Source organism: Streptomyces monticola (assembly GCF_042665355.1).
Taxonomy (GTDB): domain Bacteria; phylum Actinomycetota; class Actinomycetes; order Streptomycetales; family Streptomycetaceae; genus Streptomyces; species Streptomyces monticola.
The window spans coordinates 397,959-447,023 of the sequence record NZ_JBHTCF010000004.1 but is presented as its reverse complement, the minus strand read 5'-3'; the positions used below and the strand labels follow the sequence as shown (position 1 = coordinate 447,023).

Sequence of the window (49,065 nt, the reverse complement as noted above, 5' to 3'; positions counted from 1 at the left end):
CACGACGAGCCCCACGACCAGCCACGACGCACCCGCAGGTGCCTTACCGGACGTCCCGCGGAGCGTTAGGCGCGCGACGGCCTCGACCGGCTCTGCACCGCCAGCACGACGAGCCCCACGACCAGCCACGACGCACCCGCAGGTGCCTTACCGGACGTCCCGCGGAGCGTTAGGCGCGCGACGGCCTCGACCGGCTCTGCACCGCCAGCACGACGAGCCCCACGACCAGCCAGATCACGCCCACCACTTGTGCCGGGCGGGATGCCTCCGCGATCACCGCGAGGGTGATGGCCGCGCCGAGGACCGGCACCAGGATGTGCCGCCACCAGCTGACCGGCCCGCCCTCCTTGCGTACCGCGAACCACGACACCACCGAGGCGTGCAGCATCGTGAACGCGACCAGGGCGCCGATGTCGACCACCGACACCAGGTGGTCCATACCGTCGTCGCGGCTCGCCGCCCACACCGCGGCCACCATCGTGATCACCGCCGCGACGCCGAGCGCGACCCGCGGCACCCCGGAGTCCGTCCGCGAAAGCACCCGCGGAAGGCGCCGCTCACGGGCCATGGCGAAGACGAGCCGCCCGGCCGCCGCCTGCCCGGCGAGCGCGGCGAACGCGGCGCCGATCGCCTTGCTCACGGCCACCAGATCGTGCAGCCAGCCGCCCACCGAGGAGTCCACGGCGTCGTAGAAGGCCGAGCCCTGCTTGCCCGGATCGGCCGCGAGCTGCGCCGACGACACCGGTTCGAGCAGCGCCACCAGATAGGTCTGCGCGATGAACAGGAAGCCCGCGAGCGCCAGACAGAACAGCACAGCGCGCGCCACCTTCGCCGACCCCCCGGTGACCTCCTCGGCGAACGAGGCGATCGCGTCGAAGCCCAGATACGACAGGACGGCGATGGACACCGCACCCAGGAGCGCGCCCATGGTGAAGCCGCCGTCACCGGTCAGCGGCGTCAGCCAACCGCGCTCCGCCCCGTCCCGGACGAGCACCACCAGGGCGGAGACCACGAACACGAGCAGCACCACGATCTCCATCGCGAGCACCGCGAAGCCGACCCGGGCCGCCGCCCGCACCCCCCACAGATTGAGCGCCGTCGTGATCACCACGGCGAGCGCGGTCCACACCCACTGCGACACCGACGGCACCAGGGCGTGCATCGCGATCCCGGAGAACAGATAGGCCACCGCCGGAATCAGCAGATAGTCGAGCATCGCCATCCAGCCCGCGATGAACCCCGGCCCCTTGCCGAGCGCCACGCGCGCGTAGGCGAAGACAGAGCCCGCCTGCGGGACCACCCGCACCATCTGCGCGTAGCTGAATGCGGTGAACGCCATCGCGATCGTCGCGACCAGATAGACCAGGGCCACCGCGCCGTGCGACTTGGCGTCGAGGGTGCCGAAGACGCCGACGGGCGCCATGGGGGCGATGAAGAGCAGTCCGTACACCACGAGATCGCGGAAGCCGAGACTGCGCCGCAGCCCCCCGCCGTCACCGTCGGCGGCCGTACCGCCCGCGCCGGCACCAGGCGTACCGCCCGCGCCGGCCCCAGGCGTACCGCCCGCGCCGACCCCAGGCGTACTACTCGCGCCGGCACCGGAAATACCGCCTCCGCCGCCGCCAGGCGTGGTGCTTGCGCTGTCACCGGACATCGTGCGCCTCCATGGCCACCTGTGATCCCAACCGTTCCAGTCTCTCCAAGGTGTGGATCTTTGACCCGTTGAGGGCGGCCTTACGATGGGGGACATGACTGCACCGACCCAAGCCCGCCGCGTCCTGCTCGCCGCTCCGCGCGGCTACTGCGCGGGCGTGGACCGCGCCGTGATCGCCGTCGAGAAGGCCCTTGAGCAGTACGGGGCGCCCGTCTATGTCCGGCACGAGATCGTGCACAACAAGTACGTCGTGCAGACCCTGGAGAAGAAGGGCGCGATCTTCGTCGACCAGGCCACCGAGGTGCCGCCGGGCAACATCGTGATGTTCTCGGCGCACGGCGTCGCGCCTTCCGTGCACGAGGAGGCCCGTGAGGGCCGCCTCGCCACCATCGACGCCACCTGCCCCCTGGTCACCAAGGTCCACAAGGAAGCCGTCCGCTTCGCCAACGACGACTACGACATCCTCCTGATCGGCCACGAGGGCCACGAGGAGGTGATCGGCACCTCCGGCGAGGCCCCCGACCACATCACCCTGGTCGACGGCCCCGAGGACGTGGCCAACGTGGAGGTGCGCGACGACTCCCGCGTCGTCTGGCTCTCCCAGACCACGCTCTCCGTCGACGAGACGATGGAGACGGTGGACGCCCTCAAGGAGAAGTTCCCGAACCTGATCTCGCCGCCGTCCGACGACATCTGCTACGCCACCCAGAACCGCCAGACGGCCATCAAGGAACTGGCCCAGCAGTCGGATCTGGTCATCGTGGTCGGCTCCAAGAACTCCTCCAACTCCCAGCGCATGGTCGACGTCGCCAAGCAGGCCGGCTGCCCCGCCGCCTATCTCGTCGACTTCGCGCGCGAGATCGACGAGACCTGGCTCGAAGGCGTCTCCACCGTCGGTGTCTCCTCCGGCGCCTCGGTCCCCGACGTCCTGGTCGAGGAGGTTCTGGCCTGGCTCTCGGAGCGTGGCTACGGCGACGTCGAGATCGTGAAGACCGCCGAGGAGTCCCTCACCTTCTCGCTGCCCAAGGAGCTGCGCCGAGACCTGCGCGCCGAGGCCGCAGCGCTGATCGAGGAGCGCACGGGCCGCCCGGCCGCGTCGTAGACCCGTAACCCGTAACCCGTAACCCGCAACCCGCAACCCGTAGGCCTGCGGGTCCTGCGGGGGCCTACAGGTCCTGCGTCTGTGGCCTCGTAGGACTGCCCGGCCCCGCAGGCCGTCGTAACGTGGTGTCCATGCAGATCTTCGGCGTGGACATCGGCGGCTCCGGCATCAAGGGCGCCCCGGTCGACCTGGACCGGGGCGACCTGGCGGAGCCCCGCCACAAGGTCCTCACCCCGCACCCGGCCACGCCGGACGCGGTGGCCGACGGCGTCAAGGAAGTCGTCGACCGCTTCGGCTGGTCGGGCCCCGTCGGCGTCACCTTCCCCGGAGTCGTCACCGGTGGCAGCACGATCCGTACGGCCGCCAATGTCGACAAGGGCTGGGTCGATGTCGACGCCCGCGCCCTGCTCACCGAGCGCCTCGGCGGCGGCCTGCCGGTGACGGTGCTCAATGACGCGGACGCCGCCGGGGTCGCCGAGATGAACTTCGGCGCGGGCAAGGGCCGCCAGGGCACGGTCCTGCTGCTCACCCTCGGCACGGGCATCGGCAGCGCCCTGTTCGTGAACGGCCACCTCGTCCCCAACACCGAGCTCGGCCACCTGGAGCTGCACGGCCACGACGCGGAGAAGCGCGCCTCGACCAAGGCCCGCGACGACGAGCAGCTGAGCTGGGAGCACTGGGCGCACCGGATCCAGAAGTATCTGGCGCACGTCGAGATGCTGTTCTCACCGGAGCTGTTCATCATCGGCGGCGGGGTCAGCCGCAAGGCGCACAAGTTTCTGCCGCTGATCGAGGGCATCAAGGCGGAGATCGTGCCGGCGGAGCTGCTCAACAACGCGGGCATCGTGGGAGCGGCGATGGCCGCGAGGGAGAACGCGGCTCAGGCCTGACGGCTCAGGGCCAGGGTCAGGGCCTCGGGGCCTCAGGCAGGCATACGGCGGTGCGGCGGGCGGGCCGCGGCCGCGCGCAGGGCCCGCTTCCGCGCCATGAGCCGCACCTTGCGGACGGTCACGATCAGACCGGCGACCAGCGTCCCGCCGTAGAGCCACCCGGCGTGCACCGCGAGGGCGGTCACCAGGCCCATCACATGCCCGCCGAAGCCGTCCGAGCCGCCGGCGATCGGCAGCAGTCCCACGGCGAACGCGATCGGCACCGCGACCGGCCCCGTCACCAGGTCGGCGGGCCGCACCCACAGCGCCGTCAGCGCGCTCACCGGCAGGAACAGCACTCCGTAGGCCACCACGGAACCGTCGAACAGCAGCCGGATCAGGCAGGCGAGCAGCAGCATGGCCGCGCCGCAGAACAGACCGCTGCCGAGCCCGGTGAGCCGTGGGTCGGGCAGCGAGCGCACCGCGGGCACGGCCTTGCGCACAGTGAGGACGGCCCGGCGCACGGCCAGGGCGAGTGGTGGCACGGGGCGGCGGGACGCGGCGCGGTAGACCGTCGCGGTCGTGGTCCGGTCCTCGGCGGCGGGTCCCGCGGCCTGCGGCGGAAGGGGGGCCGTTCGTCGCGCTCGGTCCCTGTTCGGTCGCGTCCTGTGTTGCTCCACCGCTCCAACCTAGGTCGGCCGGGGCCGGGTATCCGGCCTTGGACACGCGCTTTGAAGCACCTTGGCTGTGCGTTCGATACGTACCCGGGCCGCGGCCGCGCACACGGCGGGGGAGCGGGGGATGGAGCGGGCGGGGAGTGGGCCGTGGGGTGTGCTGTGGAGCGGGCTGTGGAGCGGGCTGTCCACAGGGCGGAGAGGGGGCGGGACCGGGGCCGTAGACTGGTGGATCGGCCCGCCCGGGCCCACCACTCCGCCCAGACGTAACGGGAAGTCGCAACGTGTCGCTCACGATCGGAATCGTCGGTCTGCCCAATGTCGGCAAGTCGACCCTGTTCAACGCCCTGACCAAGAACGACGTCCTTGCGGCCAACTACCCGTTCGCGACGATCGAGCCGAACGTCGGCGTGGTCGGCGTCCCCGACCCCCGCCTCGACAAGCTCGCGGAGATCTTCGGCTCCCAGAAGATCCTCCCGGCGACGGTGGACTTCGTCGACATCGCGGGCATCGTGCGCGGTGCGAGCGAGGGCGAGGGCCTGGGCAACAAGTTCCTGGCGAACATCCGCGAGTCCGACGCGATCTGCCAGGTCATCCGCGCCTTCCAGGATGAGAACGTCGTACACGTCGACGGCAAGGTCTCCCCGAAGAGCGATATCGAGACGATCAACACCGAGCTGATCCTCGCCGACCTGCAGACCATCGAGAAGGTCCTGCCGCGCCTCCAGAAGGAGTCGCGCATCAAGAAGGACATCGCGCCGAAGGTCAAGGCGGTCGAGGAGGCGAAGGCCATCCTGGAGCGCGGCGAGACGCTCTTCTCCCAGGGCATCGTCCAGGGCGGCGGGAACGAGGAGCTCCTGCACGACCTGCACCTCCTGACCACGAAGCCCTTCCTCTACGTCTTCAACGTGGACGAGGACGAGCTGACGGACGACGCCTTCAAGGAGGAGCAGCGCGCCCTGGTCGCCCCGGCCGAGGCGATCTTCCTGAACGCCAAGCTGGAGGCGGACCTCGCCGAGCTCGACGAGGAGGACGCCCTCGAACTCCTCCAGTCCGTCGGCGCCGAAGAGCCCGGCCTCGCCACCCTCGCCCGCGTCGGCTTCACCACCCTGGGCCTGCAGACCTACCTGACGGCAGGCCCCAAGGAGTCCCGCGCCTGGACCATCAAGAAGGGCGCCACGGCCCCCGAGGCGGCCGGTGTCATCCACACCGACTTCCAGAAGGGCTTCATCAAGGCCGAGGTCATCTCCTTCGACGACCTGGTCGAAACGGGCTCGGTAGCGGAAGCCCGCGCCAAGGGCAAGGCGCGCATGGAGGGCAAGGAGTATGTGATGCAGGACGGGGATGTTGTGGAGTTCCGCTTCAATGTATAGGCCACGCATTACCGTGGATCCGGCGATTTAGCAAAACGCCAGGTCAGACGGGGTCGCCCCAAGTTCGGGGCGGCCCCGTCGGCGTGTGCGTGGCTGGATCCTGGCTGGACGGCCTGACGTGTCGTCATCTGTCGTCATCTGTCGTTCTCTGCACGCTGGCTGGATTTCGGCTGGAGAGAGCTGACGGTGAGTCAGGGGCGGAGGCGGGGAGTGGCGTGGAGCAGGGGTACGGGCGGATGCGCGCTTGGGGCGCCCCTGGTGTGGTGGAAGTCCCTGGTGTCGCCTGTGAGAGTTGGTTGGCGGGACTTCGCGGTGGTCTCGGGGTGCCTGGCCGCAGGTTCAAGTCCCGGGCAGGAGCCGACGGCAAGGGCAGGTCGTGTCGCCCCCCCCGTGACCGGGGGTGAGTCGCTGATCGTGGAGACGTCGGCGTATCTACCGAAGACTCGTGTCGGTTCGGCTCGTCTGGAGTGACTGGCGGAGGGCTGGTTGACCTGGGAGTTTGTGTGAGCGGTCTGGTGGTGGGCGCTGGTAGGGAAGTGCCCGCCCGCAGCCAGCGGGTTGCGGGCGGGCGGGTGTGCGGGCGTCGTGTGGATCGGGCATGCGCTGCTGCATCAGCTGCGTGCTGTGAACCAAGGCGACGGACACCACGAGGACCTCCCAGGTTTAGCAGGTAGAGATCACTATCTTGCGGTAATCGCCGTGTTCCGATGTGGAGTTGGGTGAGATCCGCAGCGCCATGGCTGAACCCAGTCGCCTTGAGCTTTGCTGTGATCGCACGAGGTGCGTCAGAGTTTGGGCTCCACGGGGAAGGGGAGTTTGTCGGCCCAGCTGGCGAGGGTGGCTGCCGCGGTAGTGCGGGTTTCGTCGTTTGCCGTGACTTCGTCCAGGAGGGTGCGCTCGGCGTTGGGCAGGGTCAACTGGCGGTAGTACTGGAGGTCTTCGAAGCCGTTGGTGGCGACGTCGTGGCTGGTGGCGGCGTAGACGAGGCGGGGGATACGGGCCCAGTAGCAGGCGGTCAGGCACATGGGGCAGGGTTCGCTGCTGGAGTACATGACCGCGTCTTCCATGAGGTGGCGGTCGAGGCGGGTGCCGGCGTCGCGTAGCGCCATGACCTCGGCGTGGGCGGTCGGGTCACGGAGTTCGACGACGGAGCTGGAGCCGGTGCCGACCACCTGGCCGTCGATGACGACGAGGGCGCCGAAGGGGGTCTTGCCTTCGTCTTCGAGGGCGTGGCGGGAGATCTGGATGGCCTGCTCTAGGAAGGCGTGGTCCTGGGGGGTCTCCGGGGCGTAGGGCACCTGATCTCCTCGTTCTCGCGTGCTGGGGCACTCACATGTGGACCGAGGGGTCGGCGTCACCGAACGGGCCGTCCAGGTCCACGTCGTAACTGGTCAATGGTGTTGTGTTTCCAGTGGTGTTGGCGATATGCAGGGCCAGGCCCGCGCGTTGCCGGTCGGTCCAGTGGCCGTTTTCCAAGAATTCGACCATATCCGGGATCGGTGGTTCGGTCTGGTCGCCGCGGATGATGAGGCGGTGGATGCGCGGGGCGGGTCGGTCGGTGGGGAAGAGCAGGGCGGCGGAGGCGGCCAGGCGGTAGTGCCACTCGTCGAAGGCAGCCTCGAAGTGGGGTGGGCGTGGGGCGGTGTCGGTGGCGGCGGGGAGGTTGTGCAGGATCACGCGGGTGACGGTGAGTGTGTCGCCGCGGTGGAGTTGGGCGGTCATCAGCGCCTGGTCGATCTCGTTGCGGAAGGCGTACTGGGCGGGGTCCAGCCAGTGCAGGGCGCATTGGACGACGAGGGCGTGGACGACGTCGGGGGAGTGGAGGCGGGCGAGTTTCGCGCGCCAGGCGTCCCGGTCGACATCGAGGGCGGGTACGGGTGCGGGGGTTGTCACCGGTCCTCCCAAGTGTGAGCACCCACCAGTTGCAGCACCTTGAGTCCGGTGACGATGGCCTGGTGCGGGTCGGGTTCGTCTGCGGCGCCGGGCAGGATTCGTGCGGCGAGATCCGCGGCGGATTTCAGTGCGGGCGTGGGCAGTGTCGTGAGGAAGGTGCGCAGTTCGGTGTCGGGTTCGCCGGAGGTGAGTGGGGCCAGGCGGGTGGCGATGGCCAAGACCATGGCGGCCGGACGCTGTCGGGGCGCGGTAGGGGGAGCGGGGGTGCGGTAGGCGGCGCGCTCGCGGGTGATACGTATCTCCTCGCTCGGCGAACCGGGTGGATCGGTGCGGGAAATGAGGCCGAGCAGGGCCTCTTGGGCCTGGGTGGCGGTGGTGAAGTAGCGGTGGGTGGCGAAGGTGCGTAGATAGGCGCCCAGGAGCCGGGGGTCGGGGGTGAATTCGGGGCGGATTAGCTCCGGGGGATGAGGCTGGCGGGTGTCGCGCAGGGTGGCGAGGGCATTGACGGAGATCAGGGCCCAGAAGCGGTCGAACTCGTCGAGGGAGCCGAAGACCTGGCGGGTGGCATCGGCCTCGGGGGTTCTCACGGAGTCGGAGCCGGAGCCGGACTCGGAGTTGGTGTGGTCGTAGAGGGCGGTGCGGAGCTGGGTGAGGATGGAGGCGCCGTCCCAGTAGTTGCCCATGAACTTGGTGCCGGTGAGGGCTTCGAACACGCCGTAGAAGGCACTGGCCTGGTGGGCGCCGTGGAACTCGCAGAAGTCGGCTGTCCACAGCAGGAGTTGGAGTGGGTCGGGCAGGATGCTGCCGACCTCGTCGCTGGCGCCGGCGGACTTGGGGTCCGGGTCGACGCGGCGCAGGATCTTCAGCCGGTTGTCGGTGGACATGGCGACCAGTTCGCGGGCGGCCCGGTTGGAGGCGACGGCCCGTACCGACATCAGGTGCGCGGTGGAGGCGAGCCAGGCCAGGTAACGGCTGGTCGCGCCCAGGGCCGGGGCCGGGTGGGCAAGGGAGCGGGCCCGTTGGAGTATGGAGTCGATCAGGGTGTCGGCGCAGCCGGTGATCACGATCGGGTCGGCGCCGCTGGTCAGGGCGGCGCGGGCCAGTCGATGCAGCACGTTCAGCTGGACGGCGATGGCGTGGTCGGCGGCGTGCGGCGGCACTTGGGCGGCGACGAGCTGGTCGACCAGGTTGCGAATGCCGGTGGGGTCGTTGCTGCCGGCGGCCTGGCCGACGGTGCCGAGGTAGGCGGCGAGGATCGGATCGTCCTCAAGGCCCGGCGGGGCGGGAGCGTGGGGTGTGGTGGCGGGCTGGGGCCGGATCAGGGCTCCGGCGAGGGTGCGTTGCAGCAGCCGGTTGCGTCCGCCGACGCTGGCCAGGCCGAAGAGGCGGATGAATGAGAAGATCCCGAAGACATTGGCAAGGAGGAACAGCAGGGCCCCGTATGTGGCGCTGATCGTGCTGTCGCCGAGCAGGCCGCACGCGGTGAACAGGGCCGCGAACCAGCCGATCAGCACCCACTCGCGGAAGGCGATGTGGCTGTCGATCGCGCGGAGTGACGGCCAGGAGCTGGCGGCGGAGAAGGTGAGGGCGAAGATCACCGCCTCGCCGGTCAGCAGCGTCGCGAAGAACGCGATGCTGAACTGGGTGGCGTCCACGATGTTCTCGCGGTCGGCGGGTGAGAACAGGGCCACAGCCCCGAGCGCGAGCGCGCACACCAGCAGCGCGATCTGTCTCCACTTTTGCACTGCGCCCCGCTTGTCCCTTGAACCCCGCCCGACTCGCACAACTGTTGCAGGGAACAAGGGAGTTGCCAACAGAGACTTCAGTCATCGTCGCGAGTGTTGAGCAGGCGGGTAGAGGCGTGAAGTGGAACCGGTGCCTACCGGGCGTGGCCGCCCCATCGGGATGCCGGAACTCTGACCTTGCGACTCAACAGCGGAGGGACATGCGCACAAAGGGCTGCGCATGTCCCTCCGCGGGGCGCTCGTATGAAAGTGCTGATCCAGCCTCAGAGAGCCTGCTGGATCGTTGCCGCGTTCTTGCGGTCCACGGTGCCGTAGCTCTCCTTGCCCTGTTCGATGAGCCGGGCAACCTGCTCAAGGGTCTTCTGCATGTGGTCCGCACGGCCCTTGTAGGCGCGCTGGACGTCCTGGTACATCCCGTGGGCTTCACCGTCCCACGTCGCGGCGACCACCCGCACGGCGTCGTCCATGCGGTCCATGTTCTGCATGATCTCTCGCGAGATCCGGCGGATGCTGTCGGCGATGGTCTGGACGTTCTCGTACCGGACCCTGAGGTCGGCGTCGCTCATGCTGGCTCCAAAAGTGTTCGGCGGCCTTGCCGGTGAGTTGAGAAGTGCGCGGTGCGCAGGGTTTGCCGGTACTACAGGCGGTCGATGCCCGACCCGCCCGCCGCGCTTGCTGCCGCCGCACCACCGCCGGTGTCGACGCCCTTGAAGGCTGCCTGGACTTCCACGTCATTGCTCTCGTTGAGGTTCCGGGTCTGGTCCACGGCCTCATGGAGAATCTGCAGGCGACGGTGAATGTCCTTGTGGTCGTTGTTGAGATCGTTCTGCGCCTTGACGAACTGCGACGCGCCCTGGCCGTGCCAGGAGCCGGCCACCATGTTGATCGCTTCAGACAGCGCACGGACCTGCTGGTTCATCGAGTTCATGGTGTCCTCGATCGCTGTCTTGGCCTTGGCGATGTCTGAGTAACCAAGACTGGAACCACCGGTGGAACTCATACTCATCCCTCTCTCATGCGTGCGCGGGCTCCGGTACGGAACACGCTTATGGAGCCCGCCTGTTACGTACGCGGACTGCCACCAAGGCGCCTGCAGCAACAGCGGCTGCGGCGACGATGGTGACGACGATCCAGAGGGTGCCGCCCCCGTCGGACTCAGCCGCGGCGTTCTCAGACCGCGGCTGTTTCTGGTCGTCCTTGCTGTCCCCCTTGTTCTTGTTCGCGGGAGAGGGGGAAGTCGATGGCGTCGGCGACTCATTCTGCCGCGCGGCGAGCAACGGATTGACGTCCGGATCTCCGGGCTCGCCCATGCCTTCGAGCAGGACTTGCGCGGGCCGGATGGTCCCGTAGCCGATGTACTTGCTGGGGACAGGGCCGTCGTGGCCCGCAGTCTCCATCATTACTCGGAGGACTTGGTTTGCTGTCCAGTTGGGGTGCTTGGACCAGATCAGGGCTGCCGAGGCTGAGGCTAGGGCTGTGGCTTGGCTAGTGCCCTTTGACTCGCAGTAGCCCTCATTCTTGGGGCAGTAGGACGGAATCTTCTCACCTGGCGCCGCGAGAGCGAGATGACTCCCGAAATTGGAGAACTTGGATACCTTGCCGCTGGAGGCCACCGCACCCACCGCTACTGCTCCAGGCATGGCCGCCGGGTACTCAGGACTCCCATCGCCGTCATTGCCGCTGCCTGCGAAGACCAACTTTCCCTTCTTTGAGGCGTAGTTGATCGCTGCCTGGAGGTCCGCTCTCTCGCCAGAGGTAGGAAATCCCGATTGCGACACGTTGATGACCTTGGCGTCACTGTCGGCGGCGTAGCGAATCCCCTTGGCGACGATACCTAGCCCGCCGAATGATTCGCTTTGGCTGGAGACCTTGACGGGCAGAATCTTGGCGCTAGGTGCCAAGCCCTTGATGCCACCTTGCGCACCGCTTCCGGCGATGGTGGCGGCCATACTCGTGCCGTGTCCCTGTTCATCGCTCAGGGTGCCGCCGTCGGAGTTCTCGACGTTTTTGCCACGGAGAACACGTCCTCGAAGCTCGGGAACGCTGGCATCCACCCCTGTGTCAACCACCGCCACCGTCACGCCTGCGCCGACGCTTACCTTCCAGAGGTCATCGGCGCGCATGGCATCGAGATACCACTGGCGGGACCGCATGTCGGCTGCGTGTGCCGAGGGCAACGGAGCGACAAGCAGAATCGCTGCTGCACCCGCCAACGGCACGACCCAGCCGGTCACGCGGCGTACGCGATGGAACACGGTGTACTGAACCCCTCATTCAATGACAGGTGGAATGGTCTTCCGCCGGTCGGTGACCCAGGTGTCTTCGTCTTCAGTGAGGTAGTCGGGGCGGTTCCCGGTGGACCGGTGCCGGCCTCGAGTAGGTGAGGCAGATCCACTCGGCACGGCACGTGCACCACCAGCATTGAACTCGCCTCGCCCACCGGCCGAAGTGCGGGTTGAACCCACTGGCCCTCCAGGCTCGGACGCTAGCCTTCTGCCAGAAGCAACATTCCTGGGATCTGCGGCACCAGCAGCAGGTCCAGCTGTTCCCGCAGCCCCTCGACCGGCTGCCATCCCTTCACCAACAGCACCGCCGTTGACGGAGCGAGGCCCCACCGCACCGCCGGGCTGTGAGGCTGTGCTCCTGCCAGCAGGAGCGCTCTGTGAAGTTCGCGAGCCCGGGGCCTGTCCTGTCCCCGCTGCGATTCCACGACCTGCCGCAGGACCCTCACCGATCACAGTGCCCGGCAGTCGTGGACCTACAGAACCGCCAGGTTGCGAAGCCAACCTTCGACCGCCGGGCGCAGTGCCTGTCCCTTGACCGCCAGGAAGCGGCCCTGGCACACCACCCGGCCCGCGGCCAGTTGCTGTTCCCTCGCCAATAACGGTTCCCATAGGCCCGCGCGGTCCCGTAGATCTGCCGGCGGCTGGTGCTGGGCGGCCACTACTAGCGCCGTTGGAAGTCCCGCCATGCGGTACAGGAGTAGGGCTGCTGGGACGCACCGTTCCGGAGGGCCCAGGGACTCCGGGGCGGGTGGTGTTGGGGCCTCCTACTGGATTCCCGGAAGGAGGCTTGTAGCCCCCGGGAATGGGACCTGCGGGCAGCGGTGAAGGCAGCACTGGAGCAGAGCCCCCAGTGCTGGGGGCGTTGGGCCCGCTGGGACGGCTAGTTCCTGCTTCCTGCGGGGGAGCCACTGCAATGGAGTCGATGCCGGTGTTCACAGGTTGGCTTGTTTGCGGATGTTCAGGTGATGGACCACTCTGCCCGCCCGTACCAACCGAACCTTGGGCGGCAGATCCACCTCCGCTGGTGTTTCCGCCACTGTTCGACGTCGCACTGACGGCTTCCGCACCGCTGCCCGAACTGTAAGGCGTACTTTGGGCTATGACGGACTTGTGCTCGGGTGGAGGCTCGAAGTTCGGCTCCGGCTGAGCCTGTATCCGCTCAGCAGACGTGTGGTAGTACGAAGTAAGCCGATTCAGCTGATTGATGGCTTCTTGCCGCTTCGGCTCTTCAGCAGCCTTCCGCTTCTCCTCTTTCTCCGGGTCCACGTAATTCATCGTGTCCGGCGCTGGCACTGCGGCTTGCGCCGAACGCAACGCATCACCCGCGCTGACCATCTCCGAACCCGCGGTCGCCGCGTACTCGGACAGCTTCAGCGTCTCCGAGGACATGCTGTGACCCCACTCGCGGAAGGTGTTGCCGGCCTCGCCCTTCCACTCAACCCGGCCGACATAGTTACGCAGATCCATGGCGATAGCCGCGATCTCCGGCGAGGCGGCGAACAGAGCCTCGCCAGCCTTGCTCAGTTGAGCCGGATTCGCCGAAGCCACCATGGCGTACAGCTCGTTGAGTGAACGCCCCTCGAATTCATCCCCTGCCACGACACACTCCCCGTTAGCTGAACCCACCCGACGTCGCGCCACCAGTACCTTCGCCAGTACCAGGCGCCGCCGCCCCACTGTCACTGGCCGACTGCGCGGCCGGATCGTCGTAGTACTTCTCGGCGCGCGCACGGATCTCCGTGTAGCGCTGCGCCTGTTCGACGTCGGTGCCGTCGTAGCCCTTGTCCGCGAAGCTCACGGCCAGCCCCATGGCCTCGATCTGCTCGCCGAAGAGCCGGCTCAGACGCTCCAGCCGGGAACGCACCTTTTCGTACGCCTTGGACAGATCATCCGCAGCTGCGAACCCTGTCCCGTAGGAAGCCGCAGTGATCGTCTGTTCGCCGATCTTCGCGGGATGGGCGTTGCCCTTCTCGAGATGTTCAAGCAGCACATCAATGCGCTTCTTGAACCCCTGCAGGTCAACGCTGCTGACGGCGAGATCCTCGCCGTTGCCTCGCCCCTGGTCGGCCACAACAACCCCCGATATAAAGCCAGTTAAACCTACGTCACTCTAGTCACTCGACACTTGCGGTCGCAACGGCAATTTTGCGCAAAGATCCAGCCTGATCGCTGGTGCCCGTGTCGCTGTCACCTCGACTGCTTCGGCATGGCTGACCTCGACGGTAATGACTTGAAGACGTCGGCGCATGAGTACGACTACTCGGATCGATCTCAGCCAGTTATTGCTTGGTCGTGCGCCGTGTGCCGCAGGGAGAGGTGGCTGAAGTCCGGGTCATCGTTGGTGGGATGATCAGTACTCGCTATCGAGGTCGGTCCCCTTGGGTGCCCGGAAGCAACCGGAAACCACGTGAACCAGAATCTTTGGGTCCGCTTCCTCCGTGGGCTTGCTGCGTCCTGTGGTTGACGAATATAGGGCGATGAAGCAGGTGAGAAGGAAGATGGGGCGGCCTCTGGCTCCGTCGTAGAAGTCCGCATGGCAACGACCCTATGCGCCAGGCCCATCAGGGCGCTTGTAGCACGGAGACTGAAGATTTACCTCAATCAGGGATGGATTCTTGCTGCGGTCGCGGCGGTCTTGCAGGGTGATGATTAGAGAGAACCCTCTCTCCTTGTGCTCCGCAGTCAACTCAAGGCTCTTGGCCTTGCTGGCATCGGGGCCGTAACTGCGGATATCCCAACTATGTTTGGGGAGGTCCTTTTTGAGGCGTTCCATCGATTTCTCCATATCTGCAACGGGTACGCCGTAAACGCTCCAGGGGTGATCGATCCTGTAGTGGTCGTCTTCTGTATCGTCGCAAGGCAGGGGGCCAGGGCCCGGCTTCGTCACCTTGCCGCGAAGGTTGATGATGTCCAGGACTTCGCTCGAGAGGCGAGTTGCTTCGTCGATTGCGTCCTCGTATTTTTTCGTGGAAGGTTGGGTCTCCGGTGGATTCTTAGTTTCCCTGTCCGACTGGTTCACGTTTGAGCACCCCGATGTTGCTGCGGTCAGTGATACGAATAGGGCGATCGTCGTCAGTCGCCTAATCAAGCTGCTTCACCTCGCCGTATTCTCCCGTGATTACTGCAGCTTGATTTCTCAGGCTGGTGGATCCGGGTTGCCAGTAACCACTGTGATCTTCTGAATCAGTTTCCATGATGTGGGCGCCGAACTTTGGATCTGTGGGAACAGTCCAGTCCTCTCCAAGGCCCACAATCTTCCCGCCGACGGGTACTTGGTCTTTACTGGAAGATCCAGCCATGGCCCACACGTGCCCCTGATCCACGTCGAGGTCATTAGCGTGGCGAACCTGCATCCCTGGGCTCCCGGCAACCACTATGTCCTCAGCGGCAAGGTCTCCTTGTTTGGACGCTTCTCCGACGACGGTGCTGCCGTAACTGTGGCCGATCACTGTGGTGTGGCTGGAACTGTAACCACCCTGAGCCTCTTGAGTGCCTTCGAGGAACTGATTGAGTCGAGGAGCTGCGTCCTCCGCGTATTGCGGGAACGCGGCCTGGGGAGCTAGATCCCCGTCCAAGACGGGGATGGCTGATCGGGGTGTGTCGTAGTCAAGCCAGGTGATCGTGGAGACAGACTGCCCCGGGGCCTTGGCGTCACTCGCCGCCCAGAGTCGCTCACCTCGCTCGATATCGCCTCGGATTCCGGCGAGGTCGGAACCGGTGCCAGGGACATAGATCGCGGTGTGATCGGCTGTGTCTGGATTACCGTTGGCGATGATGACCCGCCCATCCCCTTCGCCTTTCGTGTCGAAGCCCAAGAGGTATGCCGGAGGAAGTTGATCCTGGCCGGGGCCACGCCGGTCAAGGCGTTCCTGGACAACCTCCATCCCCCTGATGGCGCTTGTCAGGCGCTCGCGCTTCTCCGCCCATTCCATGTAGGCGATCGTGTAGCCCGATGTGGGTGGTTGGTACTTCTGCGGCATGGGCGGGAAGGATTGCAACGCAAGTTCGTACTTGGCCCGTTGCTCCGCAAGGACTGTTCGGTTGGCGGTATCGCGAACGTCGGACGGAATTCCATCCAGGGCTCCGATACTGGCAGGGTGAAGCGTGGCGTAGCCTTCTCGCTCATCCTGGGAGAGCCCCTTCCACCACTCAGCGTTCTCCTTCGGACTCCCGTTCTTGGGAGGCTCCTTGATGCTGTCCATATAGGTATCGGCGCCCTTTAGGACACCGCGAGTGTCCTTCTGAACGTTGGCCCAGTCCTTGTAAGAGACCTGCAGATCGTCGTCCGCCTTGAGCGCCCGCAGCTTTGGGGCCCACTTCGCGTCCGCCTCAGCGGCTTCCTGAATGGCCGCGGAGATCCGGTTGGCGATCTCCTGGGCAGGACCGTAGTTCGGATTCGGGTCGACACTGGCCGCTTGTCGTTGGAGAGCCTGGGCCATGTCCGAGCCGGCAGTGCTTGGGCTGCTGGAGGCGCTGTCGCCCGGAGCTTTGCCGTCGGTCTTCATCTCTGCTGCCGGGTAGCTGACTGATCCGTCGGCCTCCACCGTGAAGTTCTTGCTCTGCGCGTCGGTGACAGCGTCTTTGAGCTTCTTCTGAGCCGCTTCCAGGTCGTGGGCAAGGCCGTTGAGCGCCGTGCTGATCAGGCCACATTCGACCTGGGTGTAGTGGAAGTTCTGAGCCAGCTTCCGGAGCTGGCTGTCCGCAGTGGTGGCAGCCTTACTCTCGAGCGACTGCCGCATGCCGACCGTGATCTCGTTCTCGATGTGTTCCTTGGCCTTCCCGGCCATATCGCTGGTCGCGCGGTATCCGTCCGCGGCATCGGTGAACTCGGACGGCTTGAGCGACTTGAGGGTGGCGTAGTCCATGGCTTCGACTCACCGCTCCTTGCTGGAGCCGCCAACGGCGGGGGTGTCCCCGTACTTGCCCCGGACTGCGGAGAACACGTCTTTGACCGCCTCGTCGTTCTTGGACTCGGCGGCGCTCGCCTTCTCGAACAAGTCACGTAGAGTGCCGCAGCGGTTGCTCACATCTGTGAGGTAGCGCTGCCATGAGTCGTGGAGCTCTCGCTGGGCCCCGACGCTCGCGATCTCGCCGCCGCCCTGGCCCGTGCCCTTTTGGCTGTCGCCGAGCCTCGTCAGAGCCTTCTTGATGTCGCCGCGGAGTGCGTTGACGCCCTCGCCTGCCTTGGTCCAGGCGGCCTTCGAGGTGCGGAGCTCTCCGCCACCGCCACCGGAGTTGTCGCTCCATCCGGTGCCGGCCAGCTGCATCCGTGCCGCCGCCCCTTGCTTCAGCTCGGCCCACTCATCATCGAACGTCACCAGAACCCCCGTCGCCTCACAGCTATCACACCGGCTTGCTGCGAGCGTAGTGACGACGTGCCGGGCAGCAAATGAGTACGCCTACTCAGGTCTCAGCTCATGGCCGATATGGGCATGACCGGTGGCCGAGAACTGCCACAACTGTCCCCACCGGGATCCGGACTCGACGCTATATCAGTGGCGTATCCGGAACTGTGCTCAGCCAGGGCTGATTGACCGCGGTGATACGGCAGCAGGCATAGTAGGGGCGTGTCCCATGATGACGCTGGGACTGCGCGGGCCGTCGAGGCCGCACGGGGGAGGAGCAGGAAGTCATGGCATCACGGCGGGATGAGCTCAACGCCTATACCTTCGCAAAGAAGGTTGTGGTGTCGGCGCTGCTCAGGCCGTCGGGCACCGGTACAGAAGAGGGTGCACCGCGACCACTGCGAGCCGTCCTGCCGGGCCTTGTCATCGGGGCGCTGATCCTGGCCGGGTTCGGCGCGTGGGGGATGTTCAAGCCCAAGGCCCCCAAGGACTGGGACAAGCCCGGCACGAAGGTCATCGTCGGGAAGGACTCCACTACCCGGTACGTGGTGCTGACCACCGGCAAGGGCAAGAACAAGAAGACGCTCCTGCATCCGGTGATGAACCTGGCCTCCGCGCGGCTGTTGCTCACACCCCAGCAGTACGAGGTCATTCAGGTCAGCGACGAGATCCTGGACTCGGGCAAGCCACCGCTGGGGCCGATCCTCGGCATCCCGTACGCGCCCGACCGTCTGCCCAAGGACACGGACGCGGGCAAGACCAAGCGGTGGGTCGTCTGCCAGCAGCCGGGCGGCGGCAAGGAGGGGCCGCAGAAGGCGGCCTTCGTTTTCGCCGACCGGGACTTCGACCGGACCGAGGGCAAGGAGAAGCTCTCCGGTGGTCAGGTGATGTACGTCAACGACGAACGCGGCAAGCGGTATCTCGTCGACGCCGCCGGCACCAAGTACCCGGTCGGCGGCGACCCCGGTGATCTGCTGGCGACCACGCTCGTCGGCCTCAACAAGCAGCCGCAGGCCGTCACCGACGAGTGGCTGGCGACCCTGCATGAGGGCGATGCCGTCGACTTCCCGAAGATCCCCGGAACGGTCGGTGCGACCGCCAGTACCGGCTCCGGACTGTCGGAACGAGAAGACCGGATCGGCATGGTCCTGAAGGCGCAGACCGGTGAAGGCCCGCAGCACTACGTCGTACTGAAGGGGAAAGTGCAGCCGGTTTCCGACTTCACCGCCTGGCTGCTCATCAACTCCCCCCAGACCGACCGGCTCGACATGGGCGGCGAGGCGAGCACCGTCGACGCGCAGTCGTTCACCCCAGCCTCCGGATTCTTCGCCTCCCAGTACCGGTGGCCGCAGGAGAAAGCCGCGCAGGTCAACTCCGTTGAAGGACAGGGTTCTCGGGACACTGTGTGCAGCGTGTTGCGCGACGTCGACGACAAGGGCGGGACGACCTTGTCGACGTGGGCGGGCAAGGACTATCCGGCGCAGCTCACTGCGGGCGGCACGAGCACTTACGTGACTCCCGGCTCAGGTCAGCTCTACACGCAGGTCCAGGGCCACCAGACCCGTCCCGACGGGTCTCTCTTCCTCGTCACCGACACCGGACTGCGCTACGCCGTGCAGTCCAACGGCGACAGCGACGCCGACCGCTCCGACATCGGCGCCGGCGGCCAGGGCGAGCAGCAGGACGGTCGCCCCGAACCCAGCCAGGCCCAGATTCGGCTCGGCTACGAGAACGCCACCCCGGCGCTGATCCCACAGTCCTGGTCCGAGTTCCTGGCCAAGGGCCCCCGGCTAGACACCAACAGCGCCCGCCAGCCGCAGGGTTCGTGAGCGTGGGGAGCCGTGACATGCGAAGAGTGAGACGCATCGGCCTGGTGGCGGGTGCTGCGGCATCTGTGACGGTCATTGGGCCGTCTTCGTCGGCGTATGGCGTCGATGGTGTCGGACAGTGCACCTTCCCGATGAAGAAGCAGTACGCCGGCATCCCTTGGCCGCTGCAGCGCGTGCTGCTCGACGAGCTGTGGAGTAAGACCAAGGGCAAGGGCGTCCGGGTCGCGGTCATCGACACCGGCGTGGACAACAGCAACATCCAGCTGAAATCGGCCGTTGACGCCTCGGCCGGCACCGACTTCCTCAAGGGCGGCAAGAACAAGACGGACGGCACCGTGGACGAGGTCGGGCACGGCACCAAGGTCGCCGGAATCATCGCCGCCCGCCCTCGCGAAGGCACCGGCTTCGTCGGTCTGGCCCCCGAAGCCACGATCATCCCGATCCGGCAGAACGACGAGAAGAACAGCGGCAAGGACACCACCATGGCCAAGGCGATCGACCACGCCATAGCCAAGGGTGCAGACATCATCAACATCTCCCAGGACACCACCAAGCCGCTGAACTCCGCCTCGCCCATGGGCCAGGCGGTACGCCGGGCGCTCAACAAGGAGATCGTGGTCGTGGCCTCCTCGGGCAACGACGGCCTGGACGGCAAGTCCAGGAACACCTACCCCGCGGCCTTCGACGGCGTCCTCGCTGTCGCCGCCTCGGACCGCAACAACGAACGCGCCGCCTTCTCCCAATCCGGTGACTTCGTCGATGTCGCCGCCCCAGGCGTCGACATCGTCTCCACCGTCCCCCGTGGTGGTCAGTGCGCCGACAACGGCACCAGCTTCTCCGCCCCTTACGCGGCCGGGGTAGCCACCCTGCTGCGCGCCGAACACCCCGAGTGGACTGCGGCACAGATCATCGCCCAGATCGAGCAGACCGCCGAGCGCACCATCAACAGCCGTGACAAGCATGTCGGTTGGGGCGTCATCGACCCGGTCCGCGCTCTGACAGAAGACACGACTCCGATCAATTCCCCGCACCCGGATCCCGGCCCGTCCGGCGCCTCGGCCCCTGAGCCGGCCCACCTGGCGATGGGCGAGACGCCGCAGGAGCGCAACGAGCGCTATGCGACATACGCCATCGGAACCGCCACGGTGCTCATCGTGATCGTCGCCGGAGCGACTGTGACCGCACGGGATGTGCGGCGTCGGCGCGCCCGGCGCGAGAGCTAAGCGTTCAAGAATCGGGCGGCATGGGCCGCTAACCCTTGAGGAGGCACACAGTGAGCTGGGATGACTGGGAGCGCAGCAAGGAAGAGGCGACCGCACGCACACGCCTCAACCAGGTGGCCCCACCGAGCGGTGGCGGTGGTGGTACGGCAGACCTGATCTCGAGCCCGGCGCGGAAGCGGGCCGCGGCGCAGACCATCGAGACTCAGCTGGAACCCGATACGGCACGTGAAGGCCGGCACGCCGAGGAGTCCATGGCCGCGGCGGCCAAGGAGTTCGGGGCCAAGGACGGCGATGGCTGGAAGACCTCAGAAGCCTTGAAGAAGGCACAGGACGCGTGGGAACAACAAGCCAAGGGCTTGGTCCATCGCCTGACCACGGAGAAGAGCCAACTACGCCAGGCAGCTTCGGACTTCCAGATCACCGACGGCGGTATCGCCGAGCAGTTCGGCCGTAAGTCCGGACTCAACGGTCTCTGAAGCACAAGCAGCAGACTTATCTGAACCTGAACCGGGGGGATCCATGCCGACGTACCACGAGGTCCTGGCCACGGACCCGGCCAAGCTCACCGCAGCTGCCGACAAGTGGGAGGCTCTGGCCGGGAAGTTCAAGAAGCTCGAGGACCAGTACGAGCGGGAAGTCCACAGCGTCGCGATGGGAACCACTTGGACGGGCCTGAGCGCACAGGCCGCCAAGGCCAGATTCGACGTGACGCTCAGGGAGTACCAGGCAGCCCAAAAGGAGGCGAAAGCCCTGGCCTCACTGCTGCGCGGAGCCCGCACGCAGCTCGTCGACCTCCGCAACAGAGTCAAGTCGTTGCGCGACGATGCGGTGAAGGACGGCATGCGCGTCTCCGACCAGGGCGTGGTCTCGTACGACTACGACCGCCTCGATGACAGTGCCCGAACTGCCCTTGCCCACGACCCCAGCTACCAGCAGAGCGTGCGCTCCGCGGTCAGCGAATGGGATCAGGCCATCAGACAGGCGGTCAAGGCTGTCGGCGATGCTGATGATGTACTCGCGGCAGGGCTCAAGTCCGTTGTCACGGACTCCAATCTGCTCGACGGCACGATGGCCGGCTTCAACTCGGCTGCGCATGGTGACTTCAAGAAGCATGAGGCCGAAGAGAAGGCGCGGCGTGCGGCTAAGGCTGCGGCGGAGGAAGCCGCGGAGCATAAGGCGGAGGAGGATAACGCGCCAGCTAAGGGACCGGTCGCGACCCTTCTGAGGGGGGTCGGGTCTGCCGTGGACGGTCTGAAGTCACCTGGGGATCTCGGTGTGAAAATGGTGAACGGTCTAGTCAACGGCGTAGCGGGAGCTACCGGGTATAACAGTACTCAAGGTATATCCGTAAGCGGATCCGCAGGATTTGGTGCGGGTGTAGGTGGCGAGATTGCTCTCGTGCGTACTCGGAAACCAGATGGCGGCGAGCAGTGGAACCTCATGGTCTCTGGATCAAGTACTACCGCGGGTTGGGACTTCGGGCTCTCCGGGAACATTGGTAGGGTCCAAAGTAACGCCGATGACATCAGCCAGCTCAAGGGGACTGGGTGGGACAAGGGTGGCTCGGTCCATGCCGGTCTCGGGATTTGGGGAAACCATCAGAATGCGATCGGATCCACTAACTCGGAAGGGGATCCCGTAAAAACGGCGTCTGGCGGCGTTGGTCTCGGGCTGGGCAACGAGATCTCTACAGGATTCAGTCAAGCGGAAGGCTGGACAATCCTCGAAACGAAAGGCAAGGAAGACTGATGTTTTTCGGGGTTATCGGTGCCATATTCTTCGTCCTCGGCTGGCTTCTGGTCCTGAACGTAAAGAACTTCGCCGGTCGTGCGTTCAATTTTTATGCGAAGCGCACCGTGGCTGTGGGGACGGCCACGCCAGGCAAGTTGCGTGTTGTAGGCGGGTTTTGGATTCCCGTGGGAGCGGTTCTTCTTATCGTCGCATTCGTGAAGTGATGTGTTCATGAAGCGCGGGGTGTCTGAAAGGTATCCTGGCGGCATCCGGGGCGACGTTGTGCAGTCTTCGAATTGCCTGGGGGCATGCCTCCTGTCGGCTCCGTCGTGCGGTCGCACAGCGTGATCGAAGGCTTCACACACCCAAACGACTGATCTGGAAGCGGCTCGACGAGGGGATGAGTGATGGTTAATGTTGGTCTGGCCCTCTGTTCTCCTTCGCCTTTGGGTGGCTCTTTGCGTTAAACGTTAAGGGTGTCGCCGACAGGGTGTTTGATGCAGCGTCACGCCGTGTTCCCATGATTGGGGCCTCAGGTACACTGCGAATTACGGAGTGGGCTGGGTGTTTCTGGGTGGGATGTTTATTGCCGCAGGCATCATAGGGTGAAGGGTGGCAATGGTTCACCGTGGGGTGAGTGACTACGGGCTGGGGATTTCATGATTCACCCTCGTCCGGTAGGTCGCTGTCCTGGTTGCTTTGCAGGGGTTCCGCCTGGGGCCGTGTCCAGGGTGCCGTATCGACAGACAACTCAATATCGATGGCCGGGTATTCGCAGCCATCGGTGTTTTCGGAACTGGCTGTAGAGAACCGACCTAGCAGCGATTTTGTGCCGCTTTCCATTGATGAGGTCCCGGACGTGGTGGTCGCGTGCAGTCTCCTCGCCACGGTGCAGCACGATGAATGAGTAGCAGGGCTGTGTGCACCTGAGTACATCTACCGATGTGGCTCATTCCGGTAGCGGGTTGACTCGGCACATGAGCGAAGAGCGTGCACGGACAGACATGGATCTGCGGTCGGACGCCGAGCTGCGGGCCGATTGGGCCGCCCTCAACTTCCTCCTTCCATCAGTCTCCAGTGACCCGGAGGGCAGGGACGGAAGTGCGTGGTGGGTGCCGTTGATGACCACGCTGGGGCTGCTGATCCTGGCGCCGGTCGCGTACGGCTTTGCCGGCCTGTCTGTCATGGCGACGGATTCCTGCGGCCCCGACGACTGCTCGGCTCAGCTCACGCACACGCTCGATGCGATCTTTGTGGCGCTGCCTGTCGGTTGGCTGGTCTCCTTGGGTTCCCTGATTGCCTGTTGGGCGCTGCCCTGGAAGCCGCGGAATCAGACACGGCGCCGCTGGGCCGCCACCTTGGCCGTGGCGCCCCAGCTCCTGGTCATCCTCATGGTGCTGACCCTCCCGCAGGGCTGACCGCTCAGACGCACCTGCTAGCTGCTGGTGAGCGACCGCGCCGCGTCGAACAATTCAAGCGCGGCCAGGCACAGCGGCACCAGCGACAGCAGGACCGTGCTCTCGGCCAGGTCCAGGAAGCGGCCCCAGAAGGGCGACAGGCCCTGCTTCGGGATGACGAGGCCGATCGCGGTGAACAGAGCCACGCCGGCGGCTGTGAGGGCGAACAGCCACAGGGCCCGGATGTCCAGGCCGCTGCGGTCGCCGTAGCGCACCAGCTCGCCGTACAGATCGGCTGGCGGGTTGAGGGCCAGGCCCACGAGCAGCAGGCTGATTGACAGGATGCCCGCGATCAACGCGCAGGCCACTTGGGAGGTGTATCGGAAGAGTCGGGCGCGCATCAGCATGGCCAGGCCTGCGGCCAGGGCGAGGAGTTGGGCCCAGACGTTGTCGGAGAAGCCTAGGATGCCGGCGGCGACGGTGACCACCGTGGCGCAGCCGCCGACCAGGCCGAGGAGGAGTTCGTGGCTGCGACGGGCCTGGGCGCCGATGACGTCCGCGTCCACGGGCTGACCGACGGGGTGGGCCTGCGGCACGGTGTCCGGTTCGGCGCCGTAGGGGTCGGCGGCGCTGCGCGGTGCGACGTAGCCGATCGGGAGCCGGGCGAAGCGTGCCGACAGGCCAGGGAAGAACGCGACCAGGCCGACGGCGACGGGCACGCACACGGACGCGGTGGCAGTCGCGGTGGCTTCGGTCAGGATGGCGGTGAAGGTCGCGAGCGTGCCGACTGTGGCCACGAAGGTGGCCGTCACGAACGGTGCCGCGCCGTCCGGTGTCAGAGCGAGCAGCGTCACCGAGGCGATCAGGACGCAGACGCAGCCCAGCAGGAACTGCAGGCGTCCCGGCCCCTGTCCGGCATCGGGAGCGACGATGCCGGATCCCGCGAGGAGTAGCAGGGGCAGCGAGCCCAGGCCGAAGGCGACGGCGGTCGCACGGTCTGCGTAGGCCCGGGCCCGTACGCCTGCGAACGCCGCGAGCAGCACACCCGCCGCGCCCGCGACGATGCCCGGCAGGCCGTGCATGTCATGGCGAATCGGATCGGCGGACCACAGCAGGAAGCTCATCAGGGCGAGCAGCAGCACGGAGCCGATGAGCCCGGCGCCGCGCAGCAGATCCTCGCCCCACAGGCGCCGGTCGCGGCTGACTGCGGAAGCGACGGCGTCCGAGACGGCATCGAAGACCACGGGCGGAACGGAACGCGTCAAGGGCCGCAAAGTGAGCAGTTCGCCGTCCACCACGCGCTGCGCGGCGAGGGTGAGCGTGGGATCGAGAAGGGAGCCGTTCGCGCGTACGAGGTGGTACCCCGTCGGTGTGCCCGCCTGCTGGGTCTGACCGGTCAGGCGCAGGACCTCTGGGTAGACCTCGGCGACCGGGAGGTCCTCGGCGAGCGCGACATCGATGCGGCTGTCCGGCGCGACGACCGTGACGCGACGGAATCCGGTTCCCGAGTTCGTATACACCGTCGTACTCAAGTCGTACTCACCTGCCCAGCCCCCAGAACCACAGTTACGCGCGGTGCGCGCCACCCTACCGGGGACCGGAGAAGTATTCGCAAGTACGATCGCTGCCGTGCGGAGGGGACCGTCGTCACGGGGGCGTCGGAATACAGGACTCCTCTCCGTACGGGCCGTACGCATGGGGGGACTGATCTCCGGTGAGCCAGATCGTCGTGAAGCGGCCGCCGCGTGCTGCGCTGCCCGATGTTCCCGCGCATGAGCTGGTGCTGCAGAGCCCGCCTGAGCTGCCGCGCGGGCAGCAGGAGGGCGTGCTGCTGCAGCTTCTGCCGATGCTCGGCATGGGCTCGTCGGTGGTGTTTTTCTTCATGCCGAATTTGCACCCGTTCATGCGCATCATGGGCGTGCTGATGGCGGTCTCGACCGTGGCAATGGTGATTGCGCAGTTCATCCGCTACCGGCGCGGTGCGCAGGGGGAGATGGCGGACGTCCGCCGCGATTACCTCAAGTATCTGGCGCAGTTGCGGCGTTCGGTACGCAAGACGGAACGTGTGCAGCGCAACGTCCAGCTGTATGTGCACCCCGATCCCGACCAGTTGTGGTCGATCGTCGCCGAGGGCACCCGAATCTGGGAGCGGCGGGTCAGCGACAGTGACTTCGGCCAGGCCCGCATCGGGCTCGGCCCGCAACAGCTGGCCACACCCCTGATCGCCCCCGAGACCGCGCCCATCGACGAACTGGAGCCGCTGAGCGCGGGAGCGATGCAGCAGTTCCTGGCCGTGCACGGGGCGGTGGACAACTTGCCGGTGGCGCTGTCCATGCGCGCCTTCTACCACGTCACCATCTCCGGGGACGGGCCGAGCGCGCAGTCGACAGCCCGGGCACTCATCGCCCAGTTGGTGACGCTGCATTCACCCGAGGACCTCATGGTCGCCGTCGTGGCGGACCCGCCGGCGGTCGAGCGCTGGGACTGGACGAAGTGGCTGCCGCACACCCAGCTGCCCGGACAGCTCGACGGCACCGGCACCAAGCGCCTGTTCGGCGACGACCTGGAGGAGCTGGAGCAACTGCTCCAGGACCGGCTCGACGGCCGGCCCCGCTTCAGCCGCGAAGGCCAGCCACTGTACGACCTGCCGCACATCGTCGTCGTCCTCGACGGCGGCCGCATGCCGCCTGGATCCCTGCTCGCCACACCGGAGGGCCTGCAAGGCGTCACCATCGTCGAAGTCGTCGACGGCGACCTCGACCCGGAGGAGCCGCGCGGCGGCCTGTCCGTGGTCGTCCACCCCGGACGACTCCGCCTCGAATCGGGCCATGACATCGTCTACGAGGGAATCCCCGACGGCCTCTCCACAACCGAGGCAGATGTTCTGGCCCGCCGCCTCGCACCGCTCCGTATCGGCGGAGACGACGACGAACCACTCCTCGCCAACCTCGACTTCACCGACCTGCTGAACCTCGGCGACGCGGCCACCGTCGACGTGACGACCACCTGGCGGCCCCGCTCGACGGCCGAACGCCTCCGCGTCCCCATCGGCGTGGGCGAAGACGGCGAACCCGTCATGCTCGACCTCAAGGAAGCGGCCCAGGACGGCATGGGCCCCCACGGGCTCTGCGTCGGTGCCACCGGCTCCGGCAAGTCGGAACTCCTGCGCACCCTCGTCCTCGGCCTGGCCGTCACGCACTCCTCCGAGACGCTGAACTTCGTCCTCGCGGACTTCAAGGGCGGCGCCACCTTCGCGGGCATGGCGAAACTGCCGCACGTCTCCGCCGTGATCACCAACCTGTCCGACGACCTCACCCTCGTCGACCGCATGGGCGACGCGATCCGCGGCGAACTCCAGCGCCGCCAGGAACTCCTCCGTTCCGCGGGCAACTTCGCCAACATCCACGACTACGAGAAGGCCCGCGCGGCCGGCCACGCCCTGGAGCCGCTCGCTTCCCTGGTCCTGGTCATCGACGAGTTCTCAGAACTCCTCACCGCCAAGCCGGACTTCATCGAAATGTTCATCCAGATCGGACGCATCGGCCGATCCCTGGGTGTGCACCTGCTGCTCGCCTCGCAGCGCCTGGAAGAGGGCAAGCTGCGCGGTCTGGACACGTACCTCTCGTACCGCATCGGTCTACGTACCTTCTCCGCCGCCGAGTCCCGCACCGCCCTCGGCGTACCCGACGCTTACCACCTGCCGTCCGTGCCCGGCTCCGGCTATCTGAAGTTCGCCACCGACGAGATGATCCGCTTCAAGGCGGCCTACGTCTCCGGTAACTACCGCACCGGTGGTCCAAGCGTGGCCGAAGGTCAGCTGCCCGTCGAACGCCGCTCCGCCCTCTTCAGTGCCACCCCCGTGCCCGCGGTCTACGCCCCCCACGATCCGCGCACCGGCGCCATGCACCCAGGCGCAGACGTCGACGTACTGGCCGACACCGTCCTGGACGTCATCGTGCGGCGCCTCGATGGACAGGGCCCGCCCGCCCACCAGGTCTGGCTGCCGCCGCTGGACAGGTCGGCGACCCTCGCGCAGCTCCTGCCCCCGCTCGCCCCGCGCGCCGACCGCGGCTACACCACCAACGACCCGCTGGTGACTGGCCGCCTCGCCGTTCCCCTCGGCCTCATCGACAAGCCCTTCGAGCAGCGCCGTGAAACCCTGCGCCAGGATTTCTCCGGTGCCGCCGGCCACATGCTGATCATCGGCGGGCCCCAGTCCGGCAAGTCGACCCTGCTCCGCACGCTGATCTCGTCCTTCGCGCTCACCCACAGCCCGCACGAAGTGCAGTTCTACGGCCTGGACTTCGGCGGCGGAGGCATGGTCGCCCTGGCCGACCTGCCGCACGTCGGTGGCATTGCCTCACGCCTGGATCCCGAACGGGTACGCCGCACGGTCGCCGAAGTGGCCGGTGTCCTCAACCGCCGCGAGGAATACTTCCGCGCCCACAACATCGACTCCATCACCACCTACCGCCGCAAACGAGCCGCAGGTGAACTGCCAGGCGAAGCCTGGGGCGACGTGTTCCTCCTCATCGACGGCTGGGGCGCCTTCAAGAGCGAATACGAGCACCTCGAAGGCGTCGTCGCCGACCTCGCCTCACGCGGCCTCGGCTACGGCATCCACGTCGTCCTCACCGCCTCCCGTTACATGGAGGTCCGCGCGGCCGTGAAGGACCAGCTCCTGGGCCGCCTCGAACTCCGCCTCGGCGACACGATGGACTCCGAGTTCAACCGCAAGGTCGCCGCCAACGTCCCCATCGGCATGCCCGGCCGCGGACAGGTCCCGGAACATCTGCAATTCATGGCCGCCGTCCCCTGCATCGAGCAGAACGACGAGGACGAAGACCTCTCCCAGTCCACCGCCCGCCTCGTGCAGACCGTCCGCGAACACTGGCACGGCCCGGCAGCCCCGCGCGTCCGCCTCCTGCCCCGCAAGGTCCCAGCAGACCAACTCCCCAAAGCCTCGGAGACCCAGGCTCAGGGCATCGCCATCGGCATCGACGAGACCAACCTCGAACCGGTCTACATCGACTTCGAAACCGACCCGTTCTTCCTCATCTTCGGCGAGAGCGAATCAGGCAAGACCGCCGCGCTGCGCCACATCACCCAGAAGATCGCCGAGCGCTACACGCCCGACGAGGCCAAGATCGTCGTCGGCGACTACCGCCGCTCCCTGCTGGAGGCTGTCCCCTCCAGCCACTTGCTGGAGTACGCCCCCACGGCCAGCGCCCTGCAGATGCACATGGAAGCCCTCAACGGCCTGGTAGCCCGACGCCAACCCCCGGACAACGTCACCCCGCAACAACTCCGCGACCGCAGCTGGTGGACCGGCTCCCAGGTCTTCATCGTCATCGACGACTACGAACTCGTCTCCACCCAGGCCGGCAACCCCCTGTCTGCCATGGTCGACGACCTGCCCTTCGCCCGTGACGTCGGCGTCCGCTTCATCATCGCCCGCAGCACGGCGGGTGCGTCGCGAGCCATGTACGAATCCTTCATGCAGCGCATCAAGGAACTCGGAGCCCAGGGTGTGGTCTTGTCCGGCGACCCGAACGAAGGGGAGATCCTCGGAGACGTGCGGGCGCGACCGATGCCGCAGGGACGTGGCTACCTCGTGACCCGGAAGCGGGGGACGCCGCTGGTGCAGCTTGCGTGGATGCCGGATCTGAGGTGATTGCTGGGCCACGGCCACCGGAGGGTGAAGCAGGATGGTTAAGCGGGTTTCAGAACTCCAACTCCCAATGTGACATTGGTTTTGAGCCGAGGAGCGCACCTATCTAGCCTCGCTACGTCGATGTGAGCACCGCGTCTCAAGTGCGTGTGCTATTGGTGGCCGATCAATCAAGACCCGAGTGGCCGGAGCCGAGCACATGGACGCCCTCCTTGAAAACGTCGAGCTAACAATGGCAGTGCAGGGGCTGCGTGATCAGCTCTTGGCAGCGGTGGCCGCCTCGGATGGGCAAGAACTGAAGTTTGCTGTGGAAGAGATCGCTTTGGATTTCACAGTCGAACTAAGGCGAGACGCCGGCGCGAAACTCGGTTTCAAAGCTTGGGTGGTGTCGGGTGACGCTCAGTCCAACATGTCAAAGGCCGTGACTCATAAGGTGTCTCTGCGTCTGCGGCCGATGAACTCGCCAGATGGTGAACTGGTCAGCATCGGGAACGACACGCACGCGGACATGTCTCTCTTCGACGAGGGCACGGCGCGGGATCACGGCGCATGACTGGGTATGCCGCGGAGCGAGTGGCGCTGGTACAGGCAGCGAGGCAAGGCAGTGGCTACCTTCTGACCTCGCGCCTCGTACTCACCTCGGCGCATCTCCTTGATGGGACCACGGCTGCGCGCGTAGCAGTTCATCGCGGCATGGGTGTGCGCGCATGCCGAATAGTGTGGCAGCGCAGAGATGGCGCCTGCGATGCGGCCCTACTTGAGGCTGAGGAGGACCTCGTAGCGCAGTCGACCTCGTGTCACATCACGGACATCCGATGGGGGCGGATCAGTGGAGTCTCCTCACGGAGCAATTGTGAGGCGATTGGGTATCCGCAGATCTCGCGTACAGGGACAACAACTCCAGACACAGAGCAGATCGTGGGGACTCTGAAGCCAGGGTCCTCAATCCTGCGTGAACGTTATGTACTCGACAACATTCACGCGGCACCCCCGGGATCTGGAACTTCCCCGTCCCCGTGGCAAGGTATGTCAGGGGCTGGGCTTTTCCTAGAGGGGTTCTTGGTTGGCATCGTAAGCGGAGATCCAACCCAATGGGAGCATAGCCGCATCGAGGCGATCCCTATTTCCACTCTCGTTGCTGATGCGGGATTCGTGGAGGCCGTAAGCGCTTCAACTGGAACTCGGCCGATCCTAGTTGAAGTCCCACGACCCAACAGTAGGGCTTTGCAGGTCGAGTCAGCGAGTGATTACTCATGGCGCCCCGTTTCTCAAGCTGACCCAACAACATTTGGCGTTCATCCTGTTCGAGATTCGCCAGGCCATCCACGTATCGTAGAGTACGTTCAGCGTGATGTAGATAAGCAGCTTGACCGTTTTCTCAATGAGGTACGTGATACCGGTGGTCTAGTTCTGCTGTCAGGCGACTCAGCCTCAGGTAAGACGCGAACCCTGTTCGAGTCCATGTCTAGGAATCTCCCCGACGCAATGGTTTGCAAGCCGGACCCGGATGCGGACCTGAGTCTCATTCTGGCATCGCGTGAGCAAAGCTCTGGCAGAGTTATTTGGCTCGATGACTTAGAATCTTACATTCGCTCAGACGGTCTTACGCCGCAGTTGCTTGATTCGTTGCTACAGGATCAAGTTGTAATACTCTCCACTCTGCGCACAGAATTCTACGAGAACTATTTGAGTGACGGTCGTCAGCGAGAGTTACCAGGGCAGGAAAGTGCCAGGATCCGTGGATCAGCCTCACGGATGCTACGAGCCTCTCGGCACATCACAGTCGAGCGCGTCTGGAGCACAGAAGAGCGGAAACGAGCGTCAGAATACGTAGATCCAAGGATCTACGAAGCGCTGAAGTCGGACGAAACTCACGGCGTGGCAGAGTATCTGGCATCCGGCCCTCAGGTGCTTTCCCTCTGGAAGAGGGCTTCGAGAGTCAGAGGAAATCCGAGGGGAGCTGCACTCGTAGCTGCTGCTGTAGACCTTGCACGTACTGGGTTGGCCTCTGCAGTGCCTGCAGAATCGCTGGAGAGACTGCATGAATACTACTTGGAGGAGGCTGGCGGCCTCGCGTTGCGCCCGGAACCGTTGGATGAAGCGTGGCATTGGGCAAGCGAAGTTGTGTTGGGGGTTACGAGCCCTCTAATTCCAGCAAGAAAAGGGCACTGGAAGCCGTTCGACTATTTGGTTTCAGATACTGCCCGAAGAGCTGAAGCGATGACCTTGCCAGAGCCTGTCTGGGGCGAAGCCCTCTCGGTGGTGGAAAATTCGCGGAGAATATCCGTATCCACGATGGCTAGGGCGGCTGGGCGCCCAGACATCGCAATATCCGTGGTAGAGCCGCTAGCAGAAGTCGATGACCTGGACGGTCTCATCACCCTGGGCGCTCTTCTGTTCGGTGAAGGTGACCACCAGCAGGCCATCGCCAATTTCTGGCGAGCCGCAGAGCTTGGCGATGCCACTGGAGCCCACAATTTGGGTGCCATAGAGATGGATTCCGGCAACCTGGAAGATGCGATTCCATGGCTGGAGCTGGCAATTGAACGGGGCGAGATTCAATCAATTGGTACTCTCGGAATGGTGTACGAAAAGCTGGGTGACGGGCCGCGAGCCGTTAAGCTCTGGAAGAGTGGCACTGCAGCTGGCGATGCTGGCAGCGCGCTTCACTACTCCGATTGGCTGAGATCTCAATGGAAATCGGACGAAGCGCTCGAGGCGCTACGGGTAGCGGCAGAGGGTGAAATTCCATTTGCGACGCTCTCCTATGCCGGCGCACTCCTCCAGCGTGGGGAGACCGATGATGCAAATGCTTATATCTCGAAAGCCTATGAGGTTGCCAGTAGGCAGGCGTACTTGGGTGAGGCCGCTGGCGCTCTGATGGCGGGAGTAACTGCATATTCGACAGGAAATACCGAGATGGGTGACATTTGGTGGGCTCGTGCCATCGAGAAAGGGGTTGAGCCAGACTGGTTCATCCTGGACTCTCCGGGCGGCCTGCCGGGACTGGCACACATGGCTATTAGTCGGAAGACTCTAGATCTTCTTGGCGAAGATGAAGCGCGTACCCTAATGCAGGGGTTGTGGGCCAAGGATTGTCTCGAATGTGGTCATCCGCTAGGCAGCGGCGTCCCGGCGCTTTGTATTGACGATCATCACTCCTGGGCGGACGCGAGGTTGTTCCATTTCGGGATCTGTCGATATCCGGTCTGGAACGACTCTGCATTGGTCATTGTTGCTAAGGGTAGTGCATCCAGCTGGATATCTGTCACTGGCCCAATTCCAGTTAAGGGCACTGAGGGAATTGTTCCTGCCCTTTTTGTGAACCCGTCGCTCGAGACTTCTCAGTTGATGGCTGACAGTGCGGGCAGGTGGAGTGTCACAGGTGCATACGGTCCGAGATCTCGGCTGGCTGAAATGCTGAAACTGAGGCCTCTTTGGAAAGGCCTTGCGGACGCGCCGTCCGATAACCTAGCAAAGGGGTACGTTGAGGCAGGGGAGGTGGCCGTAGCTACCGCACACCATGTCTGGTCCGCCCCTGCGGCACCGGAATTTATCAACGCGGTTAAGCACTGTGGTGGACTACTGCTCGTACTGACCAGCGCATTGGGGCCAGGTGAGGCGACGATGGAAACAATCTTGGAGTTGGTTCAGTCCTGGGACGCGATGACCCGCTGGGTTGAGCTGTCGGAAACCTCGTAGTGGCTCAAGCGCCTGACAGCGGCCCAACAGGGTCCTACGATCGGTGAGTTGCTGTATTGAGGCAAGGGGGGGATCTGTGGAAGCGGAGTTGGCGATGCTCGTCGAGAGCGGCGTTGCAGCGCTTGGAGGGCTCATGGTCACTGACGCGTATACGCGTCTTCGTCCACGACTGAGCAACCTGATGAGGCGCCGGAGCGAGGGTCAGCAGGTTCAGGCCATCGAGGAAGTTGATCGGCTCAGGCGTGAGTTGATGGATGCTCAGCGGCAAGGGGGTGAGTCGGCGGAACGCGCCATCAGAGATTCGTTGCGTACACAGCTGAGGCAAGTGATTGAAGCAGACCCTGATGCTGCTTCGGAACTTGCCGCATTGATCCGAGAACTGCAGTCTGAGCTGTGTTATGCGAAGCAATCCAGTGTCACTTTTGCTGGAAACACGTTCCATGGGCCAGTTCAGGGATCCGGTGTTCAGAACATCTCAATGTAGCGGGGTGTACTGCAATGCCGCCTGAGCAGCACGAGTCTGACTTCACGAACAACGAGTTCCGCGGCCCTGTTCAGGGGCACGGGATTCAGATAAATCTCAATGGCCCGGCGGCCCCAGAGGTGGTGACGTACGACCCTGCCCGTCGACGGCAGCAGGCCGCACGTGAAGACTACCGCTCCATAGCTTCGGCATTCTGGCAAGGGGTCTGGAATGCATGTCTGGCCGTCGCTGCCGGTGCCACCGCGTTGTGCGCGGTTTCCCTGCGGAATGATGAGATTCTTGATGCCCTCACTCCGGCAACCTCACTCCTCTTCGCGCTGATTTCAGCGGTCGGCTGGAGTGCAGATATCTCCTTCTTTGCAGTTCGGCGCAGATGGGAGAAGCGGGAGATTTACTGGATCTCGGGTGACGCCCCGAACTATATACTTGTCCTTGCGAGAGTGGCTATTCTCGGGCTATGCGTCTGGCTCCATTTCCTCCCCCTCCCGATGCTGTCATAGGTTGTGCGGCCGTGCGCGCAGCTATCGTGAGGACGAGCTCCATCGACACGGGGAGGCTCAGGACACATTGGAGCGTCGAGGCTGAACAACATCCGCCGCGGGCACAGTGGTTGCTGCGCATGCCCCCGGCTGCCCGTGGCGACTCGAATGGCCACGCGTCAGGCGGAGGCACCGCGAGGCAGAGGAAAGTTGGCCCACACGGACTTCGTTCCGTCGCTGTAGACCGTGGTTCCCCATTCCGAGCACAAGGCCTCCACTATGGCCAGCCCGCGACCGTTCTCGTTGTCGGTGCCGCGCGGATCTTTGCGCACGGGGAGCTGCTTGGTCCCGTCGCGCACCGCGACATGGAGGTAGGACGCCACTTCGACCAGCACGGTGATCGTGGTTGATGCCGCGGCGTGCAGCACGGCGTTGGTTGCCAGTTCGCTCACGGCGAGGACAGCCACATCCTGTACGTCTTCGTCGACCTCCCAGTATGCGAGCACTGAGGTGACGGCCCGCCGTACCTCTGCGACGCGTTCCGGTGCCGGGAGAAAGGCGAAGGCGGCGTACCGGACATCGCCGTCGTTGCTGTGCAGGGCGATGGGGCGTGGCGCCCTCCTGAAGCACAGGTACTGCGGGGCGACGGCAGCCGGACTGCCGGTATGCGGGGACACCTAGCGCCCCTCCGCCTCTGCGTACTTCGGCTGCGCCGGCACTCCGGGCCGGGTGAGGACGTGGTGGTGGCGTGGCGCGCAACGGGTGAGGGCTCGATCGAGGGGGTCACGGATACGATCCAGCATGTCGACGCTCCTTCGTAGCGTTCGGCCATGCCCCGGGGCGGCTTCCATCCGTCGCCGGGGTCCGTCGCTGCGCACTGTAGCCAGGCCTGTACATACCTGTCTATAGCTGTGTATGCAGAGGAGCTTCTATGCCTGGGTGGGAGCCCGTACGTACAGTTCTACTGTGTTCGATTTCGACCCGACCAAGCCCAAGTGGCAGCAGATCGCTGAGGTGATCCGGAAACGGATCGCTCAAGGCGAGTACCCCGTGCGCGGATTGATCTCCGAAGTGCAGTTGGAGCGGGAGTTCGGGGTGTCGCGGGTGACGGTGCGCAAGGCCACGGCGGCGCTGCGCGAGGAAGGGCTCATCATCACCACTCCGGGTATGGGGTCGTTCGTCGCCGAGCGGTGAGCCGGCATTCTTCTGTCCAGCCGTCGTCGTGAGCCGGTGCAGCCGCTGATGCTCGGTGGGGCCAGCCTGTCAGCGGGCTCTTTGACTTTTGACTGTTGCTTCCACGTGCGAGTGGCCGGCTGGGGCGCCCTGCAGCCCGTTCGTTAGTGCGGGCCGGAAAGTGCTTCTGAGAGCGGGCTTCCGCTCTTGATGAGCGGCGTGTGTCGTCGACCTGTTCCCGATCGCTGATCGCTGTGGAGGTCGCCGTGCTCTCTCCTGCCCTGTTCGCCACCGTTCTGCTGCTGGTGGCCGTGCTTCTCAGCGTGTCTCTGTTGCTCGGCGACTTTCGTTCCCTCGTGCGCCCAAGGGGGCGCCACCGTCGCGTCGAATGTGGTCGCCATGCCGTGCAGGCAGGCACACGATGACTACAACTCCCCCCTGCGACAGGGTCGTTGCTACGTATCGCTGGCTCAGCTGTGACCGTGCTGCCACCGGTCATGCTCGCGCAGTGGTGCGGCGCTCCTTGCTCCGCCTCGGCTGCACCGAAGACACGGTCGATGATGCCGTGCTCGCGGTGTCCGAGCTCATTGCCAATGCGTGCGAGCACGCGATCGGTCCGTACGAGCTGCGGGTGCGACTCGCGTCAAAGGAGATCATCTGCGAAGTACGGGACGGCGACCCTTGTATCCCCGACATCCCTGCCTTTCCCTCGACCGCTCCGTTCAGCCCGGCCGAAGAAGCTCGGGGTGGTGGTCTGGAGGCACTGTGCGCGGTGCTCACGGAGCGCGGGCGCGGACTGCACATCGTGCATGAACTCACCCGCGGAGCGTGGGGGATGGAGCGAGTCAGGGGCGGCAAGTCGGCGTGGTTGGCGCTGCCGCTGCCGCTGCCGCTGCAGATGCCGGGCGCTTCGGCGCAAGGGTGACGGTGGCACAAGCAATGTCGTGCGCCGGACGCCGTGTCCCGTCGAACGGCTGTCCCTGGAGCGCGGATACGGGCAGTAGTGATGCGGCGTGGTGACGCTTGGCTCCGAACTCTGCAGCGCATTCACTCGATAGGGCGAAGTTCTGTGAGTTTGCGTAACCGGGTCGCGTGGCAGCGGCATCGTCGATTGAGTGCGGTGCGTGACTGCCTGAACATCGGGCTCCACGTTTGCGGTTGCGGATGAGAGGGCGGGGGAACGTACCGTCGTGACTGAGGGTGACCGATGAAAGTCGGTTGCGTCCGAGCGGCGGAATGGGGGCGTTGCGGGTGATCAACTCTCGCTGCAAAGCGTCGGTGTTGGGTGTCGGGGCCCTGACTGCTGCCCTCCTGGCAGGTGGGTGTTCTCCTGACGGGGGGCGCACTGCTCGGCCCTCCTCAGTCGGAACGGATCCCTCGGCCTCCTCTCCGTCGCCGAGCACGTCGTCTGGGTCTGACGGTGAAGCCGTGGTGGCCTACTTGGCGATGTGGCAGGACGCGGCGACGGCGTCCCGTACGGCAGACCCGAAGCATCCACGCCTCGATGATCACGCGCAGAGGGGTGCGCTTCAGCTGCTGCAGCACGTGATGAGGCAGGCCCGTAAGGCTGGCGTGACCATGCAGGGCGCGGCAGTTGCGGCTCCGTCCGTGGTGAAGTCGGGCTCGGACAAGGTCGTGTTGAAGGACTGTGTCGACGGCTCCAAGTGGGTGCAGGTCAAGCCGGATGAGTCGCCCGACGGCAGCCTCTCTGGTGGGCGCCGTCACACCGAGGCCACGGTCGTCCGCACAGACGGCGGTAAGTGGAAGGTGTCCGACCTCTACTGGGAGGACGTGGGCACGTGTGTGTCGTGAACTGCGGGTCGGTGTGCGGGAAGAGCGTGATCGGTGCCGTGGTGGCGCTGTGTGTACTCGGTCCCCTGGCCGGAGTGAGCGCGGCGGGCGGAGGCGGTGATGAGGGGATGAACTTCGGCACCGGGGTGAAGTGCCCGGCGGCGCCGGAGTGCAAAGTCGGTGCACACCGCGAGAGTGGGACTTCTGGCGTCGGTCACCGTCAGCGGCCGTCGTCCGGAGGGGGCGGAGGGGGCGCGAGCCGTGCCCCAAGTTCCGGTTCCGGTTCCGGTGCTAATGAAGCGATGGCGTGGGGGCGCCAGCCCGGGCAGCTTTACGGCCCGAATGGTGTGCCCATCCTGGCCCAGCCGTTGCCCGGACAGAAAGGCGAGCAGCCCGAGCAGCCAGAGGAGGGCGGTAGGGCGCCTGCGCCGGACCCCGAGGTGATCGCCCGCCAAGTCGTGCGGGAGCTGGTACTCCCCGAGCCGGAGATCCGTACGAACCCTGACGAGAAGCATGCCCAATTGGTGCGAGTGCCGACGTGGATGTGGCTGGATCGGAGCATGTGGAAGCCGGTCTCTGAGACCGCCAAGGTGCCTGGGGTGACGGTCACGGCTACGGCGACACCGCGGCGGGCGACGTGGGTGATGGGTGACGGGAAGATGGTGGTCTGCCGGGATGAGGGGACGCCGTACTCGTCGAAGTACGTGTCGGCTTCGGAGTCGCCGGACTGCGGGCATACGTATCTGCGGTCGTCGGCGGGGCAGCCGAAGGAGGCGTTCACGATCTCGGTGATCGTCACGTGGGTGGTGGAGTGGCGCGGAGGGGGCCAGCAGGGCGTGATTCCGGGGCTTGAGACACAGGCGCAGATGCCGCTGCGGGTGGCTGAGGCGCAGGCGCTGGTGGTGGCCTGACCGCTTCTGGCGGTGCGGGTGTTGCCGGTACCGGGGGCGGTGCCGGGCGGGGTTCTTCTTGAGCGTGTGAGGTGAGTCGTGGGTACTTCCTTGTCTTCTTCCAGGACGGTTGGCAGAGCGAACGGTGCATGGGGACGGCTCAGATCCCCGCAGCGATCGGCTGATGGTCCGCCTGCGGGCAGCGGCCCGGTGGGGGCGCGGCGGCGGTGGCGGCCGGGTCTGATCGCGGTGGGTGTGGCCGGGGCGGTCGCCTGTGCGGGCGGCGTTTCGTGGTTGCTGGGGACGGCTGGGGAGCGGCAGCCGGTGCTGACCGTGGTGCGACCGGTCGCGGCAGGTGAGGTGATCGAAGACCTGGATGTCAGCGCCGTACGCCTCGGTGTGGACGACGCGGCCCAGGTTGTGCCCGAGGGACGTCGGGACGCCGTGGTCGGGCGGAGGGCCGTGGTGCCGTTGCTGGCGGGGCAGCTGCTGGCTCCCGGGCAGGTGGGGGAGGGGGCGCAGTTTCCGCCCGAGGGGCGGTCGTTGGTCGTGGTGGGTGTGGAAGAGGGGATGGTGCCCGCCGGGCTGGCGGCCGGGCAGCGGGTGGCGGTGGTGCCCGGCACCGGGCCGGGTGGGCGCGCGGGCGGCGACCAGGAGGTGAAGGAGCCGGATCCGGTGCTCGGCGTGGTCTTCGCGGTACGCCGGCCGCAGTCCGCCTCGGGCAAGGGCGCGGTGACCGTCCTGGTGGATGCGGCGGCGGTGCGGCGCGCGGCGCAGATGACTGATCCGCGGATCGCGGTGCTCGGCGCTTCGGTGACGGAGGTGTCGTGATGCGCAAGCTCATCGCGCTCGGATCGCTGAAGGGCGCTCCCGGGGTGAGCACGCTCGCTCTCGCGCTGGCCGCGACCTGGCCCGCAGGAGGGACGAGGCGACCGGTGGTCGCGGAGGCCGACGCCGCCGGCGGTGATTTCGCCGTCCGGTTCGGCCTCCCGGACACCGACGGACTGCTCGCGCTGGCGGCCGGGGCCCGGCACGCGGGCGCCGATGCGGAGTTCGACGCCTGCACTCAGCACGTGGCCGGGGACGTACCGGTCATCGTGGCGCCGAACGGTGCGGATCAAGCCTTCAACAGCGTCACCGAGGTCGCCGACCGCTTGTCCGTGCTGACAGGTGACGCTGATAGTGAGGGCACGGTGCTGCTGGATCTTGGACGCCTGGGCCCGGCGCCGTCTCGGCAACTGGCGCGGGCGGCGGACCGGATGGTCCTGGTGGCCCGTGGCCGCGCGGAGGCGTTGGCCGATGTCGCGGCCCGGCCAGGCTGGTTGGACGGCGCTGATCCGGAGCTGGCGGTGGTGGGGCCGTGCCGCTATTCGGCAGCCGACATCGCCATGGCGCTGGACATGGAGCAGCACCGGATTCACCTGTTGCCCTGGGACGACCGGGCCGGTGCGGCGCTGTCCGGACAGGCGCGCGTGGGTGAGCGCCGGTGGCGTCGCTCACCGCTGGCCGCCGCCGCGTCCGGACTTGCCCGTCAACTGGCCGGGGGCGACGAAGAGGGGACGCCCAGCGGGCTCCGCGGTGAGCTGGCGCGGCTCGGCACGCGTGCGCTGCCCGCCCCCGTGCGGAGGCGGCCCGGCGCCGTGCGGGCCCTGGAGAAGGGCGGGACGCAGTGAACCACCGTACGGAGAAGGGGCCATCGGCCGCAGAGCAGTTCAGGGACAGCATCGCGGCTACTTTGACTTCCTTCGCGCACTCGCGCAGCGAAGCCGGACTCCCGGTCCAGAGCAGCAGCGAGCGGCGGGCGCTCGCCTGCAAGCTTCTCGCCGACGAACTCGCTTCGCACAACCAGGCTCGGCTGTGCCTGGGCAGCCCCGCCTTGGATGACGGCGAACGAGGGGCGATCGAGCGGCAGGTGATGGAGGCGCTGTTCGGACTCGGCTCCCTGCAGGAGCTCCTTGACGACGAACGGATCGAGAACATCCAGATCAACGGCGCGGACCGGGTCTTTGTGCGCTACGCCGACGGCACCGAGGAGCGGCGCGCTCCCGTAGCGGCCTCCGATGCCGAATTGATCGATGTCGTACGACAGATCGCGGCCCGCTCGGGGCTCGAGGAGCGGCGCTTCGACCGCGGATCGCCCAGCCTGAACATCTGTCTTCCGGATGGATCACGGCTGTTCGCGGTGATGTCTCTCTCCCACCGGGTGGGGCTGACCATCCGCCGCCACCGCTTCAAGACAGTGACGATGGACGACCTGGTGCACCGGCTCGGCGTCTGCGACCAGCGGCTCGCGGCCTTCCTGACGGCGGGAGTCCTGGCCCGCAAGAACATCATCATCGGCGGCGGCACCAACGTCGGAAAGACCACCCTGGCCCGCGCCCTGGCCTCGGTCATCCCGCCCGGAGAGCGGCTGGTGACGATCGAGGACACCTTCGAACTGGGCCTGCACGAGGACACCGTGGCGCACCCGAACGTGATGGCGCTGCAGGCCCGAGAGGCCAACCTGGAAGGCGAAGGTGCTGTAGAGCAAGCCGAGTTGGTGCGCTGGGGGCTGCGGATGTCTCCGGACCGGGTGATTGTCGGGGAGATCCGCGGCCCGGAAGTCGTACCGATGTGCAACGCCATGAGCCAGGGCAACGACGGCTCCCTGTCCACCATCCACGCCTCCACCTCGCGCGGCGTTTTCACCAAGCTCGCCGCCTACGCCGCCCAGTCCCCAGAACGCCTCTCCCTGGAGGCGACCAACCTGATGGTGGCCTCAGCTGTGCACTTCGTGGTGCACCTGGGATGGGACCACGAGGGCCGCCGGGCCATCGACTCCATCCGCGAAGTCGTGGATGCGGACGGTCCGCAGATCGTCTCCAATGAGGTGTACAAGCCCGGACCGGACGGACGGGCCGTGGCTGGAGCGCCCCTGCGGACGGAAACCTTCGACGACCTGGTCGACGCAGGCCTTGATGTCGCGCTGCTGCGCGGGGAGCGATGGGGGCGATCCTCATGACCCATAGCGGTCTCTTGGGTTTGTTGCTGGGCGCGGGCTTCGCCGGGGCGTCGTGGCTCATCGTCCACGGCGCTCTGTACGGCCCGGCCGAGCCGCGCTCAGCGCGACGTCGGCTGCGTCTGCGGGTGAGCACACGGCAGGGGGTGACAGCGGGGCTGGCGGCCGTGCTGGTCGGGGCGGTGACCGGTTGGCCGGTCGCCGGACTGCTGGCCCTGGTGGCGGTCCTGGCCTTGCCCAGGCTGCTTGGCCCGGACCGCCAGGCCGCAGCCCGTACCGCCAAGCTGGAGGCGGTCGCGACCTGGGCGGAGATGCTGCGCGACACCCTCTCCGCGGCGGCCGGCCTGGAGCAGGCCATCCTCGCCACTGCGCCCATCGCACCGCCCCCTCTGCGTGAGGCGGCGCTGCGCCTGGCCGAACGTATCGAGAACGACGAACCGCTGGGCGACGCGCTGCGCGCGTTCGCTGACGAGGTCGACGACGGCACCTGCGACATGGTGGTTACCGCGCTGGTCATGGCGGCCGAGCGGCAGGCGCGCCAACTCGCAGCTCTGCTCGGGCAGCTGGCCGCCTCGACCCGCGAGCAGGTGACCATGCGGCTGAAGATCGAGGCCGGACGCGGCCGGGTGCGCACCTCGGTGCGCGTCATCACCGCCACCACCCTGGCCATGGGAGCGGGACTCGTCATCCTCAACCGCCCCTACCTTGATCCCTATTCGACGGCCGAGGGGCAGCTGGTTCTCGCCTTTGTGGGTGGTCTGTTCGGCCTGGCCTTCTGGTGGCTGCTGAAGATCGCCACTCTGAAGGAGGAGCCACGAATCCTCAGGGTCGGCCGCTCGACGGATGAGGAAGGGCCGGGGCGGTGACCGGGATTCTTCTGGGCCTTGGACTCGGCGGCTTTCTCGCCGTGATCGTGTACGGGCTCAACCCGCCGAAGCCCTCACTGGCCGACACTCTGTCTCAGCTCGGCGGGCCCACGCCGCCTGCTGCCCATGCGGCGGCAGAGGCGGACGAACAAACCGGGTGGGCAGCACGGTGGGGGCGGCGCGTGGTCCCGGTACTGAGGGCGTGGGGTCTGCCCGGTGCTGGGCTGCGGCGCGACCTGCAGGTGGCCGAGGTGCCGGTGGAGCGGTTCCTGGCAGAGAAGGCCGCCTGCTTCACGGCTGGGCTTCTCGCACCGAGCGGCGCCTCGCTGCTGTGGTGGCTGCTGGCCGGGACCGGACCGGCGTGGCCGGCCACCGTGGCCGGTTCGCTCGCCATCGCTGTGGTGCTGTTCTGCGTACCGGATCTTTCGGTGCGCGGCCAGGCCCGGCAGCGGCGCGCGGAGCTGAAGCACACGTTGTCGGTGTTCCTCAACCTGACGGTCATCGCCCTGTCCGGCGGTGCGGGAATCCACCAGGCCCTCACGGATGCCGCTGCGAGTCCGCAGGGTTGGGCAGCGGCTCAGCTGCGGCGCGCTTTGACGGCGTCGGACCTGCGGCGCCGCAGCGTCTGGCTGGAGCTGGGTGAACTCGGGTCCCGCACGGGTGTGACCGACTTGGAGGAGCTGGCAGCGACGGTTTCCCTGGCGGGCAGCGAGGGCGCCAAGGTTCGGATCTCGCTGGAGGCGAAAGCAGCCGCGATGCGTACGCGCAGCCTCGCCGAGTCCGACGGGGCAGCGCAGTCCGCCACCGAGCGGATGTCGCTTCCCGTGGTGGTCTTCTTCGCGGGCTTCTTGATGTTCATCGGGTATCCGGCGCTGCAGAACGTACTGGCTGGTCTGTGAAGGCTTTCCGAGCTCGCTGTGCCGAAGCCCTGAGCCACATTCCGTCCAAGGGAGGGAGCTTGCCGTGAGCATCCACTTCATCGCGGTCCGGGCGCGAGCCTGGGCCCGGCAGATCAAGAAGGAGGCGGCCAAGGATGCCGGGTACTCGACCGAGACCGTCATCGTCACCGCGCTGCTCGTCATCATGGGAATCGCGGTCATCGGCATCATCGCTGCCAAAGTCATGGGCAAGGCCCAAGGGATCGACCTTGGCCTCGGCTAGCCGAGGGAGCAGGCGATGGGGAGACCACGGGGCCGTGAGCACGGAACTCGTCGTGGTGTTCCCGCTTTTGATGGTGCTCCTGCTGATCACTGTGCAGTTCGCGCTTGCCCTGCACGCTCAGCACATCGCCCAGACCGCGGCCGCCCGGGCGCTGGCTGCCGCGCGTACGCAGGACTCGTCCGCTGCTGCCGGTCACGCACGCGCCGAGCAGACGCTGCGGCTACTAGGCGGCCGGGTCTTGGAAGCGCCCCGCGTGCAGGTCAGCCGAGGTGCGGAAGAGGCCAGTGTCCGCGTGGAGGGGAGCGTCCTTGCGGTCCTTCCGGGGCTGCGTCTGCAGGTGTCGGGGCAGGCCGCCGGGCGAGTCGAGCGCTGGACTGCCGTCCGGCCCCTGCCGCCGGATCGGGGCTAGAGCGATGACGTATCGCAGATGGCGTTCGGGAGAGCGGGACCGGGGCTCGTCCACGACGGAACTTGTCCTCGTCACCCCATTGTTGATTCTGCTCGCGCTTGTCGCCGTCGCGCTCGGCAAACTCGCGAGTGCACGGCTGGATGCCGACGAAGCCGCCCACCAGGCCGCGCGCGCCGCCTCCCTGGCGCGTTCCGCCGGCCAGGCGCACACTGACGCCGTGCAGGCCGCCCGTCAGAGCCTGGCCGGGGCCGGATCCTCCTGCACCTCTCCGCGCATCGCCCCCGACACCGGAGGAGTAAAACCGGGCGGCGTCGTGCGCGTAACCGTGACCTGCCGCGCCGTCCTCGACGTCCCCGGTCTGAACAACGTGAACGTCACCGCGTCCTCCGCCTCCGTGGTTGACCTGTACCGAGGAGTGGAGCCATGACCTGCACAACCAGACGCCACGTACTGAGTGGCGACGAGGGGCAAGTGACCGCGGTCGTCGTGGTGATGGTGGCCGGACTGTTTCTGTTCGCGGGACTCGTCGTCGACGGCGGTCTCGCCCTGGCGGGCAAGGTCCGCGCCGCCGACACCGCACAAGAGGCCGCCCGAGCCGCCTGCCAGCACGTCGATCTCGATCACCTGCGCACCACCCACCAACTCCGGCTCGACGGGCCGGCCGCTCAGGCGGCAGCGCAGGCGCGGATCACCGCCGTCGGTGACACCGGCCGCGTCCGGATCACCGGTGACCAGGCACAGGTGAATGTCACGCACGTCCAGAAGACCCAAGTGCTCAGCTTGGTCGGCCTGAGCTCGCTGACCACCCGTGCATCGGCGACCGCGCACCTCGAACACGGCGCCACCCGCCCATGGGACGACCAAGGGGGAGGGTTGTGATGATGCGGCAAGCACGGGATCGACACCTGGCCCGGCAGTTCGGGGGCTGTCTGCGGCTGCTCGTCGTCGTGGTGGCGCTCGCTGCCGCCGTGGCCGGCATCCCGTACGCACTGACCGCCACCATCGGCGCCCCCTGGCCCGACCAGGTGGCCTCCTTCGACGATCTGCTCCGTCGGCTGAATCAGCCGGTCAGCGACCCTTTCCTACTGAAGGTTCTCGCGCTCATCGGCTGGGCATTCTGGGCGTACTTCATGCTCACCCTGTTCCGCGAAGCACTGTGGCTGCTGCGCCACTTGCCCGCGCTGGTACGAGATACGGCGCTGCTCAGTCGGCACGCCGCCGCCCTGCCCGTGCACCGGGCCGCCGCCGCACTCCTGATCGGCACCCTGCTGCTTGCCCTACTCGGCGCCGGGCGCCCGCCCACCGCTCAAGCCGCCACTCCCGCTCCGGAGGCAGCTGCCCCACACCGGGTGACGGCCGGTGCGCCACGCCACGTGGAACCCGCACAGGCGACCAGGCCGAGCTACACGACGTACACCGTCAAAGTCGGCGACACTCTGTGGGATATCGCCGAACAGCACCTCGGAGACCCGCTGTTGTGGCCGCAGATCTACCAGCTCTCCTGCACCATCCGGCAGGCGGACGGGCGACTCCTGGCAGACCCCGACGTGATCATCCCGGGCTGGCAACTGCACCTACCTGTCCTCGACTCCCCGGCCCCCACGCCACCTCCGGCTCCCGACCAGCCAGCCGCACCACCCCCCTCCGACCAGCCGGTCACACCACCACCTCGCACACCTGCGCCGCTGCCCACGGACGCGGAGCACGGCACCCCAGGGCACCACGGACACGACAAGGAGGAGCGAGAGGCCGACCAGCACAAGCAGGATCACGGTCGCGACGCTCAACACCGCCCGGTGACCATCAGCCTGGGCGCCGCCTCCGCGATCGGCGTCACCACCGCGGCGGGTATCGCCGCGGCTCTCGTCTACGCTCGTCGGCATGCCGCGCGCGGCCGGACTCCGACCCTCGACGCGCTGGCCGAGCCGCTGGCGGACGACGATGTGCAGTTGAGCGACGCGCTGCGCCGCAGCAACCAGGCACACCTGAAGGCCCGTTCGTCCCGTCATCATGATCCAGCTGCCCTGCCGCGTCGCGCCGCACCGGCCGAGCCCGGTCTGCCGGGCACCGTCACCATCGCGGAGAAGGCCGGCAAGGAAGTACGCATCGACGCGCTCGCCGTGCCGGGCGGAGTGCAACTGACCGGGCCAGGCGCGGCCAATGCGGCCCGCCACCTGGCCGTCGCCATCGCCGGCGCCAGCGAGCGCCTGCGGCCGGCTGAGCCCCGCGCAAAACTGCTCGTACCGCGAAGCACGATGGAAGGGCTGCTGCCTCGCTCCGAATGCACCACACCCGCCTGGACAGTGACCAGCACGATCGTGGAGGCCATAGACATGGCCGAGCACACCCTGCTGGAACATGCCCGACACGAACGACGCCTGGACCATGCGACGTTGGGTGACGGTCTGCCACCGCTCCACGTCCTGCTTATCGACAAGGGCGGCCCGGATTCGGAACGGATCGAGGCACTCGCCGGACGGGCCACACCAGGACAGCTCGCCGTGGTCATGATCGGCAAGTCACTCGGGCCCGCGCGGCACCAACTCACCGTTGACGAGGACGGGACCGTCACAGGTATCACGGGTACGCTCAGCGCCCTCCACGACGCCACCTTCTTCACCCTCGCCCTGTCGGCGGCCAACGAGCTGCTGAGAGCGGTGTCCGCAGCCCACGGCCACTCGACGATCACGTCGAACGACCGCCCTGAACCAGACGGGCCCGAGCGAACCCCGCAACCCCGCCCGGCCTCCGCATCGGAAGAGCCCGGATCAGCCCCCGCGCCGCCGAAGCCCAGCCGCAAGCACGGTCCGGAGACGCCGAAGACGGCTCAACCCACCGGGCCTGAACACATGGTGCAGCTAAGCCTCCTGGGCAGTTTCAAAATCCTCATCCATGGTCAAGAACGCGCACTGACCGGAATGGTCAAGGAGGAGACCAGAGAATTCCTCGCACTCCTGGCCGCACATCCGGACGGTCTACGGGGCGAGGAAATCGTGGACAAGATGCAGCTGCCCGAGGACCCCGACGCAGCGAAAAGCGCTCTGGAGAACCTCCGACGCTCCGCTCGACGCGCCCTGCGTAAAGCCACGGGGAAGCGGGAAGTCGCCTTCGTGGTCCTCCATGGGCCTGCCCACCGGCTCGATGCGCAATACGTCTCCACAGACATCGAGCGATTCACTGCGGCTCTCAAGGACACCGCCGCAGCCGACTCTGCCTACGGGCGCGCGGAAGCACTCCAACGCGCCACCTCCCTCTACACCGGACCACTGTGCGAAGGCGCCGACTACCTGTGGCTCCATGGCCTGCGCCGTGACCTGCACCGCCGAGCCGTGGACGCACTGATGCTGCTGGCCGAGCACACTGCGCAGCACTCCGCCGACCCCGAACCCGCGCTCGCACTGCTCAACCGGGCCGCCGACCTCGACCCGGAAAATGAACGCGTCTACCGCCGCGTCATCCAACTCCAGCTCGCACTCGGCCGCGACGACGCAGCTCACCGCACCCTGGGCCTGCTCGCCGAACGTCTCGCCGCCATCGACCTGGAGCCGGAACCTGCAACCCTGGCCTTGCTCCACACGGCGACTCTGTCGCCTCGCGGGGCAGCAGGCAGGCATGGGACGACCGTCAGGCGCTGAAGTCCTGTGCCCTGTCCTGTCGGGCGTCCTGCCAAGGGGGTCCAACCCGGCGTCCTGCTTGGAGGGGAGCACCCCGCCCGCGATATCAGTGCAGGCCACGGCCCGATCTGCCGCGGCGAATCCGTCCAGCCTGCATATCGGTACAAGTCTCTGCCCCGATCTGCGGACGTCGGCCGCCCCGGCCCCGACATGCGTGTGCCCTGTGCCTGCGTGCTGATGCCCCTTCAACAGCAGAGCCCCTCAAAAGGCCTTCCCACCACATACAAGCCTTGCCGGCTCCGCCGGGCGGCGCGCGCGTATCTGTACGGAGCGGCGGCACCCAGGCGTAGCCGAAGGTGCCGCCGTGCCGGGCCGCCGTGCCGGGCCGCCGTGCCGGGCCGCCGTGCCGGGCCGCCGTGCCGGGCCGCCGTGCCGGGCCGCCGTGGCCGTGCGAATTCGGTCAGGTACTCGAATTCCGGGGGCGCCGGCGGCGATTTCGGGCCTTGATTTCTGTCGTGAATTTGGCGCGGCTCGACGGAAAGCGTCGAGCGTTCTGAAATGCGCCTGAATTCCGGTCGCGAAATTCGAGATATTCCAGCATTATCAAGCCGGTAAACCGCTTCACGGCGCCCCCGGTTCGAGCTATATTTAAATTGTTCCCGAAAAGGCGGGAATGGAAATAACAAGAAAGGCCCGGCGGGGGAATTCTCGAAATGGGTTCGAATAGGGGAAGGGTGATCGGTGTGGAAAGCCGAAGGGTGAACGCGGTGGAGTTGCGTCAGACGGACGCACTGAACTGGATCGAGTTCGAGACCGTGTGCCGGGAAGAGTGGGAAGAGCTCGGTTTCGGTGAGCTCGGCGAAGCGGTCACGTTTGCCGGGATCTTGATCGGAGTCGAGAACGGTCAGACCGCCGGACGCGCCTGGTCCCGGGTGCGGGTGCGGGTCACCGCTCCGGCCACCCGTAAGCGGACGGAGATCGTCTCGGTCCTCGGCTCGCATCGCACGGTCACGCTCACCGACCTCGACGGCTGAACGGCTCCAAATCCCCGGTGCCGCCGCACGGTTGACCCCCCAAGTCCCCGGCGGCACCTCCCTCGACCTCAAGCCCCCCCGACTGCTGGCCGCGTTCACGGAAAGACCCTGCCATGACCACTCCTGCCTCGCCGCCCCCTGCCCCGACCCCACCGCCCGCACCTACGAACCCGCCCGCAGTGAACGGCAAGGCCCGCCCGGGCGAGCTACGTTCCCAGATCGCGGCACTCCTCGCCGCACATCCCGGATTGCACTTCACCGTCACCCAACTGGCCAAGCGGCTTGGGCACTCGGGCGGCGCGGTGGGCAACGCCTGCGAAACCCTGGTGGACCGGGGCGAGGCCGAGCGGGTGTGCACCAAGCCCCGTACCTACCGGGCGACTTCGGCCACGGCTACCGCCGCGCAGAGAGCCGTGATCACGGCGCCCCGGCCGGGCAGCAGTGCGCCCCCGACATCGCAGCCGAGCCCACCTGCAGTGGCACCGAACTTCCCACCGCCCGCAGCGGGGGTTAGCAAGCCGGACCCGGTCGTGCGCCCCAACGGCCAGCGCTACCATCCCCGAGCCCTGGCCAACCTCCCCGACGTCGAAGCACTACGACGCCTGCGCGCCGCGAACGTCCCGGTCCTGCTGTACGGGCCGCCGGGTACAGGCAAGACCTCCCTGATCGAGGCGGCCTTCGACGACCTGATCACGGTGGCCGGGGACGGAGACACCGTCGTAGGAGACCTGATCGGCGAGTACACCCAAGACGAGCACGGCGGTTACGAGTTCGTCTACGGTCCGCTGGTCACCGCCATGCAAGAAGGCCGCGCCCTGCTCCTGGACGACGCGACTCTCATCTCGCCGAAAGTCCTGGCCGCCCTCTATCCGGCGATGGACGGCCGCAGGCAAATCCAGGTCAAGGCACACAAAGGCGAGACGATCACCGCAGCCGACGGCTTCTACGTGATCGCCGGTCACAACCCGGGCGTGCACGGCGCCATCCTCACCGAAGCCCTCGCCTCCCGCTTCAGCGTGCAGATCCAGGTCGGCTCCGACTACGACCTCGCCGCCGCCCTGAAGATCAACAGCACCGCCGTCCGCATCGCCCGCCACATCCACCTGCGCCAGCAGAACGGCGACGTCGGCTGGGCCCCGCAACTGCGCGAACTGATCGCGTTCCAGAAGATCGCCGACGTACTCGGCCGCGAGGCCGCCTTCGCCAACCTGGTAGGCATCGCCCCGCCCGAAGACCGCGACCTCATCTCCGAGATCGTCGCGAAGACCCTGGGCAAACCGGTCACCGCCCTGGCCCTCGGCCGCCAACTCTGACCCGCCCCACCACCCCGTACCCCTGGAACCCCCTGGAAGGGGACGACCCGCCATGCCTGCGCACATCCAACTCGCCCCGCCCGCCATGTCCGAGACCGAGTACGCGACTGCCTGCTGGGAGGACGACGGCGGCCCACCTTTCGAGCCAAGTCCCGCCGCACACGCAACCCAGTGGCGCCGCGTCGCGGCCGAACTCAGCGGCCGTCTGCCGGACATCGCCGACCGCCATGACGTGATCGTCACCTGCGAGCACGGCACCCGCTCCGGCGCCCCCGCCGCCTTCTACCCCACGACCGGGATCATCGAGATCGACACGAAGCTGTTCGCCCCGCTCGCCCCCGCCACGCTCCACCCGGCCCG

Annotated in this window: 45 protein-coding genes (1 of these 45 cut by a window edge); 31 read left to right on the top strand and 14 right to left on the bottom strand. The window is 66.5% G+C overall.

Annotation, left to right across the window (positions count from 1 at the left end; all coding sequences use genetic code 11):
• Nucleotides 1-169: 169 nt before the first annotated feature.
• Entirely contained in the window at nt 170-1,654 is a 1,485-nt protein-coding gene (locus ACFQVC_RS13130; protein WP_381830303.1) for an APC family permease, read from the bottom strand.
• An 85-nt stretch (nt 1,655-1,739) separates the two neighbouring features.
• Here ACFQVC_RS13130 and ACFQVC_RS13125 point away from each other — a divergent pair, with 85 nt between their 5' ends.
• Together ACFQVC_RS13125 and ppgK are read left to right on the top strand one after the other, a co-directional pair.
• A complete protein-coding gene (locus ACFQVC_RS13125) occupies nt 1,740-2,756 on the top strand; it encodes a 4-hydroxy-3-methylbut-2-enyl diphosphate reductase (RefSeq protein WP_381830301.1) in 1,017 nt (338 codons plus the stop codon).
• A gap of 131 nt (nt 2,757-2,887) precedes the next feature.
• A complete protein-coding gene (ppgK, locus tag ACFQVC_RS13120; protein WP_381830299.1) occupies nt 2,888-3,646 on the top strand; it encodes a polyphosphate--glucose phosphotransferase in 759 nt (252 codons plus the stop codon).
• Between the two features lie 32 nt (nt 3,647-3,678).
• On the opposite strand, the gene ACFQVC_RS13115 is transcribed toward ppgK, so the two are convergent.
• Nucleotides 3,679-4,305, bottom strand: a complete 627-nt coding sequence (locus ACFQVC_RS13115; protein ID WP_381830297.1) for a DUF6542 domain-containing protein — start codon at nt 4,303-4,305, stop codon at nt 3,679-3,681.
• Between the two features lie 278 nt (nt 4,306-4,583).
• Here ACFQVC_RS13115 and ychF point away from each other — a divergent pair, with 278 nt between their 5' ends.
• The gene (ychF, locus tag ACFQVC_RS13110; protein WP_381830295.1) at nt 4,584-5,672 is read left to right on the top strand and encodes a redox-regulated ATPase YchF; all 1,089 of its coding nucleotides are present in this window, start codon (nt 4,584-4,586) and stop codon (nt 5,670-5,672) included.
• 785 nt (nt 5,673-6,457) lie between these two features.
• Here ychF and ACFQVC_RS13105 read toward each other — a convergent pair.
• The 10 genes from ACFQVC_RS13105 to ACFQVC_RS13060 form a co-directional block, all read right to left on the bottom strand.
• Nucleotides 6,458-6,970 (bottom strand): nucleoside deaminase, encoded by a 513-nt coding sequence (locus ACFQVC_RS13105; RefSeq protein WP_381830293.1) that lies wholly within the window; start codon nt 6,968-6,970, stop codon nt 6,458-6,460.
• Nucleotides 6,971-7,001: 31 nt separating this feature from the next.
• The gene (locus tag ACFQVC_RS13100; protein ID WP_381830291.1) at nt 7,002-7,565 is read right to left on the bottom strand and encodes a hypothetical protein; all 564 of its coding nucleotides are present in this window, start codon (nt 7,563-7,565) and stop codon (nt 7,002-7,004) included.
• On the bottom strand, nt 7,562-9,310 hold the full coding sequence (locus ACFQVC_RS13095; RefSeq protein ID WP_381830289.1) for a hypothetical protein: 1,749 nt from the start codon (nt 9,308-9,310) through the stop codon (nt 7,562-7,564). Before ACFQVC_RS13095 ends, ACFQVC_RS13100 begins: the two co-directional genes overlap by 4 nt.
• Before the next feature lie 263 nt (nt 9,311-9,573).
• Nucleotides 9,574-9,876 (bottom strand): WXG100 family type VII secretion target, encoded by a 303-nt coding sequence (locus tag ACFQVC_RS13090; protein ID WP_381830287.1) that lies wholly within the window; start codon nt 9,874-9,876, stop codon nt 9,574-9,576.
• A 71-nt stretch (nt 9,877-9,947) separates the two neighbouring features.
• Nucleotides 9,948-10,310, bottom strand: coding sequence for a WXG100 family type VII secretion target (locus ACFQVC_RS13085; protein ID WP_381830285.1), 363 nt, complete (start codon nt 10,308-10,310; stop codon nt 9,948-9,950).
• A 46-nt stretch (nt 10,311-10,356) separates the two neighbouring features.
• The gene (gene mycP, locus ACFQVC_RS13080) at nt 10,357-11,544 is read right to left on the bottom strand and encodes a type VII secretion-associated serine protease mycosin (protein WP_381830283.1); all 1,188 of its coding nucleotides are present in this window, start codon (nt 11,542-11,544) and stop codon (nt 10,357-10,359) included.
• A 1,663-nt stretch (nt 11,545-13,207) separates the two neighbouring features.
• Nucleotides 13,208-13,666: a hypothetical protein gene (locus ACFQVC_RS13075; RefSeq protein ID WP_381830281.1), complete on the bottom strand. Its 459-nt coding sequence runs from the start codon at nt 13,664-13,666 to the stop codon at nt 13,208-13,210.
• A 474-nt stretch (nt 13,667-14,140) separates the two neighbouring features.
• Entirely contained in the window at nt 14,141-14,614 is a 474-nt protein-coding gene (locus ACFQVC_RS13070) for a hypothetical protein (RefSeq protein ID WP_381830279.1), read from the bottom strand.
• Between the two features lie 61 nt (nt 14,615-14,675).
• The gene (locus ACFQVC_RS13065) at nt 14,676-16,460 is read right to left on the bottom strand and encodes an alpha/beta hydrolase (protein ID WP_381830277.1); all 1,785 of its coding nucleotides are present in this window, start codon (nt 16,458-16,460) and stop codon (nt 14,676-14,678) included.
• A 9-nt stretch (nt 16,461-16,469) separates the two neighbouring features.
• Nucleotides 16,470-16,913 carry a hypothetical protein gene (locus ACFQVC_RS13060; protein WP_381830275.1) on the bottom strand — a complete coding sequence of 148 codons (444 nt, stop codon included), beginning with the start codon at nt 16,911-16,913 and terminating at the stop codon, nt 16,470-16,472.
• Between the two features lie 314 nt (nt 16,914-17,227).
• Here ACFQVC_RS13060 and eccB point away from each other — a divergent pair, with 314 nt between their 5' ends.
• From eccB to ACFQVC_RS13030, 6 genes are all read left to right on the top strand, one after another.
• Nucleotides 17,228-18,769, top strand: a complete 1,542-nt coding sequence (eccB, locus tag ACFQVC_RS13055) for a type VII secretion protein EccB (RefSeq protein ID WP_381830273.1) — start codon at nt 17,228-17,230, stop codon at nt 18,767-18,769.
• Nucleotides 18,770-18,786: 17 nt separating this feature from the next.
• Nucleotides 18,787-19,992, top strand: a complete 1,206-nt coding sequence (mycP, locus tag ACFQVC_RS13050; protein ID WP_381830271.1) for a type VII secretion-associated serine protease mycosin — start codon at nt 18,787-18,789, stop codon at nt 19,990-19,992.
• Nucleotides 19,993-20,042: 50 nt separating this feature from the next.
• Nucleotides 20,043-20,468 carry a hypothetical protein gene (locus ACFQVC_RS13045; RefSeq protein WP_381830269.1) on the top strand — a complete coding sequence of 142 codons (426 nt, stop codon included), beginning with the start codon at nt 20,043-20,045 and terminating at the stop codon, nt 20,466-20,468.
• A 43-nt stretch (nt 20,469-20,511) separates the two neighbouring features.
• The gene (locus tag ACFQVC_RS13040; RefSeq protein WP_381830267.1) at nt 20,512-21,741 is read left to right on the top strand and encodes a hypothetical protein; all 1,230 of its coding nucleotides are present in this window, start codon (nt 20,512-20,514) and stop codon (nt 21,739-21,741) included.
• Entirely contained in the window at nt 21,741-21,947 is a 207-nt protein-coding gene (locus ACFQVC_RS13035) for a hypothetical protein (protein ID WP_381830265.1), read from the top strand. Before ACFQVC_RS13040 ends, ACFQVC_RS13035 begins: the two co-directional genes overlap by 1 nt.
• Before the next feature lie 753 nt (nt 21,948-22,700).
• Nucleotides 22,701-23,141, top strand: a complete 441-nt coding sequence (locus ACFQVC_RS13030; protein WP_381830263.1) for a hypothetical protein — start codon at nt 22,701-22,703, stop codon at nt 23,139-23,141.
• A 17-nt stretch (nt 23,142-23,158) separates the two neighbouring features.
• On the opposite strand, the gene eccD is transcribed toward ACFQVC_RS13030, so the two are convergent.
• On the bottom strand, nt 23,159-24,652 hold the full coding sequence (gene eccD, locus ACFQVC_RS13025; RefSeq protein WP_381830261.1) for a type VII secretion integral membrane protein EccD: 1,494 nt from the start codon (nt 24,650-24,652) through the stop codon (nt 23,159-23,161).
• Between the two features lie 182 nt (nt 24,653-24,834).
• On the opposite strand from eccD, the gene eccCa reads away from it, so the two are divergent.
• The 5 genes from eccCa (at nt 24,835) to ACFQVC_RS13000 (ending at nt 33,477) form a co-directional block, all read left to right on the top strand.
• Complete coding sequence (eccCa, locus tag ACFQVC_RS13020) at nt 24,835-28,794, top strand: type VII secretion protein EccCa (RefSeq protein ID WP_381830259.1); 3,960 nt, start codon at nt 24,835-24,837, stop codon at nt 28,792-28,794.
• Nucleotides 28,795-28,990: 196 nt separating this feature from the next.
• Complete coding sequence (locus ACFQVC_RS13015) at nt 28,991-29,344, top strand: trypco2 family protein (protein ID WP_381830257.1); 354 nt, start codon at nt 28,991-28,993, stop codon at nt 29,342-29,344.
• A 1,325-nt stretch (nt 29,345-30,669) separates the two neighbouring features.
• Nucleotides 30,670-32,493 carry a tetratricopeptide repeat protein gene (locus ACFQVC_RS13010; protein ID WP_381830255.1) on the top strand — a complete coding sequence of 608 codons (1,824 nt, stop codon included), beginning with the start codon at nt 30,670-30,672 and terminating at the stop codon, nt 32,491-32,493.
• Between the two features lie 76 nt (nt 32,494-32,569).
• The gene (locus ACFQVC_RS13005; protein WP_381830253.1) at nt 32,570-32,977 is read left to right on the top strand and encodes a hypothetical protein; all 408 of its coding nucleotides are present in this window, start codon (nt 32,570-32,572) and stop codon (nt 32,975-32,977) included.
• Nucleotides 32,978-32,991: 14 nt separating this feature from the next.
• Nucleotides 32,992-33,477 carry a hypothetical protein gene (locus tag ACFQVC_RS13000; protein ID WP_381830251.1) on the top strand — a complete coding sequence of 162 codons (486 nt, stop codon included), beginning with the start codon at nt 32,992-32,994 and terminating at the stop codon, nt 33,475-33,477.
• 158 nt (nt 33,478-33,635) lie between these two features.
• Here the strand turns inward: ACFQVC_RS13000 and ACFQVC_RS12995 are convergent, their stop codons facing one another.
• Nucleotides 33,636-34,133, bottom strand: a complete 498-nt coding sequence (locus ACFQVC_RS12995; protein WP_381830249.1) for an ATP-binding protein — start codon at nt 34,131-34,133, stop codon at nt 33,636-33,638.
• A 289-nt stretch (nt 34,134-34,422) separates the two neighbouring features.
• Here ACFQVC_RS12995 and ACFQVC_RS12990 point away from each other — a divergent pair, with 289 nt between their 5' ends.
• The 17 genes from ACFQVC_RS12990 to ACFQVC_RS12910 form a co-directional block, all read left to right on the top strand.
• The gene (locus tag ACFQVC_RS12990; RefSeq protein ID WP_381830247.1) at nt 34,423-34,650 is read left to right on the top strand and encodes a GntR family transcriptional regulator; all 228 of its coding nucleotides are present in this window, start codon (nt 34,423-34,425) and stop codon (nt 34,648-34,650) included.
• Between the two features lie 367 nt (nt 34,651-35,017).
• Nucleotides 35,018-35,554, top strand: coding sequence for an ATP-binding protein (locus ACFQVC_RS12985; RefSeq protein ID WP_381830245.1), 537 nt, complete (start codon nt 35,018-35,020; stop codon nt 35,552-35,554).
• Nucleotides 35,555-36,057: 503 nt separating this feature from the next.
• Nucleotides 36,058-36,441 carry a hypothetical protein gene (locus ACFQVC_RS12980; RefSeq protein ID WP_381830243.1) on the top strand — a complete coding sequence of 128 codons (384 nt, stop codon included), beginning with the start codon at nt 36,058-36,060 and terminating at the stop codon, nt 36,439-36,441.
• A gap of 347 nt (nt 36,442-36,788) precedes the next feature.
• The gene (locus ACFQVC_RS12975) at nt 36,789-37,331 is read left to right on the top strand and encodes a hypothetical protein (RefSeq protein WP_381830241.1); all 543 of its coding nucleotides are present in this window, start codon (nt 36,789-36,791) and stop codon (nt 37,329-37,331) included.
• Between the two features lie 303 nt (nt 37,332-37,634).
• Nucleotides 37,635-38,141 carry an SAF domain-containing protein gene (locus ACFQVC_RS12970; protein WP_381830239.1) on the top strand — a complete coding sequence of 169 codons (507 nt, stop codon included), beginning with the start codon at nt 37,635-37,637 and terminating at the stop codon, nt 38,139-38,141.
• Entirely contained in the window at nt 38,141-38,983 is an 843-nt protein-coding gene (locus ACFQVC_RS12965; RefSeq protein ID WP_381830237.1) for a CpaE/TadZ family protein, read from the top strand. The genes ACFQVC_RS12970 and ACFQVC_RS12965 overlap by 1 nt, the downstream gene beginning before the upstream one ends.
• Nucleotides 38,980-40,311, top strand: a complete 1,332-nt coding sequence (locus ACFQVC_RS12960) for a CpaF family protein (protein WP_381830235.1) — start codon at nt 38,980-38,982, stop codon at nt 40,309-40,311. Before ACFQVC_RS12965 ends, ACFQVC_RS12960 begins: the two co-directional genes overlap by 4 nt.
• A complete protein-coding gene (locus ACFQVC_RS12955; RefSeq protein WP_381830233.1) occupies nt 40,293-41,174 on the top strand; it encodes a type II secretion system F family protein in 882 nt (293 codons plus the stop codon). Before ACFQVC_RS12960 ends, ACFQVC_RS12955 begins: the two co-directional genes overlap by 19 nt.
• Complete coding sequence (locus ACFQVC_RS12950; RefSeq protein WP_381830231.1) at nt 41,171-42,073, top strand: type II secretion system F family protein; 903 nt, start codon at nt 41,171-41,173, stop codon at nt 42,071-42,073. The genes ACFQVC_RS12955 and ACFQVC_RS12950 overlap by 4 nt, the downstream gene beginning before the upstream one ends.
• 64 nt (nt 42,074-42,137) lie before the next feature.
• Nucleotides 42,138-42,335, top strand: a complete 198-nt coding sequence (locus ACFQVC_RS12945; protein ID WP_381830229.1) for a hypothetical protein — start codon at nt 42,138-42,140, stop codon at nt 42,333-42,335.
• Nucleotides 42,336-42,369: 34 nt separating this feature from the next.
• Nucleotides 42,370-42,744 carry a TadE/TadG family type IV pilus assembly protein gene (locus ACFQVC_RS12940; RefSeq protein ID WP_381830227.1) on the top strand — a complete coding sequence of 125 codons (375 nt, stop codon included), beginning with the start codon at nt 42,370-42,372 and terminating at the stop codon, nt 42,742-42,744.
• Nucleotides 42,745-42,748: 4 nt separating this feature from the next.
• Entirely contained in the window at nt 42,749-43,171 is a 423-nt protein-coding gene (locus tag ACFQVC_RS12935) for a TadE/TadG family type IV pilus assembly protein (protein ID WP_381830225.1), read from the top strand.
• On the top strand, nt 43,168-43,623 hold the full coding sequence (locus tag ACFQVC_RS12930) for a pilus assembly protein TadG-related protein (RefSeq protein WP_381830223.1): 456 nt from the start codon (nt 43,168-43,170) through the stop codon (nt 43,621-43,623). The genes ACFQVC_RS12935 and ACFQVC_RS12930 overlap by 4 nt, the downstream gene beginning before the upstream one ends.
• A complete protein-coding gene (locus tag ACFQVC_RS12925) occupies nt 43,623-46,379 on the top strand; it encodes a BTAD domain-containing putative transcriptional regulator (RefSeq protein WP_381830221.1) in 2,757 nt (918 codons plus the stop codon). Before ACFQVC_RS12930 ends, ACFQVC_RS12925 begins: the two co-directional genes overlap by 1 nt.
• Nucleotides 46,380-47,101: 722 nt before the next feature.
• Nucleotides 47,102-47,392, top strand: coding sequence for a hypothetical protein (locus tag ACFQVC_RS12920; RefSeq protein ID WP_381830219.1), 291 nt, complete (start codon nt 47,102-47,104; stop codon nt 47,390-47,392).
• Nucleotides 47,393-47,610: 218 nt separating this feature from the next.
• Nucleotides 47,611-48,705 (top strand): AAA family ATPase, encoded by a 1,095-nt coding sequence (locus ACFQVC_RS12915; protein ID WP_381830562.1) that lies wholly within the window; start codon nt 47,611-47,613, stop codon nt 48,703-48,705.
• 52 nt (nt 48,706-48,757) lie between these two features.
• Nucleotides 48,758-49,065 carry the 5' portion of a VWA domain-containing protein gene (locus tag ACFQVC_RS12910; RefSeq protein WP_381830217.1) on the top strand. Its footprint extends 1,492 nt past the window's final position, so 308 of the gene's 1,800 nt are visible here — the first part of the coding sequence; it begins with the start codon at nt 48,758-48,760; its stop codon lies beyond the right edge, outside the window.

What these genes read in the sequence shown, in the direction of transcription:
- ACFQVC_RS13030 (WP_381830263.1), top strand. Translation starts at nt 22,701, where the DNA reads ATGAGCGAAGAGCGTGCACGGACAGACATGGATCTGCGGTCGGACGCC.
- mycP (WP_381830271.1), top strand. Translation starts at nt 18,787, where the DNA reads ATGCGAAGAGTGAGACGCATCGGCCTGGTGGCGGGTGCTGCGGCATCT.
- ACFQVC_RS13040 (WP_381830267.1), top strand. Translation starts at nt 20,512, where the DNA reads ATGCCGACGTACCACGAGGTCCTGGCCACGGACCCGGCCAAGCTCACC.
- ACFQVC_RS12930 (WP_381830223.1), top strand. Translation starts at nt 43,168, where the DNA reads ATGACCTGCACAACCAGACGCCACGTACTGAGTGGCGACGAGGGGCAA.
- ACFQVC_RS13000 (WP_381830251.1), top strand. Translation starts at nt 32,992, where the DNA reads ATGCCGCCTGAGCAGCACGAGTCTGACTTCACGAACAACGAGTTCCGC.
- ACFQVC_RS13015 (WP_381830257.1), top strand. Translation starts at nt 28,991, where the DNA reads ATGGACGCCCTCCTTGAAAACGTCGAGCTAACAATGGCAGTGCAGGGG.
- ACFQVC_RS13130 (WP_381830303.1), bottom strand. Translation starts at nt 1,654, where the DNA reads ATGTCCGGTGACAGCGCAAGCACCACGCCTGGCGGCGGCGGAGGCGGT.
- ACFQVC_RS12965 (WP_381830237.1), top strand. Translation starts at nt 38,141, where the DNA reads ATGCGCAAGCTCATCGCGCTCGGATCGCTGAAGGGCGCTCCCGGGGTG.
- ACFQVC_RS13090 (WP_381830287.1), bottom strand. Translation starts at nt 9,876, where the DNA reads ATGAGCGACGCCGACCTCAGGGTCCGGTACGAGAACGTCCAGACCATC.
- ACFQVC_RS12955 (WP_381830233.1), top strand. Translation starts at nt 40,293, where the DNA reads ATGGGGGCGATCCTCATGACCCATAGCGGTCTCTTGGGTTTGTTGCTG.
- ACFQVC_RS12925 (WP_381830221.1), top strand. Translation starts at nt 43,623, where the DNA reads ATGATGCGGCAAGCACGGGATCGACACCTGGCCCGGCAGTTCGGGGGC.
- ACFQVC_RS12985 (WP_381830245.1), top strand. Translation starts at nt 35,018, where the DNA reads ATGTGGTCGCCATGCCGTGCAGGCAGGCACACGATGACTACAACTCCC.
- ACFQVC_RS12935 (WP_381830225.1), top strand. Translation starts at nt 42,749, where the DNA reads ATGACGTATCGCAGATGGCGTTCGGGAGAGCGGGACCGGGGCTCGTCC.
- ACFQVC_RS13125 (WP_381830301.1), top strand. Translation starts at nt 1,740, where the DNA reads ATGGGGGACATGACTGCACCGACCCAAGCCCGCCGCGTCCTGCTCGCC.
- ACFQVC_RS13065 (WP_381830277.1), bottom strand. Translation starts at nt 16,460, where the DNA reads ATGGACTACGCCACCCTCAAGTCGCTCAAGCCGTCCGAGTTCACCGAT.
- eccB (WP_381830273.1), top strand. Translation starts at nt 17,228, where the DNA reads ATGGCATCACGGCGGGATGAGCTCAACGCCTATACCTTCGCAAAGAAG.
- ACFQVC_RS13085 (WP_381830285.1), bottom strand. Translation starts at nt 10,310, where the DNA reads ATGAGTTCCACCGGTGGTTCCAGTCTTGGTTACTCAGACATCGCCAAG.
- ppgK (WP_381830299.1), top strand. Translation starts at nt 2,888, where the DNA reads ATGCAGATCTTCGGCGTGGACATCGGCGGCTCCGGCATCAAGGGCGCC.
- ACFQVC_RS13035 (WP_381830265.1), top strand. Translation starts at nt 21,741, where the DNA reads ATGTTTTTCGGGGTTATCGGTGCCATATTCTTCGTCCTCGGCTGGCTT.